Here is a 57,671-nt window from a genome sequence, read left to right on the forward strand (position 1 = left end):
ACTAGTACTAATTGGTCGAGGACTTAACCAAGTAAGGTGGTTCTCTAAAGGAATAATAATATCTAGTTTTGAAAGAACGAAGTTCTTTTAAAAGAATAGTGTGGTGGCGATAGCTAGAAGGATACACCTGTTCCCATGCCGAACACAGCAGTTAAGCTTCTAAACGCCGAGAGTAGTTAGAGGATCGCCTCTTGCAAGGGTAGGAAGTTGCCGCGCTTATTATTCCGAATTAGCTCAGTTGGTAGAGCACCTGACTGTTAATCAGGTTGTCGTCAGTTCGAGTCTGACATTCGGAGTTAGTTATGGTCTTGGAGAGTTGTCCGAGTTGGCCGATGGAGCATCATTGGAAATGATGTAAACGGGTCAAAGCCTGTTTCAAGGGTTCGAATCCCTTACTCTCCGTTATAACTTTATATGACCCGTTGGTCAAGTGGTTTAAGACACTGCCCTTTCACGGCAGTAACATGGGTTCGAATCCCGTACGGGTCATTATTTGGAGGATTAGCTCAGTTGGGAGAGCATCTGCCTTACAAGCAGGAGGTCACAGGTTCGAGCCCTGTATCCTCCATCCAAATATTGGACTGGTTCGTTGGTCTAGTTGGTTTAGGACGCCTGCCTGTCACGCAGGAGGTCACGAGTTCGAGTCTCGTACGAACCGTTGTTGTTTTATTACAACATATAATTAAATAATCTATAGCATAACATAAATGGTTTGGCTCGGTAGCTCAGTTGGTAGAGCAACGGATTGAAGCTCCGTGTGTCGGCAGTTCGATTCTGTCCCGCGCCATTTATGGAGGAGTAGCGAAGTCTGGCTAAACGCGGCGGACTGTAAATCCGCTCCTTCGGGTTCGGTGGTTCGAATCCACTCTCCTCCATTTTAAATAGGGATATAGTTCAATGGTAGAATACCGGTCTCCAAAACCGTTGATGTGGGTTCAACTCCTACTATCCCTGTTATGTTGCTATGGCGGTAGTGGTGAAGTGGTTAACACATCGGTTTGTGGATCCGACACGCGTGGGTTCGATTCCCACCTACCGCCCTTTTTAATTGGGCTATAGCCAAGTGGTAAGGCAATGGACTTTGACTCCATCATGCGCTGGTTCGAATCCAGCTAGCCCAGTTGAATATAATATTAAATGGCGGTATGGCCAAGTGGTAAGGCAGAGGTCTGCAAAACCTTTATCATCGGTTCAAATCCGATTACCGCCTTTAATTTTTCATTAATAATATATTTTGCCGGAGTGGCGGAATTGGCAGACGCGCTGGACTCAAAATCCAGTGATCATATAGATCGTGTGGGTTCGAACCCCACCTCCGGTATAATTATAATCGAATAAATTTAATTAAAGAACGATAAGCAGTTATTTGCTTATCGTTTATTTTTTGCTGTCAATAATAGTCTTTTAAATATTTTAATTTTGTGATATGCTTATAAAAGTTATGAGCGTATTCCCGATAGGATTCACCTAGTAGTGAAGATGCCTTGTAACCAAAATCGTAGGGGGAATAATTAAATGCAAGAGAGACATTTATTTACATCAGAATCTGTTTCAGAAGGACATCCGGATAAAATTGCTGATCAAATTAGTGATGCTATTTTAGATGAAATGTTAAAACAAGATCCTGATTCTAGAGTAGCCTGTGAATGTTCTGTTACAACAGGTTTGGTTTTAGTTTTTGGTGAAATTACAACAAAAGCATATGTAAACATACAAAAAGTAGTTAGAGAGACAATTAAAAATATTGGTTATGATAATAATCAATATGGTTTTGATGGAAACACATGTGCAGTGTTGGTTGCTATCGATGAACAATCACCTGATATTGCTCAAGGTGTAGATGATTCTGTTGAAACGAGAGATAACAGTGAAGATGTATTAGATAAGACAGGAGCAGGAGATCAAGGCTTAATGTTTGGTTATGCTGTAGATGAAACTCCTGAATTAATGCCTTTACCTATTTCATTGAGTCATAATTTGATGCGTAAGATTACGGAATTAAGAAAGAACGGATCGATATCATACTTAAGACCAGATGCTAAGGCAGAAGTTACAGTTGAGTATGATGATAATGACGTTCCTACTTTAGTTGATACAATAGTATTAAGTACTCAACATGATCCAGATATTACTTTGGATCAAATAAGAGATGACATTATTGAAAAAGTTATTAAAAAAGTAATTCCAGACAAGTTTCTAAGTGAAAAAACTAAATACTATATTAACCCAACGGGAAGATTTGTAATTGGTGGACCTCAAGGAGATGCTGGATTAACTGGTCGTAAGATAATAGTTGATACTTATGGAGGAGCTGCTCATCACGGTGGAGGTGCCTTTTCCGGGAAAGATGCAACTAAAGTTGATCGTTCTGCTAGCTATGCAGCTAGATATATTGCTAAAAATATTGTTGCTGCAAAATTAGCTAAAAAAGCTGAAGTTCAAATTGCATACGCAATTGGTGTTGCAGAACCAGTGTCCATTTCAGTTAACACTTTTAATACTTCCAATGTTTCAGAAGATATACTAATTAAAGCTATTAGACAAATATTTGATTTAAGACCAGCTGGAATTATTAAAATGCTTAATTTAAAACGTCCTATTTATAAGCAAACTGCTGTTTATGGTCATTTTGGAAGAACAGATATTGATTTGCCATGGGAAAAAACCGATAAAATTGAAGAATTGAATAATTTCTTAAATGATAAGGCTTAATAAAATTAGAAAAAACGATTTATTTTGTTTTTATACAAATTAAATCGTTTTTTCTTTTATTATGGAGGTTGAAATAAAAAATGGTACAACAAATTAATCGATTTTGGGTTACTATAGCATTGTTTTTAGCTACATTTGTTGGAGCAGTTTCTATAACAATTGTGTCAACATCTTTGCCATCAATAGTAGGGGATATTCATGGAGTTTCTATTATGAACTGGGTATTTTCTATATTTTTATTAACCAGTGCTATTACTATTCCCATATATGGGAAGTTGTCGGATCAATTTGGGAGAAAAAATATTTTTTTGATTGGATTATTAATATTCTTAATTGGAAGTATTTTTTCAAGTATTTCTAATAATATGGAAATGTTAATATTTTGGCGCGCTATTCAAGGAGTTGGATCCGGAGTTATTATGCCAATGACATCTACAATAATATCTGATATATATTCTTTGAATAATAAATCTAAAGTAATTGGCATTAACGGTGCAATATGGGGTGTATCTTTAACAATTGCTCCATTATTAGGTGGAATAATTGTTGATACATTTAATTGGCGATGGATATTTTTAATAAATATACCAATTATCCTATTATCAATGTCCTTAATTATTCTATTTTTTAAAGAAAATAATTTTGGTATTATACAAAAGATAGATTATTTAGGAATCATCTATCTGTCTTTATTTTTATTTTCAATAATGTATATAATTCAATTAATGGATTCTATTCCAAATAAAATGAATAATATATATTATCTAATAATTATTTCTTTAATTTCATTAATATTATTTGTAAGAAATGAGTACAGATCTGATAGTCCATTAATTCCAATGTCATTGTTTAATAATAAAACTTTTATAGTTCAGAATATGATTATATTATTAGTAAGTGGATTTGTATTCGGATTGGAAATTTATTTGCCTATTTGGATTCAAGGTATCATTGGATTGTCGGCATCATTTTCAGGACTAGTAATTACACCTATTTCGATATTTTGGGTTATTGGTTCATTTTTTTCAGGATGGTTATTATCTAAAAGTAGTGCATTTTATGTAACAGTTTTTGGTTCGCTTTTTATTATAACCTCTTCTATATTTTTATTTTTATTATCAATTAGTTCTTCAATATTGTATTTATTTATTATATCTTCTCTATGTGGGACTGGCTTTGGATTGATTATTACTAATAGTACGGTGACATCTCAAAATATTGTTGAAAAAAATAATATAGGTGTTGCTACTTCATTTAATAGTTTAAGTAGAGTACTTGGTCAAACATTCATTATATCTATTTTAGAAATTGTTATGAATAGACAAATTAAAATAGGGATACTTCATTCTAATTATGAAATCACTTCTTCTAAAATAAATGAGTTCATAGCTTACAAAGCTCATTTAGAATTACCTAAACGTGTAATTAATTCTCTAAAACATATATTATATAATTCTTTACATGAAGTTTTTGTAATTTGTTTATTAATAGTTGTCTTAGTATTTATCATTAATTTATTTGACAAAAAATTTAAAAAATAAAAAGGCACGATTATTAAATCGTGTCTTTTTATTTTTTTTGAATGGCTACTAAAATAGGAGGGTCATTTACTTGATTAATAAATTTATATTCTAAAACAGAGTATTTTTTTTGATCTAAATTTTTAACAAAATTTAGTACTAAGTTTTTTTCATCTTTTCCGCCAGGATGGCCATAATATAAAACCAATATTATTATTCCATTTGTTTTAAGTAATTCTAAACATGCTTTAATGGCTACTATTGTTGTTTGAGGCCTTGTTATTATATCTTTATTTCCACCTGGTAAATATCCTAAGTTAAAAATAGCTCCATCGATTTTATCTTTTACATATTCTTTGATATTTTCATGTCCGACATTAAATAATATAGTATTATTTAATTGACTTTTAGATAATCTTTTTTTAGTAATATCAATAGCATCTTTTTGTACATCAAATCCGTATACTTTACCATTTTTGTTAACTAATTTAGACAAAAATTCGGTGTCATTTCCCTTACCGACGGTTGCGTCAATGACATTATCGCCACTTTTTATTACTTGAGACATAATAGTATGACTATATCTTAAAGAGGGTTCTAATTTCATAAAAATTCCTTTCTAATTTTTAATTAATTAAATTATATCATTTATAAAATATATTTTTGCAACTTGATTTTAAATTTATAGACTGTTATTATAATAAATAATTAAAATTATATATAATAAAATGTAGATACGAACTAGTAGATTAATTATTTTTTCAGAAACTAAATGGATGCTGTGAATTTAGAAAATAATTAGTTGAACTCATCGTTGAATTTTTAACCGAAAATAATAAGTTAAAACGTTTTCCTCGTTACGGATTACAAAGAGTTTTGTATTTTTATACAAAAAATTTTTAGGTGGTACCGCGGAATTTTTCGTCCTATAGGTGATTTTTAATATTCACTTGTAGGACTTTTTTATTATCTAATAATTATTTTTATAGGAGGAGTAATATATAATGCCTTACAATCATCTTGATATAGAAAAAAAATGGCAAAAATATTGGGCCAAAAATGAAACTTTCAAAACAACCAATAATCCTAATAAAGAGAACTATTATGCTTTAGATATGTTTCCTTATCCTTCAGGTCAAGGATTGCATGTTGGACATCCAGAAGGATATACAGCAACTGACATAATGTCTAGAATGAAAAGAATGCAGGGTAAAAATGTGTTGCATCCAATTGGTTTTGATGCATTTGGATTACCAGCAGAACAATATGCTTTAAAAACTGGTAACCATCCTGGTACTTTTACTCAAAAAAATATTGAACATTTCAGAGAACAAATTAAATCCTTAGGTTTTTCATATGATTGGGATCGCGAAGTTGATACTACCGATCCAAAATATTACAAATGGACTCAATGGATTTTTGAACAACTTTATAAAAAAGGTTTAGCATACGAAGATAAAATTGAAGTTAACTGGGCTCCTGATTTTATGGGGGGAACAGTTGTTGCAAACGAAGAAGTTAAAGATGGTAAAACAGAACGTGGTGGTTATCCAGTATATCGTGTTCCAATGACTCAATGGGTATTAAAAATTACTGCTTACGCTGATCGTTTAATTGATGACTTGGATGACTTAGATTGGCCAGAAAGTATTAAAGAAATGCAAAAAAATTGGATTGGTCGTTCGAGAGGTGCAAGTGTATTCTTTAATGTTGATGGTCTTAATGATGAAAAAATTGAAGTATTTACTACTAGACCAGATACTTTATTTGGGGCTTCCTATATGGTTCTTGCTCCAGAACATGAATTAGTTGATAAAATTACAACCGCTGATCAAAAGGAAGCTGTTGAAAGATATCGAAAAGAAGTTTCTACTAAATCCGATTTAGAAAGAACTGATTTGAATAAGAATAAGTCAGGAGTCTTTACTGGATCTTACGGTATTAATCCAATTAATGGTGAAAAATTACCAATATGGATTGGCGATTATGTATTATCAAGTTATGGTACTGGTGCCATTATGGCAGTACCTGCACATGATGATCGTGATTATGAATTTGCTAATAAATTTGACTTACCAATTAAACCAGTTATTGAAGGTGGAGATGTTTCTAAGGAAGCATATACCGGAGACGGAAAACACATTAATTCTGACTTTTTAGATGGTATGGGTAAAAAAGAAGCTATCGACAAAGCCATTAAATGGCTAGAGGATAATAATGCAGGTAATGCTAAAACTAATTATCGTTTAAGAGATTGGATTTTTTCACGTCAAAGGTATTGGGGAGAACCAATCCCTGTTATTCATTGGGAAGATGGCAGTACATCATTAGTTCCAGAAGATGAATTACCTTTGAAATTACCAGATGCTAAAAACATTGAACCATCTGGAACTGGAGAATCTCCTTTAGCCAATATTGATGATTGGGTAAATGTTGTAGATAAGAATGGTAAAAAAGGTAAGCGTGAGACTAACACAATGCCTCAATGGGCAGGAAGCTCATGGTACTACTTAAGATATATCGATCCTCATAATGACAAACAACTTGCTGATCCAGATTTACTTAAAAAGTGGTTGCCAGTTGATTTATATATTGGTGGTGCAGAACATGCAGTGCTTCATTTATTATATGCAAGATTTTGGCATAAAGTACTTTATGATTTAGGTGTTGTACCTACTAAGGAACCATTCCAAAAACTGGTTAATCAAGGGATGATTTTAGGTACTAATCATGAAAAAATGTCTAAATCTAAAGGTAATGTTGTTAATCCAGATGATATTGTTGAAGAATATGGTGCTGACACATTAAGACTTTATGAAATGTTTATGGGACCATTAACTGAGTCCAAGCCATGGAGTACCGAAGGATTAAATGGCGCTAATAGATGGATTCAACGTGTTTGGCGATTAATTATGGATGATAATAATCATTTGCGTGATCGTATTGTAACCGTTAACGATGGTAAATTAGACAAAATTTACAATCAAACGGTTAAGAAGGTTACTGATGATTATGAACATTTAAGATTTAATGTTGCCATTTCAACTATGATGGTATTTATCAATGAATGCTATAAGCAAAATACATTATATTTAAGTTATATTGAAGGATTTATTAAATTACTTGCACCAATTGTTCCGCATATGACTGAAGAATTGTGGAATAAGATGGGGCATGATAATTCAATTGCCTATGCTAAATGGCCAACATACGATGAAAGTAAATTAGTTGATGATGAAATTCAAATGGTTGTCCAAGTTAATGGCAAAGTTAGAGCACATATTAAGGTTGCTAATGACATGCAAAAAGATAAAATTAAAGAAGTTGCCCTAAGTGATGATAAAGTTAAAGAATTCATTGATGGAAAAACAATTCGTAAAGTAATCGTCATTCCTGGTAAAATCGTTAATATTGTCGCTAACTAAACAAAAATGGGAGATTCTTTCTCCCATTTTTATTTTATTATTAGATTTGCTTACTTTATAAATTTTGATTAAAATGAATAAGTCAGACAAATTTGAAAGTAGGACTATAAAATGCAAGAACAAAAAATTAAAAATAATGATCAACAGACCCAAAATAAAATGCTCCAAGGGTCTGCTTGGATGACGGCAGGTAGTATTCTATCTAGAATATTAGGAGCGATTTATATTATTCCTTGGAGTATTTGGTTTGGCAATCTTTATTTACAAGCTAATGCTTTATATGTACAAGGATATAATATTTATAGTATGTTTCTTATAATATCAATTGCTGGAATTCCTTCTGCAATTGCTAAGGAGGTCGCTCATTATAATGCTTTGAATGAATATGGGGTCAGTCTTCGATTGTATAAAAGGGGATTAGTTTTATCTTTTACAACTGGGATAATATGTGCACTGGCTTTATATTTTGGAGCTCCATTATTAGATAATGGTAATCCTAATGTTATTCCGGTTATACGTTCTTTATCTTGGGCTGTTTTAATTATTCCAACTATGAGTTTAACTAGGGGGTATTTTCAAGGATTTCAAGATATGGCTCCTTCGGCAATATCACAGTTTGCAGAACAGTTGTTTAGAGTTATCTATATGTTAGTTACAGCTTTCTTTATAATGAGAGTCCTTCATGGTAATTTGATTACTGCAGTTACGCAATCGACTTTTGCTGCTTTTATTGGATCGGTTGCTGGATTATTGATTCTTGGCATATATTATTTAAAACGTAGAAAATATTATAACCACCTTATTGAGAATAGTAATAATGATATTCATGTTGATGCTAATCATTTATACAAGGAAATTATTAGTCAAGCAATACCATTTATTATTCTAGGTGCTGGAATTACAATTTTTCAATTAATTGATCAATATACATTTTTTGACGTCATGAGAATAGCAACTAATTATCCAATGAATGTTTTAAATAAACTTTATGCAATTTTTGCTGGTAATGCTAATAAGCTAATAATGATAACCATTTCTCTTGCTTCAGCCATGGCAATTACCGTGGTACCTTTATTATCTGAAGCATTTACTAAAAACGACAAAAAGGGTATTAGTCATCAACTTTCTAACGGTTTTGTATTATTTGCTTTTGTAATGATTCCAGCTGCTTTAGGGATGGCTTCAGTTGCTGGCCCACTAAATCGTGTTTTTTATGGAACTGGCTATAATCATTTGTCTGCTAATATATTAGCTTTTTCTTCTTTTATTTCTATACTATTTGGACTATTTACTGTTATTACTGCAATGATGCAAGGTATTTCACAAAATAAATTGGCTGTTAAGTACTTTATATATGGAACCGTTGCTAAAATTATTGCTCAAGTACCAATGATATTTATTTTTGGTACTTTTGGTCCGCTTATTGCTTCAGCTATTGGTTTCTTAGTCGCAAATGGATTGATTATTAAATTACTTGATAATCAATTTGGATTTAGGAGTTATCAAATGTTGGAAAAATTAAACTTTATTATTATATTCTCCCTTGTTACTTATTTAGTTGCTTTGGCAACTGTTTATTTGGGAAATATAATCATAGGTTCATTTATGGAAAGCTATAGTCGAGTTGGAAGCTTTATCGTAGTTGCATTAGCTGTTATCGTAGGTGGATTTGTTTATGTATATCTATCTTTAAAAAGTAGAATTGCTGATTATGTCATTGGTCATCAATCAGATACTTTAAGAAGAATACTACGTATTAAATAAAAAAGGTTTAACCCTCAATTTTAGGGTTAAACCTTTTTTTCATAATCTTTCATAAATTCTGGAATATATTTAATTATCTGGCTAGGTAGTACTACATACTGTGTTTTTGCTAATTCATCAGCAATTTTACTATGCATGAAAACTGCTGATAAAATGGCATTATACTTATTATGAAACTGCGCCACAAAGCCACCAACCATACCAGCTAAGGTATCGCCCATGCCACCAGTTGCCTGAGCAGGAGTGCCACCTGGATTTTTTAAAACATTATTTGAGTCATAAATCTCGGTATGATGAGATTTTAGTACTACAGTACTATTTAATTGTTTGACTTTCATCATGTTCTCTTCTTCAGTTTGATTATTTATTTTAATTCCAGATAATCTTTGCCACTCCATTTGATGGGGGGTGAAAATTTTAATAGCATCTGGAAGTTTTACTTTATATTTTGCAATCATAGTAATTGCTGATCCATCGATTACCAATATTTGATTTTTTTGTACCAAACTAAAAACTTTATTTAATATTTTCAAACTTTTGGTATCTGTTCCTAAACCAGGACCAATTACAATAACATTAAAAGTAGGAATCAATTTTTCCAAAGATGATGTATCATCATAATCTACGAACATTGCTTCAGGAACATGATTATGTAGACTAGAAAGATTAACCCTATCTGTAAATGTAGTTACTAATCCTGCACCGGAATGGACAGTTGCTGCTGATGCCATTATAATTGCACCACCAAAATTTTGATTGCCACCAATTAATCCAACTTTTCCATATGTTCCTTTATAGCTATTATTCGATCTGACTCTAATTGTATCATGCACAATATCAGTACTTATTTGATCCATACATATTCCTCCTCAACAAAATCAATCATAATAATTATAGCATCGTAAAACGTGAAAGTTCATTCATAACTATTGCAGCTTATTATGCTAAAATATAAATAAATATAGCAGGGGGTAAAAATATTTATGATTAATTGGAAAAAACAAGCAAAAAATTATAAAGATGCTTATTTAAAAGATTTGAAAGAATTAATTGCCATTGATAGTGAACGCGATGATAATGATAAAAATAAAGAGCATCCTTTGGGAAAGGGTCCATCTGATGCACTAAAGAAATATTTATCGTTTGGTGAACGTGATGGGTTTAAAATAAAGAATTTGGACAACTTAGTTGGTTATATTGAATATGGTGAAGGAAATCAAACTCTAGCTATTTTAGCCCATGCTGATGTTATGCCAGCAGGTGCTGGATGGGATACTGATCCTTTTGATATGACAGTTAAAGGAGGTAATGCTTATGGTCGCGGTGTTTCTGATGATAAAGGACCAGGTTTAGCTGCATATTACGGACTTAAGATTATGAAAGATAATGATATTAAGCCAAACTGTAAAATCAGATTTATTATTGGTACTGATGAAGAAAGCGACTGGACTGGAATGAAACATTATTTCCAATTAGAACCAGAACCTGATTTTGGATTTTCACCAGATGCTGAATTTCCAGTTATTAATGGTGAAAAGGGAAATACTACATTTGAAAATATATTTGGCAATAAACAAGATGCTGAAGCTGATAAAGTATTGAATTCGTTTGATTCAGGATTACGTGAAAACATGGTACCTCGTGACGCTAATGCTTATGTATTGACTATAGATAAAGATGAAATGAATGCTGAATTTACCAATTTTATTGAAGATAGCGGTTTAGATGGTGATGCTGAAATTACAGAAAAAGGTATTCGATTACATTTAATTGGTAAGTCTGCTCACGGAATGGAACCTAAGAATGGTATTAATGCTGGAACTTATTTGGCAACATTTTTAAGTGAATATGATTTTACGGCAGATGCTAATAACTTTTTAACATTCATCACTAAATATTTACATGATGATTCAAGATGTAGTAAATTAAATATGAGTTACTCAAGTGGTATAATGGGTGATTTAACTATGAATGTTGGTATTATGAAGTTTGATACCGTAGATGGTGGATTTATAAATACTAATTTCAGATATCCAAAAGGAATATCTGTATCAACAATTGGTACTCATTTAGAAAATGCAATTGATACTTTATCAGGTAATGTGAAAAATACTGACAATATGGATCCTCATTATGTTGATCCATCCGATCCAATCGTAAGTCAGTTAATTGATGTTTACCGTGAACAGACTGGTGTTAAATCAGCTAAACCCGAAGTTGTTGGTGGTGGAACTTATGGAAGAATTATGAAACGAGGAGTAGCTTTTGGTGCTCTATTTCCATGGACAAAAGACACTATGCATCAAGCTAATGAATTTCAACCGGTAGATGATTTGTTGTTAGCGATGTCTATTTATGCACAAACAACCACTGAATTATCTAAATAACAAAAAAGCACTTTGATTTTGTATTATTAAACAATACTTTAAATCAAAGCGCTTTTTATTTATCTTATTTCTTTTAGTTTATCATCGATTTGTTTTAATATAATTTCAGCATTTTTATCATTTGATAAGTCATATGTTTGCAAGTCGATTTTCATTTTAGGACTTGCATCATATTCTTCGTACCATTGTTTATATGCTGACCACATATTATAATAATATTCTTTTAATTTTGGATTATTATCAAATTGTTCATAGTCACGACCACGTTTTTTAATCCTCTTTAAAATAGTTTCAAAATCAGTTTCTGCATATACCATTAAATCAGGGGCTTTTTTAGGTAAAGCTTTTAGCTCTGACATCATTCTATCAAGCAAAGATAAATAAATTTTTAGTTCCATGTCTGTAATATTGCCCTCTGCATTATTTTGCTTAGTAAAAAGGGCATCTTCATATATTGAACGATCCAAAATATTATTATCATCTGCTAATGCTTTTTTGATCATCGCGAATCGTTTGTTTAAAAAATATATTTGTAATAAAAATCCATATTGCTTTGGATTTTTATAATAAAGTGGAAGAACTGGATTTTCACCAACTGGTTCATAAAATGCTTTTGTGTCTAGATGATTAGCAATTTTTCCAGTTAAGGTAGTTTTTCCCACACCAATCATTCCGGCTGTAATTATCACCATTCTTAACTCCTTAATTTAACAATAATACTATTATTCTATCATATTATATAAATATAAATAAAAAATACTCTGATTTTATCAGGGTATTTTTATAATTAATTCAGTTTACTTTTTTTCATCTTTTAGCAAATCGCGAATTTCACCAAGCAATGCATCAGTTTTGCTTTCTTTAGCTGAAGTATCACGTTTAGTTAATTTATTGAATGCTCTTACCATTAAGAAAATGATAAATGCGATAATAATGAAGTTAATAATTGCTTCTATGAATGATCCAACTTTGAATTGAGCACTACCAACAGAAAATACTAACCCTGATAAGTTTATTTGCCCCAAGAATAATCCTAGGAATGGATTTATCAAATCGGTAGTTAATGATTTAACAATAGCAGTAAATGCTGAACCGATGATAACACCAACAGCTAAGTCGACTACACTCCCTCTAGATAAAAATGCTTTAAAATCTTTAAACATATATGATTTCCCCTTATGTAAATTATTACTTATAAATATGATAACATAAAAAGCGTCTAATCATGATCAAAAATGTTATAATTAGCTTATTATTAGTGTTTTATTTATTGAAAGGTGTAATAAATGTAATGAAAAAACAAAGTTATTGGTTATATATATTATTTATTATTGTTATTGTATTTTGTTTGCAAAATATTAATTCAATAAAAAATGTTAATGCTAAAAATAATATTACAACTGAAAAAATAAAAAATAATCAATCAACAGTACCACAAAAATCTAATTATAGTTTTTTGATTGCTATGAAAATAAAAAATAAAAATTTATTAGATAGATATATTTTAAATAAGAATAATAAAAAGTTTATTTCTACTAAACAATTTAGCAGACGCTATGGACAAAAATATTATAACCTATATCAACTAAAAAAATATTTTTATAAACATAAACTTCAAGTTAAAATATATCATGGAAATTTAATGCTAAAAGTTTATGGTTCAAAAAATAATATACAAAAAGCTTTAAACTTTAAATTTATTAATGTACATAAATCAGGAGTTAGTGTTATTAAGCCTAATCATAAATTAACCTTGCCTAAAAGATACCAAAAAAATATTATTGATATAATTGGACTAACAAATTACGATGGTATCGATCATAAGGATAACGCTAGCAATAATTTTGCTGGATTTAATTTAAAGTCGAACAGCCCTCAAAAATTTATTAATAGATATAATGTTTCACCTTTATATAAAAATTATAAAAATAGATCTTCTATAGGAATTATTTCTTTTGGTGATTTTAATAAATCTGATATAGAAAGTTATTGGAATAAAATGGGAATCTCTGGTAATACCAATAGAATAAAAGTTTACAATCATGACTCTGATACAGCAATTGATAATGACAGTAGTGATGAAACTACTATGGATTTGGAACAAGCAGGTTTTGTTGATCCAAAAGCTAATTTAAACTTATATTTATCATCACCGACTATATCTGGCTTATTAACTAGTTTATCAGATGCTGTGAGTGATAATAAATCTGATACCTTATCATTGAGTTGGGGGATTAGTGAAGCTGAGATCCAAAAAGAAATTAAATTAGGCCTTTTAAGTAAAAACTATAATCAAATAATTAATTTGATTTTAGAGCAAGCAGCTGCTCAGGGAATTAGTATATTTAATTCATCCGGTGATAATGGTGCGTATGATGGTATTTCAAACGGGGTTACTGATTTAGCAGTAGAATCTCCTTCATCCTCTCCATATATAACATCTGTTGGCGCCACAAGTATTCCAACTAATTATTCAATTAACGGTCAACAGATAAGAATTGATAAGGAACGTGCTTGGTCTAATGATTTTTTATATCCATATTTCAATAAATTAAGATTGTATGAAGCAGATAGTTCAATTTTTATTCCTAGTTATTTTGCTGGAACAGGTGGTGGATTTAGTAAACTGAATTCTTTACCTACTTATCAAAAGAATATTAAAGGAGCAGGCAGCTATAATGCTATCAGATATTGGAATATGAATGATGGCTATGCGCAGCAATATATTTCGCCTCGCTTAATTTCTGGTAAAAGTTTTGGTAGAAATGTTCCCGATATTGTTGCTGATGGGGATCCACAAACAGGTTATACTGTTTATCATAATCATAAATGGAGCATAAGTGGTGGCACTAGTATTGTTTCTCCACAAATAGCCGGCGTAGACTCATTGATGGTTTCTAAAGCTCAACATAGAATGGGATTGTGGAATCCTAAAATATATTCATATGCATTATCAAAAAGTTCCCCTTTTAATCCAATTGACTCGATTAGTAATAATAGTAATATTTATTATGTTGGACAGCCGGGAAAGCCTTATAATCAAGCAACTGGATTAGGAACAGCTAATTACTATAACCTATATAAATTAATGAAATAAAAAGGTAATGACATTTTTATTTTGTCATTACCTTTTTTATTATTCTTTCATTTTCTTAAGCATTTCATCTGCAATTAACCATCGTCTTGCTCTTTTGCGTAATTCCATATTTGTTATTTTATTAACAGTCATTTTTTCAAAAGCTGCACTATAATCAATGGAAACACTGTCTGATGGGATTTTAATTGGATCAAGCATCCTTTTTTTAAATGCCTTTTTAGATTCTTCCATTGCGTTTTCAATTGATTCAACGGTTTCATCAAAATTATGTGAAATTAAACTTTTAGCAAAACTTAATTCTGATCCCTTGTATGAACTATAAATAAACATTACTAAGTTAAGTGTTTTTTCTTTCATGTATTAACATCTTCTTTCTATGAATTATTATTCAAATTATTGCTAATTAAATTATAGCTTACATTATAGTTCTTTTGCAATTTATGAATATGCATTAATATTAAAATCTTGTTATGATAATAGTATAAATATATAGGAGGATTTTCATGGCTGAAAGAGATTTTATTAATATAACAGATGCTTATCAAAATAACTTGAATCATCTTAATATTAAAATAAAGAAGCATAAAATAACCGTTTTTACGGGACTTTCAGGTGCTGGAAAGTCTTCATTAGTTTTTGATACGATTGCTGCTGAATCCAGAAGGGAACTTAACGAAACTTTTCCTAGTTTTACTCAACAGTATTTGCCAAAATATGGGTTACCTGGTGTTGGTAAAATTGATAATTTACCAGTTGCTATTGTTATTCAACAAAAGAAGGTTGGTAAAAATCCACGTTCTACTCTTGCTACCTATACAGGAATATATTCTTTGATTAGACTATTATTTGCTCGTATTGGAAAGCCTTGGGTTGGTTATTCAGATACATTTTCATTTAATTTACCACAGGGAATGTGTGATAAATGTCAAGGATTAGGATATATTGACAATATCAATCCTGAAAAAATAATTGACTATAATAAGTCACTTAATGAAGGTGCAATTACATTTACTAGTTTTGGTCCTGGAACTTGGCGTTGGAAACGTTATGGTTACACTGGATTATTCGATAATGATAAAAAAATTAAAGATTATAGTGAACATGAATTATATATGTTGTTATATGCACCTCAACAACATTTAAAAGATGCACCAAAAGAATGGCGTAAGTCGATTTTATATGAAGGGGTTGTTCCAAGAATTAAACGTTCGATTATTGAAAGTAAAGAGGGACAGCATCATAAAAAGGCAATCGCTGAAATTGTAAATCGAACTGTTTGTGATAAATGTGGCGGTAGTAAATTAAGACCAGCGGTGTTGACTTGTAAAATTAATAATCAAAACATTGCAGATGTTTTAAAATTAGATTTAATACATGTCTTAAAGTTTTTATCTGCTATTAATATCCCATTAGTCCAAAATCTTATAAGAGAGCTTAGTACTAAAATTCAATCATTAGTTGATTTAGGATTAGGTTATTTAACACTTAATAGGAGTACGGATACTTTATCTGGTGGTGAAACCCAAAGAATTAAAATTGCTAAATATATGAATAGTTCTTTATCAGATATGGTATATATTCTTGATGAACCAAGTGTTGGATTACATCCATTGGATATTAAATTAATTAGTAATGCTTTAAAAAAATTAAAAGATAAAGGTAATACTGTTCTAGTAGTAGAACATAATCCTGAATTAATACCAATTGCTGATTATGTTGTAGAAATTGGACCAAAGCCTGGTAAACAGGGTGGTAATATTACATTTCAAGGTAATTACTCAGAATTATTAGAAAGTAATACAATAACTGGCAAATTTTTAAAAGAACCACTAAAGTTTAAACATACTAGAAAGATTGATAGAACGATTGATTTAAATGATGTAGATGTTCATAATCTAAAAAATGTAAATGTTAAAATTCCATTAAAGGCTGAAACCGTCATTTCAGGAATTGCTGGTTCTGGAAAAAGTTCACTAATTGATGCTATAAAGGATAATTTAAAAACTGATTATGTAGATTTATCTCAAAATGCAGTAGGAGTTAATATTAGATCAACTCCAGCAACATATTTAGATATTTTAAATGATATTAGAAAACTATTTGGGGATGCTAACAACGTCTCTAGACAATTATTTAGTTATAATGGTAAAGGTAAATGCCCATTATGTAAGGGGCGTGGAGTTCAAATCACTAATATGTCATTCATGGACCCAGTTATTCAAACTTGTGAAAAATGTCATGGTAAACGATACAGTGATGATGCCCTTCAATACAAATATAACGGGAAAAATATTAGTGAAGTACTAAATATGTCGATTGCTGATGCAATTATATTTTTTGATAATCATAGAGAAATTAGCGATAAATTAGTTAACATGCAAAGAGTAGGCTTAGATTATTTATCATTAGGACAATCTTTAGATACTTTATCTGGAGGTGAAGTTCAAAGATTAAAGCTTGCAGTTCAATTAAACCAAACTGGAACTGTTTATTTGTTAGATGAACCTACCGCTGGGTTGCATATGAAAGATGTTTCGACTATGAATAAATTGTTTAATGATTTGGTTGATGCCGGTAATACGGTTATTATTGTTGAACATAATCTATCCGTTATTAGTAAAGCTGATTGGATGATAGATGTTGGTCCTAAAGCAGGCCGTTATGGTGGGAAAATACTATATACAGGTACCCCTGAAAACTCTTTAAAAGACTTAAATTCAGTAACTGGTCAGTCAATGAAAAACTATAATGAAATTAGATAAAAAATAATCACACTTTATTAAAAGTGTGATTATTTTTTATGCCCTAAAAGGGACTCGAACCCATACTTAGAAAAACTAAACAACGATCTGAACGTTGCGCGTCTGCCAATTCCGCCATTAGGGCGTAATTAAATTACTATATATATTGTAGCACATAACAAATCCTTATTAAGAATATTATACTTTACAGAAATTATTATATGTTTATACTTAATAATAGTTTGTGTACTAATTAATTTTACTTAATAAATTTTGTTATTTATGGTCCATAGCTTATAACATTTGGTACAATAATATTAGTACAAATAAACTTAAAATAAAATTATTAAATAAAATTAATTATATTATATAAAAGGGGATAAATCGACATGTGTGGATTTTGTGGATATGTAAACCAAAAAGATGTTCCTACTGATACTATCAGTAAAATGGCCAATCGAATTAAGCATCGTGGCCCTGATGATGAACAATATTTTCAAGATGAAAATATTTCAATGGGCTTTAGAAGATTATCAATTATCGATTTAGCCCATGGTGGTCAACCTTTATTTAGTAAAGATCAAAAGAAAGTATTAACTTTTAATGGTGAAATTTATAACTATAAAGAAATTAGATCAGAACTACAAGAACAAGGATATGAATTTGAAACTGATGTTGATTCAGAAGTTTTAATTCGTGGATATGAAGCTTGGGGTTCAGGTTTATTAAAGAAGCTTCGTGGAATGTATGCTTTTGTTATTTACGATAAAGCTAATAACGAGATATTTGGGGCACGAGATCATTTTGGTATCAAACCTCTGTATTATTATGATGATGGTAATGCATTTATGTATGCTTCTGAAATTAAAGCATTTTTGAGTAATCCAGCTTTTAATAAAGAATTGAATATTGGATTATTACCAATTCATTTAAGTTTTGAATTTATTCCATCAGAAGAAACAATGTTTAAAAATGTTTATAAAGTGATGCCTGGTACATACTTTGTCCATCATCTTGATAGTAAAGAAACAGAAACTCATCGCTATTATCATTTTAATTATGATCATATTGATAATTCACAAACGGTTGAAGGTGATGCTAAAAAAATTGAAGGCCTTGTAAAAGATTCAGTTAAAGCTCATATGGTTTCTGATGTTGAAGTTGGTAGTTTCTTATCCAGTGGGGTTGATTCAAGCTACGTACTAAATGAAGCTTCTAAATTAAAACCTATTAAGTCATTTTCATTAGGATTTGATAATTCTAAATATAGTGAATTGTCTTGGTCTACTGATTTTGCTAATCAAATTGGTCAAGAAAATACGCCAATTAAAATTACTGATGATGATTACTTTAATTTCTTGCCAACTATGATGTATTACATGGACGAACCATTATCTAATCCATCAGCTATTCAACTATTTTATTTATCAAAGGGTACTAGAAAGCAAGTTAAAGTTGCTTTATCTGGTGAAGGAGCCGATGAATTCTTTGGTGGATACAATACTTATTTAGAAGCTAAACCATTTGAAAGATATCAAAAATATGTTCCTGGATTTATTAGAAAATCGTTGGCTGCAATGGTTACTAAGTTGCCAAGATTTCATGGTCGTCGTTTCTTAATTCGTGGAGCACAACCATTAAGTGAACGCTATTATCGAGTTAATTATGTATTTAACTATGATGATAGAAACCGTTTATTAAAAGATCCAAGCCTAAATCGCGATTCTGGTGCATATTCAAAACATATTTTTGATGAAGTAAAAGATAAAGATGAAATGACTCAAATGCAATACTTTGATATTAATACTTGGTTACCGTTTGATATTTTACAAAAGGCTGATCGTATGAGTATGGCTAATTCTCTTGAAGTTAGAACTCCGTTAGTTGATAAAGAAATTGCTGAATTTGCTTCAACTATGCCTATTAAAACTCGTATTAATGATGAGGGAACTAAGATTTCACTTAGAAAAGCTGCTGAAAATGCACTTCCTGAAAAAGTTGCAATGAAAGAAAAACTAGGCTTTCCATCACCAATTGCTTCTTGGATTAGAGAACCTAAATTCCATAAGCGTATCGTTCGTGCATTTACCTCAGATGTTGCACAAAAATTCTTTAACACCGATGAATTAATGAGAATTCTTAAAGAACATGATGAAGGTAAATCTAGTATGCAAAAGATTATGACCCCTTATTTATTTATTATATGGTACGAAGTTTACTTCCCTGAAGATACTGATGCAGATACTATTAATAAAGTAGAATTACAAGCATAAATTTTAATGTTAGGAAATGAATTTTAATGTCACTTGAAATTAATGAAATAAAAACAATTTTATCTGAACATAATTTACTAACTAAAATTGTCCCTAATAAAAATGAACAATTTGATGATGTGACTTATGACTCAAGAAATGTTCATAAAAATACTTTATTTTTCTGTAAGGGAAACTTTAAGCCAGAATATTTAACGATGGCTAAAAATTCAGGTGCTGTTGGCTATGTTGCTGAAGATCAATATGAAGAAGGAAGTAGTCTAACGCAAATTATTGTAAAGGATGTACAAAAGGCAATGTCACTTATAGGTGCTGCTTTTTACTGCTATCCAGAAAATGATTTATTTACAATTGCTTATACTGGTACTAAAGGCAAAACTACTTCTTCGTATTTTGCCAGAAGTATTTTGGAAAATACTACTGATAATAAAACGGGGTTATTATCAACGATTGATACAATTGTGGGAAATAAACCTAGTCAAAAATTCAAGTCACATTTAACTACGCCTGAATCATTAGATATTTTTAAATATATGCGTATGGCTGTTGATAATGGGATGACTCATATGGTTATGGAGGTTTCTTCTCAAGCATATAAAAAGAATCGTGTCTATGGCCTTAGATATAATATCGGTCTATTTTTAAACATTTCTCCTGATCATATTGGACCTAATGAACATCCAACTTTTGCTGACTATCTACACTGTAAAGAACAACTGCTAGTAAATTCAGATACTTGTATTATTAATGCTGATACCGATCATTTTGAAGATATTTATATGGCTGCAAAGTCTACTACTCAACCAAAAGATATCTATTTATTTAGTGATCACGATCAAATCTTAATTGATAATCGTCATCCAGATTTTATATTTAATAGTATTTCAGATACTATTAGTGATAATAGGATTAAGCTAAAATCAAATAGCCAAAAAACTAATGCCATGAAATTAGATGGTGAATATGAAATTGCTGTAGCAGGAGATTATAATGAATCTAATGCAACTTCAGCAATCATTGCTACAGGATTAGCTGGAGCCAATAGTGATGATGTAAGAAATGGATTATCTAATGTATTTGTTCCAGGTAGAATGGAATCTTATGATGCTAAAGAACATGGTAACGTTTATGTGGATTATGCTCATAATTATGCTAGTATGCACGCCTTACTTAGCTTTTTGAAAAATGGTAATCCTAATGGTAAAGTGATTGTAGTTGTTGGCAGTCCCGGTAATAAGGGAGAGGATCGTAGAAAAGGTTTTGGAATGGCATTAACTGAAAACGCAGATGAAGCCTTTTTAACCACTGATGATCCTGCATTTGAAGATCCAGCTAAAATTGTTAGCGAAATTGATTCATACATTGATCATAGAAAGGTTAATGTTCACGTTGAGCTAAATCGTCGTTTAGCTATTAGCAAAGCTATTAATTCAGGCGATAAAAATTCAATGATAGTAGTAGCGGGTAAAGGGAGAGATCCTTACCAAAAAATAAACGGTGTTGATACTCCTTACGAAACCGACTCCGTTGTAGTCAAAAATGTTTTGAAAGGAATATAAAATGAGTGATAATACATCAGAATTTACAGTTGTACTATTAGGTAGTGATTTTAATGCTTATGGTATGGCTAGATCTTTATATGAAAAATATGGAAAACCAGTGAAAGCTTATGCTGAAAAAGCTTTAGCGCCTACTAGATATACTAAAATCGTAGATTTATCTTTAATTGATGGTTTTAGTGAGGATCCTAGATGGATTGAAGAAATGCTTAAATTAAAGCAAAAATATGCTAAACATTCTGAACCAGTAATTTTAATTGGATGCGGTGATGGATATGCAGAATTAATTTCTAAACATAAGGATGAATTAGATGATGTATTTATTTGTCCTTACGTTAACTATGAATTGATTAAAAAGTTAAATAGTAAAGAGAACTTTTATAAAGAATGTGAGAAGTTTTCTTTACCATATCCTAAAACTAGAATTATTAGTAAAAGTGAATATGAGAGTGATAAAGAGATTGAACAGCCATTCGGATATCCTGTTGCATTAAAACCTACAAATAGTGTTGAATGGCTCGACATCCATTTTGAAGGCCGTAAGAAAGCTTTTACTATTAAATCAGAAAATGAATTTAAGGATATTGTTAGTAAAATATATGATAATGGTTATACATCTGATCTAATTTTACAAGACTTTATTCCTGGTGATGATAGTAATATGAGAACTTTAAACGCTTATGTTGATAAAAATCATAAGGTTAAAATGATGTGCTTAGGTCATCCTTTATTAGAAGATCCTTCACCATCTTCAATTGGTAATTATGTAGCTATATTGCCCGAGTATAATGAAAAATTATATTCAATGGTAAAAACTTTCTTGGAAGAAATTAATTTTACTGGATATGCTAATTTTGATATGAAATATGATATTCGTGATGATTCATTTAAACTATTTGAAATTAACCTAAGACAAGGAAGAAGTAGTTTTTTTGTTAGTTTAAATGGATATAATCTTGCTGATTGGGCGGTTCAAGATTATGCCTTTGATAGCTTAAAAGATAAAGATACTGTTTATGCTAATAAAGATAAATCAAGATATTGGTTATGGCTAGGTGTTGGTAAAAACGTCTTTAAAAAATATGCTAAAAATAATGATGACAAAAAATATGCCCTTAATTTAATTAATAAAAATCAATATGGGACGACTTTTTGGTATAATAAGGATCGTAACTTTAAACGCTGGATGCTAGTAACATGGATGAAGCATATTTATGCTAAAAATTTCGAAAAATATTTTACTAATAAATAGGAAATGATTTTATGAAAAAGTTTTTTTCAATTATTGGTGGAATGGGTACAGAAGCGACTGAAAGTTATATTCATGTTTTGAATAGTCGCACGCCTGCATATTCTGATCAAGAGTATTTAAATTATATATTAGTAAATCATGCTACAATTCCTGATCGAACTAATTATATTTTGGATAATTCAAAACCTAATCCACTAATACCACTTATGGAAGATATCAAGCAACAGAGTTGTTTAAATCCTAGTTTTTTTGTTATTCCATGTAATACTGCACATTATTTTTATAGTAAGCTTCAATCAATTACTGATGTCCCAATTCTGCACATGCCTAAAGAAGCTGTTAAAGAAATAGGCAAAGTATATCCTAAAGCAAAAAGGGTAGGTTTAATTGCTACTCGAGGAACTATTTATGATGGCATATATGATAACGAAATTAACAATTTTAATTATGATTTAGTTAAGCCAACTAAACATATTGAAGATGAAACAATGGATCTAATTTACAAATATATTAAAGAGAAAAATACGGTTAATGCTAAATTATATCATCATATTTTGGATGAAATGATTAATGAAATGGGCTGTGATGTAGTTATCTTGGGTTGTACTGAATTATCGTTGGCTCAAGAGCGAGCATCTGATCATAATTATCCTTTAATTGATGCTCAATCTGTTCTTGTTGATCGAACTATTGATATGGCTTTGCATAATAAATGAAAATAACGTAATCCTTATTGAAAGAGGATTGCGTTATTTGTTTATAATTATTAAATTGAAAGTTAATAACAATATTATGGATAATATAAGTAATAACATGCTTATGTTTATTAGATGACTTCTTTGCTTATTTGAATAGTTTATTTCTACCATAATTGATGAGGTTATTACTAAAATAATAGTAATTAAAGACTCAAAATTGTTATTATGAAAAACTCGAAATGATAAGATGCTATCAAACATAAACAAAAGTATATACATCATTCTGCTAATGATTAGCCAATTAATAATTCTTTTTACTGAAATTCTAGTTAGGCCTATTAATATTGATATTGCATATATTAATATTGTTATAATTACAATGAATATAAGCATTTTATCATCTCCTTTTTAGTAATTTTAACATAAAAGTTTTTTATAATTTGAACTTATAAATTATAAATGGTAACATAATCAAAAACTAAAGTTAGAAGTGATTTTCTTGTCTAGAAAAATTGGAATAATTGGGATGGGTCACGTAGGTTCTACAGTTGCCCATTATATAGTTGCAAATGGTTTTGCTGATGATCTAGTATTAATTGATAAAAATGAAGAAAAAGTTAACTCAGATGCATTAGATTTTCAAGATGCGATGCCAAATTTACCATTTCATACAAATATTTATATTAATGATTATTCAGCTTTAAGTGACGCTGACGTTATTATTTCAGCTTTAGGGAATATCGATTTAATTAAGCAAGCTCATGGGAATGATCGTTTTGCTGAATTATCTAACAACGTTGAAGCTGTGAAGTCAGTATCTGCTAAGATTAAAAAATCTGGTTTTAATGGTGTCTTAGACGTTATTACTAATCCGGTTGATGTTATTACTTCAATTTATCAAAAAGAAACTGGATTATCAAAAGAAAAAGTTATTGGAACTGGTACTTTGCTAGACTCTGCTAGAATGAAACGAGCAGTTGCTGACAAACTGAATATTGATCCTAGATCAGTTGATGGTTATAACTTAGGTGAGCATGGTAATTCTCAATTTACTGCTTGGTCAACTGTCAGAGTATTCGGGGAACCAATTACAAATTTGGTTAAAGAAAAGAATTTGGACTTAGACGCTCTTGATCGAGATGCTAGAGATGGAGGATTCACTGTTTTTAAAGGTAAGTTCTATACTAATTATGGAGTTGCTACTGCTGCAGTAAAATTGGCAAATGTAATTATATCTGATTCTAAATCACAATTAGTAGTATCAAATTATCGTAAGGATTACGGTGTTTATTTGTCATATCCAGCAATTGTAGGTGAAAATGGAATTGAAAAACAAATTAATTTAGATTTAACAGAACAAGAATTAGAAAAATTGCAATATTCTGCTGAATTTATTAATCAAAAATTTGAAGAAAATAAATAATATATATTTATTAAAATTTATTCTTGCTATTGTTTAACTTGTTTGGTAATATCAATAACACAAATTTATTAAATGAGGTGAAAACTTTGGCTGAACTAAAAATTGGTGACTATATATCTGCTCCACGTTTTGGTTATTTGAAGCATGATTTCGCTGGAACTGTAGACAAAATTTATGAAAATTCTGTAATGGTTCTTATTAATGAACATCATGAAGATGATGATGTAGTAATTAATGAATATAACCAAAGAGCAATTGTAAGTAAAAAGAAAGCAAAAATTAAAAAATAATACTAACTAAATTTTATATGCATTATTTCGCAACGTATGGTATAATTTATTTATATCTGCGGGTATAGTTTAGTGGTAAAATATAAGCTTCCCAAGCTTAAGTCGCGGGTCCGATTCCCGTTACCCGCTTAGTGATTATCACTATCTAAGTGGATATATATTCAATAATAAAAGACTAGTAAATATGTATTGATATTTAGCGACTTCGGAATTTGGTGAGAGCCGAAGAATCATGCATTTTGAATTCGTACTTTTTAGGATATTTTATAATAAAATAAGCGGATATATAATATCAAATAGAGTGGTACCGCGGGTTATCTCGTCTCTTGCAGTCTTTTTACTGTAAGAGACTTTTTTATTGGAGGAAAATATAATGGAAAATAAAGAACTAGTTGCTAATGCTTTGGCTAAAGCTTTAGATGGTACATTAAAAAATGAAGACATTTTAAATAAAATTGAGCGTCCTAAAGATTCAAAAATGGGGGATTTAGCTTTTCCCACTTTTATTTTAGCTAAACAATTTAGAAAAGCTCCTCAACAAATTGCAGCTGATATTGTAGATAAAATCGATCAAAGTGACTTTGATCATGTTGAAGCTGCTGGTCCTTACGTTAACTTTTTCTTAGATAAGTCTAAATATAGTGAAAATGTTATTGCAAATGTTTTATCACAATCCTCAAATTATGGTCAAAATAATGATGGTAATGGTGGTAATGTTACCATTGATATGTCGTCACCCAACATTGCTAAGCCAATTTCAATGGGACATTTAAGGTCTACTGTAATTGGTAATTCAGTCGCTAATATTTTAAGCAAAAATGGATATAAACCGATCAAAGATAATCATTTAGGTGATTGGGGAACTCAATTTGGTAAGTTAATTACTGCATACTTAATGTGGGGTAATGAGGAAGATGTTAAAAAGGATCCTATTAACAATTTAGTTAAGTACTATGTTAAATTCCATAAAGTTGATAAAGAAAAACCTGAGCTAGATGATGTTGCTAGAGATTGGTTTAGAAAACTTGAAAATGGCGATGAAGAAGCAACTAAACTTTGGAAATGGTTCCGTGAAGTATCTATTGAAGCATTTGAAAAAATATATGATAAATTAGGTGTATCTTTTGATACTTATAATGGTGAAGCTTTTTATAATGATAAGTTGCAAGGTGTAGTCGATGATCTTGATAAAAAAGGTTTATTGACTAAGTCTCAAGGTGCTACCATTGTTGATTTAGATAAATATAATTTGAACCCAGCACTTATCTTAAAGAGTGATGGCGCTTCATTATATATTACTAGAGATATTGCTACTGCAATGTATAGAGATGAAACTTATCATCCAGCAATGAATTTATATGTTGTTGGTTCAGAACAAACATATTATTTCAAACAATTGAAGGCTGTTTTAACTGAAATGGGTATTCCTTCAGCAAAAGATTTGCATCATATTCCATTCGGATTAATTACAGTTAATGGTAAAAAGCTTTCAACTAGATCTGGAAGAATTATTTTATTAGATGAAGTTTTAGATGATTCAATTGAAATTGCTAAGAAACAAATTGCCAAAAAGAATCCAGATTTACCTAATAAAGATGAAGTTGCTAAAGAAGTTGGAGTTGGTGCAATTGTCTTTGGTGACTTACAAAATGAAAAGATAAATAATATTGATTTTAACCTAGAAGATCAATTAAGATTTGAAGGAGAAACGGGTCCTTATGTACAATATGCCCGTGCACGTGCTGAAAGTATTTTAAGAAAATCAGGTAAGACTGAATTCAGCGTATCTGATAATAAACTTAACGATGAAGAATCATGGAATATTGTTAAATTACTTAATGATTTTCCTCAAATGGTTAAGCTGGCATGCTCTGAATTTGAGCCTTCCGTCATTGCTAAATATTCACTAAAACTTGCTAAGGCATTTAATAAATATTATGCGCATACAAAGATTTTGAATGATGATAATGAAAAAAATGCACGATTAGCATTAGTTAAGTCTGTGTCTATTGTTCTAAAAGAATCATTGAGAATATTAGGTGTTAAATCTCCTGAAGAAATGTAATATAAAAAAGAAAGCACATTTTAACTTTTGTTAAATGTGCTTTCTTTTTTAACCATAATTATCTATTTTGAGTTAAAATAGACTTATTATAATTTCCCAATTAATAAAAGGAGAAAATTTAATATATGAAAGAAAGTTATACTAAAAAGCATAAGCTAAAAAATGTATGGCATAAATATCAAATCACTAGATGGATTTTTACGATTATACTTGCTTTTATTTTTATCATAAGCGCTTATTGTACTTATGTAGCTAAGACAACTGATGTTCGTAATCTACAGTCTTCGCTTGAAAAATCTACAATAATTTATGATGCTAATAATAATAATGCTGGAAAAATATATTCACAAAAAGGAACTTATGTTGGGTATAAAAATATTTCTTCTAATCTTCCTAATGCTATTTTGTCTACTGAAGATCGTAATTTTTATCATGAATATGGCTTTTCTGTTAAAGGATTTTCGAGAGCGATGTTATCAGTGGCTAAAAATAAAATTATGCATCGTAATTATATTAGCGGTGGAGGCAGTACTTTAACTCAGCAATTAGTTAAAAATGCTTATTTAACTCAAGAGCAGACATTTAGCCGTAAGTTAAAAGAATTATTTCTTTCTATCCAAGTAGAAAATATTTATTCTAAAAAGAGTATTTTAACGATGTATATGAATAATGCATATTTTGGTAATGGCGTTTATGGTGTCCAAGATGCATCTAAGCGATATTTTGGAATGAATGCTAAAGATTTACCAGTTCAAGATGCAGCTGTTATTGCCGGTATGTTGACTAATCCGAGTGCATATAATCCAGTTGATCATCCAGGACTAGCTTTCCAAAGAAGAAACACGGTATTACAGTTAATGGTTGAGAATGGTAAATTAAAACAATCAACTGCTAATAATCTTAAAAAGATTCCAATCCATGTTGTTAATGATTACAAGTACACTGACAGCTACAAATATCCTTACTATTTTGATTCGGTTATTGACGAATCAATTAATAAGTATGGACTTTCAGAATCAGATATTATGAATCGTGGTTATAAAATTTATACTAATTTAAATCAAAATCAGCAATCTAACATGCAGAATGATTTTGCTAATGATAGTATGTTTCCTAGTAATGCTAGTGATGGGACTAAAGTACAAGCTGCGTCAGTTGCTGTTAATCCCAACACTGGTGGAGTTAGTGCTGTTGTTGGTGGTCGTGGTGAACATGTTTTCAGAGGATATAATCGAGCTACTCAAATTAAAAGACAACCTGGATCAACTATGAAACCATTAGCTGTATATACTCCAGCTTTGCAAAACGGCTACAATTATGATTCAAGCTTAGTTAATAAAAAATTATCATATGGTAAGAATAAGTATACTCCTGAAAATTATGGAAATTCATATACAGGGACAATTCCAATGTACAAGGCATTAGCTGAGAGCATGAATGCACCTGCTGTATGGCTTTTAAATAAAATAGGTGCTAACGAGGGATATAAATCAGTTAAATCATTTGGACTACCCATCCATAAAAATGATAATAATTTAGCTTTAGCACTAGGTGGACTTTCAAATGGTGTTTCACCACAACAAATGGCTGGTGCATATACTGCATTTGCTAATGATGGCAATATGACTACGCCTCATTATATTAGAAAAATCGTTGATTCTTCTGGAAAAGTAATTGTAAACAATATTCAAAATCAGTCTAAAAACATTATGTCCAAAAAAGTTGCCAAACAAATGACAAGTATGATGTTAGGTGTATTTAACAATGGAACTGGGGTTGGAGCTAAACCATATGGTTATCAAATTGCTGGTAAGACAGGTAGTACAGAAGCAGATAATACAGGTGATTCGGATGCTACTCGTGATAAATGGATAATAGGATACACTCCTAAAATTGTTGTTGCTACTTGGGAAGGATTTGATAATACTAACAAAAATCATCATTTAGAAAATCTCAGTGGTAATGGAGTTGGTCCTTTGTTTAGAAATGAAATGCAACATATTCTACCTAACACTGGGGATAATAAATTTGATGTACAAGATGCTCAAGATCAATATGAAGATGAGCATCAACCAAAAAATAAAACATCCAAATCAAGTATTTGGGATGATGTACAAAAAGGTGCAAGTAATTTTACTAATAATGTTGGTAAGGGATTTAATAGTCTAAAAAAAGGTGCTAGTGATTTATTTAATAGCGCAAAAAAATATATTGATCAATAGAAATTGACCGATATACACAAAACGTCGTATCATTAAACGTATTAATGATACGACGTTTTATTTATATAAGGAGTTATGACATTGAAATTTATTCATGCTGCAGATTTACATTTAGAAAGCCCATTTGAAGGATTATTGGATGATGAAATACCTCAAGAATTATGGGAGCAAATTTTCAACTCTACTTTTTTAGCTTTTAGTCAGCTTATTCAAGATGCAATTAATGAACAAGTGGACTTTGTATTATTAGCAGGGGATTTATTTGATCGTGATAATCAAACTCCTAAAACTTATAGTTTTTTTTATAAAGAATTATGTAAGTTGGATGAAGCTGGGATTAAAGTATTTATGATATTTGGAAATCACGATTATTTAAATATAGCTTCTTCTAATATGCAACTTCCTGATAATGTTTATGTATTTGGAAATCAAGTTGAAACTAAAACATTTAATTTGAATAATAAAAAAATAGCAATTACAGGATTTAGTTATGAAAATCGTTGGATTAACGATAAAATGATTGATAATTATCCAGTAAAATCAAATGTGGATTTTCAAATTGGTATGCTTCATGGTAGTGAAGAACATATCGGGGATAATTATGCACCATTCAGCATTAGTGATTTACTAGATAAAAATTATGATTATTGGGCATTAGGACATATACATAAAATGCAAAAACTTAATTCTAATCCACCTATCTATTATTCTGGCAATATTCAAGGTCGTCATAAAAATGAGTCAGGAAGCAAAGGTTATTTACTAATTGATGAAATTGATGGTAAATGCAATATTTCATTTAAGAAAACTTCAGTTATTATCTGGGATAGCTTAGTGATTGATATTAAAAATAACGATATTAATCAAATTATTAATGATTTAATGAGCCAAATTTATAAAAATAAATACTTTAAGATGCATTTATTAGAAGTTATTTTTGATATAGATCAAGATCTATTAAGTATTAATCATGATGAATTATTGACCAAAATTCAAAATACTTTAAGAGAGGAGTACGATGGATTAAATGCTTGGGTTTATGATATTAAGTTTAATATGAATAATAGTGAACCTATATCAAAGATTGATGATGATATTTGGCAAAAAGCTTCCAAAGATATCTTTACTAAAAATAATATTATGGACATATCAAAAAGTTTATCTAAATATGATTTTATTCAAAATCATTTAAACAGTGATATTAAAGATAACTTATTAGAAAAAGCTAAGATTAATCTATTAGGTAATAAGGGGAATATAGATGAAAATTAATCAAATACAAGTTTATGGATATGGCAAATGGCAAAATCAAACTTTTAATTTAAATGATAACAACTTACAAATAATTTATGGAAATAATGAATCAGGTAAAACTACATTGTTAAGTTTAATAATGGGGATTCTGTTTGGATATAAAGATGGCCGTGGACATTCTTATGAACAATATATTCCTAAAGAAACTAACTCTTATGGAGGAAGTCTATCCGTTTCTACCGATAATGGTCGTAATTTTTTAGTTAAAAGGATTTCTGGAACACATGGTGGAAAATTAAGTGTTTATGATTTGGATAATGAATGTGATGCAGACTCTAGTATTTTGTCTAATATATTAGGACCAATTGATCGTGAAACTTTTGAACACCTATTTTATTTTGGTAACCTTAACATTAATAATATCTCAAAACTAAACAATAATGAATTAATCGAGCGAATCCAGAAAGTAGGTTTTGTTGGTAGCAATGAATGGATTGCAATTAACGATGATTTAGATAAAAATGCTAGAGCTTTATATGCACCTAGTGGAAGGAAGCCACCGTTAAATCAAAAATTAAAAGATTATGAAGATTTGTTAATAAAAATCCGTAATAGTAAAGGTAATCTCGATGAATATGAAAGCTATGTATATAATAATCAATTAGTTAAAAAAGATGTTAAAGATTTGAATAGTAAAATTAAAAACTTAGATAATAAAATATATAGTTTAAACAATCATAAAAATAACTGGCCTTTATATGAAAAAATAAGTAAAAACCCAAATTTAAATTTAAAAACTGGTTTTGATAATAACTCTAAAGAGAAATTATATGATATAAAGAATAATGTTGAGTTAAATAATAATCAAATTGAAATGATTAATAATCATATAAACGAATTCAAAGATAAGATTAATCAAAGTAGTGAAATATTGTTTTATGATCATAATAAAAATAAAATTGATAATTTATATAATTCATCTGAAGAAATCAATAAATTGATTAGTACATTTAATACTAAGAAACAAATAATCAATGATTATAAATCTAAGCAAAATAAGGAAAATAATATAAAATTAAGTGAAACCGATAAAAATAATATTATAATGCTAAGTCAACATAGTAAGGATAACAATCAAGGTGTTTTTAATAGTAAGTTAAAATGCACTTTATTTGTAGCTTTGGGAATTATATTATCCATTATTTTACCTAGTGTATTCAAAATTATTGGTTTGGCTTTAATTGCTTTATCCATATATTTATATTTTGTAAAAATTAATCAGAAATCGAATGATTTTAATCAAAAAGTTCATTATTACAAAGAAAAATATGGTTTTAATAGTAGTGACCCTAAACAATGGTTGATTGAAAATGATAATATAACTGATAATTTTCAAAATGATATTAATAAATATACTGATGAATTAATTGAAATTAAGAAAAAAATAGATTATTACTTTAACAGTTGGCATTTTGCTAATAAATATATTAAGCTCGGTGATGATTATAGAAACAATGTTTTGACAATTAATAATTTTATTCAAAATAATGAAAAAATTATTAATGAAAATAATCAGTTAACTAAAACAATTAATAAATACTTGTTTCAAAAAGATGAACTAGTAAACACAAAAGAGAAATTAAATGATCAATTGTCAAATTTTTTTGCTCAAAGAAATATTAATGATTTTAATGGTTTCAATAATGAATTTAATAGACAACAAATTATTATCAGAGAGGCCAAAAAACAAGCGGATATTAAAAGCCAACTAGGTGAACGTGAAATTCAATCTCTTCAAGAATTTAAAGATAAAAATGAAATTGACGATCAATTGAATGAATATAAAAATTTACAATCAAATATAAAACAACAATTACTAGATAACAGTAAAACTATTGAAAAAAATAAATTAAATATTAAACGTTTGACATCAGATGGTACTTATCAAGATTTAGAGCAAAAAAAAGCTAATTTAGAAACTGAAATTAATGGGATGATTGATAACTGGTTGACTATGAAGTTATCTAGTCAATGGATCAGTAATGCATTAAACATATCTACAGCAGATAGAATTCCAATGTTTCAAGAAAAAGCTAAAGAATATTTCGGGTTATTAACTAATTATAATTATATAAAAATAACTTACTATAAAAGTAAGTTAAAAGTTACTAGAAAAGATAAGGTTCAATTTGATGCAGGAGAATTATCAAGAGGGACAATTGAACAATTATATTTGTCGTTAATATTAGCTCTAGCGGTTGTTTTTGGTCGTGATTATAGGCTACCAATCATTATTGATGATGGCTTTAGCGAATTCGATTTTAATCGTTCTAATAATGCATATAAATTACTTGATAAAATTGGAGAATCTTTACAGGTAATATATGTAACTTGTGATAAAAATATTTTTGATTATTATAATTTAGATACAATAATAAACTTAAATGATAAATAAAAAAAGGCTCCCATTGTTGGGAACCTTTTTTATTTAAATAATTAACTATTTGAATTGCTTAAGAATGAAGATAAGATATTTTGTAAATCTTTATCTTTAATTTCTACTCCACCATTCTTAAGAATTTTAGAAACAACATTCTTTTGAAGAGTAGGGTCCTTTAGCTTACTTTCAGCAATTTGTTCTTTTAGTTCTGAAGTATAGTCTTTGTATGATGAACCTTTCTTGGGATGGTTAACCATTTGAATAATTTGGTATCCGGCCTTGGTTTTTACAGGTTCTTTAGTGTATTCACCATTAGATAATTTGTATGCAGCCTTAACGAATGATGAATCAAGACTAGTGTTTTTATTATCAAATGCAGCTAATTTACCACCATTATTCTTGTTTGAAGAATCTTTGGAATACTTCTTAGCTAACTCAGCAAAGTTTTTGCCTTTCTTATCATTAAGTTGTTCAATAACTTTGTTAGCAGTGTCTTTATTTGAAACTAAGATTTCGTTAACTGTAACCTTAGGTTCAAATTTCTTGAATTGGTTTTCAAGATCTTTCTTTGAATAACTAATGTTATCTTTTAATGCTGCTTGTAATAATAGACCTGATTTAATAGTGTCTTTGTATGATTGTTCAGTCATACCTTGTTGTTGTAATAACGTATCGAATTGTGAACCATATTGGCTCTTAGTTTGGTTAAATTGAGCATTAACATCTTTTGATGAAACCTTATCACCATATTGCTTATTTAGTACCTTATCTAAAATCATTTGTTGTAAAACTGTTTTACCATTAGAAGTATTTTTCATACTACTATAGTATTCACTTTGTGTGATCTTACCACCATTGGTAACAGCAACAGTCTTACTACCACAAGCGACTAATGAAACACTCATTAATGCAGCAGCCATACCGACTAACCATTTTTTATTCATAAATTTAACACATCCATTTCTAAAATTTGAATAACCATTTTCAACTATAACATACCAGCGTATATGATTTTAATAGTATGAAATACTTTTATAAATTATTTTTGTAAATGATTTATTCTATCCTTAATCATATCTATCCTAGGATTTATTTTAAATTGAAAATCACTAATATCTTTTTGTAATTGTTCAATAACTGGGGTAGATTTTTTAAGTTCCTTTTGTAATTTTTGAATATTTTGTTGTAATGATTTTCTAGAATCATTTACTTTTTGCGATCTTTCAAATGATTCTTTTGCATCTGTTGACAGGTTTTTAAAGAAAATGCTTGGATTTTTCTTGTTAACATACATGTATGTAGCTAAACCAGCAGCAGAAACACCTAATATTTTTAAAATATTTTTCATTTATTAACCCTCCAAATTTTTTGAAATGTTATTTTGAATTCGGGTCAACGTTTCTTCATTGTATCGATTAGAGTTATCAGTAAACTTTAATTCAAAACCATCATCTTCACTATATCTTGGAATCAGATGGAAATGGGAATGAAATACTGATTGTGAAGCAATTTTTCCATTATTATTAATAATGTTCATTCCCTTTATATCTGGAGCAGAATTTTTAATAGCTCTAGCAATCTTAGGAACTCTAGCAAAAACTTGTTCAGCCATTTTATCATCATATTCATAAATGTCTGAAACGTGCTTTTTAGGAACAACTAGGGTATGACCAGGAGTTGTTTGTGAAATATCTAAAAATGCTTTTACTATATCATCTTCATAAACAGTATAATTAGGAATTTCATTATTAACTATTTTACAAAAAATACAGTCATTCATATTAAGATCTCCTTCCGTTACTAATTTACCGTACTATAACAATGATAACATAAAATAACCTTAAAATATCTTAACTAAAATTATGATATAATTAAATTAATAATAAGTTTTTAAGGGGTGATATTTTATGGCATTAGATGTTTCACACCTAGTAGGTGGATACTCACAAATTCCAGTTCTTAAAGATATTTCTTTTGATATAAAAGATGGTGAATTAGTAGGGCTGATTGGACTCAATGGTGCCGGTAAATCTACGACCATTAATCATATTATTGGCACTTTAACTCCCTTTTCTGGAGAGATTAAAATCAATGGAACTTCAATTACTGATGATGTTAATAAATATAAAAATCAAATTGCTTATATTCCTGAAACACCAATTTTATATAAAGAGTTAACTTTAAAAGAGCACATTGAAACTACTATTATGGCATATCAATTGAATGAAAACTCTGCTTGGCAAAGAGCTAAAGAATTACTGAAAATGTTTAGACTTGATAATAAACTTGACTGGTTTCCAATTAATTTTTCAAAGGGAATGCGTCAAAAAGTTATGATTGTTTGTGCTTTTATCACTAACGCTAGATTATTTATTATTGATGAACCATTTTTAGGCTTGGATCCATTAGCTGTTAATGATTTATTGAAATTGATTAATAATCAAAAAAAACAAGGTAGTAGTATTTTGATGTCTACTCATGTTTTGGATACGGCGCAACGTTTTTGTGATCGGTTTGTTTTAATTCATAATGGGCAAGTTAGAACAGAGGGTAATTTAAGTGCACTAAAAGATAAATATGGTAATGAAAATAGTTCTTTAAATGACATATATTTAAAATTAGCTGAGGAATCAAATAATGAATAATTTATTTAAGCATCGTTTCAATGCCCATTTAATTGAAATGACTAAATATTTAAAATATGTATTTAATGATTTCTTTGTAATTGCTCTAATGTTTATCTTTGGTGGACTATTATATGAATATTCAATTGCGATAAAGAATTTATCAGCTGGTACATGGTGGATCCAACCGTTAGTATTAATAATATTATTTATATCTTTACAGTTAGGTAGCTTAGCTAATTTTGTAAAAAAAGCAGACTATGTTTTTTTACTACCACAGGAAAAATCCTTTTATAATTATTTTAAGTCAGCAATGAAATATAGCTATGTAATGGCTTCTATTATTCAAGTATTTGTATGGTTGATACTTATTCCATTAATATCTAAAACATTTTTAAACTTTAATCGAAGCTATATTATATTATTGTTAATATCTTTACTAATTAATAAATATATAATTTTGGGTACATCATTTATAGATATTTATAGTAATTTTAGTAATAAAAGAAATTTAGTCTTTAAGATTATTTTTCCAATTATTAGTCTTTCTATTTTTATATGGGCTTCTGATGTTTTGTCAGTTGTTTTCTCTTTAATAGTTCTTGGATATACTATTCTTGCAATGAAAAAGTGTACCAATTTATCAGTTCATTGGAATAAAGTAATCAATAATGAAAACAGCAGGATGCATCGTATATATCAATTCTTTAATATGTTTACAGATGTTCCAATGCTGGGTGGAAAAGTTAAACGTCGCAAGTATTTAGATTCTTTATTAAGATTATTTAGAAATGATAACGTTTTTGCATATCTTTTTATAAGAGGAATGTTTAGAGACAAAGAAATCAGTGGCTTATATACTAGATTGTCTTTGATTGGATCATTGTTAATCCTGTTTATTAATAATAAATATCTTGTAATACTATTAAGTATGTTATTCATATATCTTATAGTATTTCAAATGATTCCTTATTATTTTAACTTTGATGAAAATGTATTTACTTATATTTATCCTATTAGTAATAAAAATAAGTTAAGTAGTTTTGTCAATATTATTAATAAGCTAATGTATATAACAATATTTTTATTTTTTATTGTGTCAATATTTAGTAATGATATTTATACAACTTTAATATTATTACTGATTGATTTTGTTGAACTCTTCTTATTAACTCACGTATATATTAATAAAAAAATTAAAAAGGCTGAATTAAAAAGCTAACACTATCTTGACTCAACGATATAGTAAACATTAGAATGATAGATAGTGTTTTATCGATAATTAATTTGGCGTTTTAAATGGTCAAGACAAATTGTTTTGACCATTTTTTATAAGGAGGATAAATTTTTGAGAGTAAGAAATAAACCTTGGGCAAAAGATTTTATTAAAGACCATTCAGAATACATTGTTGATAATCCAGAGCAATGGAAAGGCAGATGGTCTAGTCGTTTTGAAAAAGATCAGCCAATTCATGTGGAAATTGGAACTGGAAAAGGTCAATTCATTGTTGAAATGGCTAAAAAGTATCCAAAAATTAATTTCTTAGGAATTGAAATTCAAGAAACTGTAATTGCAATTGCGTTAAAGAAGGTTGTTGCATCAGAGCTTCCAAATTTACAAATGGTGCATACAGATGGTGCTGGAATTGACACTTTCTTTGATGAACATGAGATTGATACCATTTACTTAAACTTTTCAGATCCATGGCCTAAAAAAAGACATGCCAAACGACGCTTAACATCACCTAAATTTTTGGATAGTTATAAAAAGGTGCTTAATAAAAATGCCCCAATTATTTTTAAAACAGATAATCGTGGCCTTTTTGAATATTCATTGGTTACATTTAACAACTATGGGATGTATTTTGATCTTTTATCTTTGGACTTACACAACAGTAAGTATATGGAAGATAATATCGAAACAGAATATGAACATAAGTTCAGCGCAAAAGGCCCAATTTATAAAGTAGTGGCTTATTTTAATGAAAATAAAGAAGACTAATTTAATTAGTCTTCTTGCCAAAATAATTGATACTTATTATTTATTATAAAGGGATGTTCAATTATTTTATTATCTTTTTTGATATTAATAGCACCAATCCATTGACGATTTTTTTTCATAATCCAATGCCCATAAACTTCACTTTTATTAAAAGTCATTTTTGCGTTATTGACTTTGGCTTTAATAAGTTGTTCTTTATCATATTTTTTACTTTTGTTGAATGCATAAACTATGGTAGTTATACACCCTAAAACAACTCCAGTGTAGAAAGTTTTATAATGCTTAATAGTAATTACCTCCAAATTTAAATGATATAATAATTAATATTATAATCAAAGTTTTCAACAATATCTATTTTATAAGTTATAATATAACAATATTATAATATATGAGGAGTGAATATTTATGGAACAATTAGCAAAAATGGATTTACAAGATTTAAAAAAGAAAATTGAAAAGGGTAAGTATATTTTATTCTTTTCAGCTGACTGGTGCCCAGACTGTTCATTTATTAAACCTGCTATGCCAGAAATTGAAGCAGAATATAAAGATTATAATTTCTTAGCAGTTGATCGTGACGAAAATATTGATTTAGCAGCTGATTTGGGTATTATGGGAATTCCCAGTTTTGTTGCTTTTAATAATGGCGAAGAAATTGGTCGTTTTGTAAACAAAGATAGAAAAACTAAGAAACAAGTTGAAGAATTTATTGATTCTTTAAATTAAATATTTGAGAGGTAAGATTTAATGTTAATTGCAAGTTACAACCCTAAACAAACTGGTGACATTTTGATTGTAGTTTTGGATGAAACAAAAGGTGAGCAAACTGTAGAATATAAAGATGATGTAGTGATTATGTCTGATAAAGATAGTGGTAAAATTTTAGGATATAATTTTCTGAATGCTAGTCGTATTTTACCTAATTTATCGAATATGAATGGACAAATTAATTTAACTTCCGATGATGTTGATTTATTAAATTCATTTTTAAAAAAACAAGGCTTATCAGCAAACATTGAGTTAGATAATGATCCTAAGTTTGTCGTAGGATATGTAAATAAAATTAGCGATCATCCAAAGTCTGATCATTTAAAAATTACTGAAACTACAGTTAATAATGGCAAAACTCTACAAATTGTAAGTGGATCTCCAAATATGCAAGCAGATATTAAGGTTGTCGTTGCTAAAGTTGGTGCTATGATGCCTGACGGATTAATAATTTGGCCAGGTAAATTAAAAGGCGAAGACAGTAATGGGATGATTTGTTCTGGTCGTGAATTACACTTGCCTAATGCACCACAAAAACCAGGAGCATTAATTTTACCTGATAATTATGAAGTAGGAACTGAGTTTGACTTTAATAAGGCTTCTAATTTATTTGATAAATAAAGAGATAGTATTTCTCTTTATTAATACATATATAATATAATGATTTTGAGGATGATAGTTATATGGAACATTATGATGGTCCTGCTTTTTATCGAAAATATCGTATTAAAAACAAGAAGCAGGAAAATAGACATATAAATAAAATAAGTGAAAATAAAAAGCATAACTATGACCGTAAAAAGGATTTTAATCGCTCAGATGTCTTGGATAATAATGATAATCCAATTGCTCAAAGGGCAGCTGCATTTCAACCGGCTAAGAAGGCTAGAGCTAGCGATATTCCTTATTACAGTTTGAAACTTTCTTATCCTTATCAAAACATCAAAAGGGCATTGAAACAGTCAAATGATGATTTGATTGTTTTTGCAGACGATTTTAGTGATTCAATTGATTTAGACAACTATGATTCAAATGAAAATTTAACTTCTTTTGATGAAACTGATGATAACAAAAATGTTGATGATTCAGATATAGAAGATAATAATTTGGACGAACAACAAGCCAATGACAATTCTGAACTTCCAATTTCTAGTGATGATAGTAATATTTCTTTGGATAGTGAAGAAAATGCTTTACAAAAAAATGAAAATAACATAATCCAAGATGATAATGCGGGTGATAGCACCAAAGAAGTGGATGCTAAGCCTGTTGAAGATTTAAAGAATACTACTCCTTACAGTAAGTATGTTGACTTATATTCAAATGATTTTGAATATATTAGAAATAAAGAAACTCAGGGTAAAGATTTTGTTGCTGCTAAGCCTGATGATGTAAGTGATTTAGACAACCCAGAAGTGTTTGATAATAACACATATTATGAAAATGATTCTAATGATGCAAATGTTCAAGAAGATACTAATAAAACATCAAATGATCAAGATTCAAAATTAAATGAAGACTCAGAAAAGAATGCTGATTCTCTAGATTATAAAAAGACAAGTGATTTAAGCGATGATCATCTTGAATCTGATAATAGTCATGATGTTTCTGTTGAACCTAAAGAAAAAGGTGAATTTGGATTAGGTCATTCATTATCATCAATATTAGATTCAGAGAATGATGCTCAGAAAGATTTATCTTTATTTAAGGATGATAATAATGACGAAAATAAAGATTCAAATGATAGTGAAGATAATAAATTAGTAAACCATAAATATCAATTTCCTAGTTTGAATTTATTATCCGAACCTAATAATGAAAATGATGATAGTTTGGATGATTGGATTGAGAGTCAAGCGCAAAAACTAGATGATACACTTAGCGCGTTTAATGTAAATGCTAATGTAGTTGATTGGACAAATGGGCCAACCGTTACCCAATTTCAAATTAAATTACAATTAGGCGTTAAAGTAAGTAAAATAACTAATTTAAATGATGATTTGAAAATGGCATTGGCTGCAAAAGATATTAGAATTGAAGCTCCAATTCCGGGTAAGACAACAGTAGGAATTGAAATCCCTAATCCACATCCAAGACCAGTTATGTTGTCTGAAGTGTTAGATTCACCACAATTTAAAAATAGTAAGGACCCATTAACTGTAGCTTTAGGTGTTGATTTAACGGGGAAACCACAAATTACTGATATTCGTAAAATGCCACATGGATTGATTGCTGGTGCTACTGGTTCTGGTAAAAGTGTATTTCTAAATAGTTTATTGATTTCTTTACTTTATAAAGCAACTCCAGCTGACTTAAAATTGATTTTGATTGATCCTAAGGCTGTAGAAATGGCACCTTATGACAACTTGCCCCACCTACTTTCTCCAGTTATTTCAGATCCTAAGCAGGCCTCAGCAGCTTTAAAATGGGCAGTTAAAGAAATGGATGAACGTTACGAAAAGTTAGCTGCTGCAGGTGCTAGAAATGTTGAACAATTTAACAAGATGGCAGAAGAACATGAAGACTACGGACTAAAGATTCCTTATATTGTAATTGTTATTGATGAATTGGCTGATTTAATGATGGTTGCATCTAGTGAAGTACAAGATTACATTGTCAGAATTACTCAAAAAGCAAGAGCTGCTGGAATTCATTTATTAGTTGCTACCCAAAGACCAAGTGTTGACATTATTACAGGTACTATTAAAAATAATATTCCTACTCGTGTTGCGTTTATGGTATCTAGTCAAGTTGATTCTAGAACCATTATTGATACTGCTGGAGCAGAAAGATTACTTGGTAAAGGTGATATGCTTTATCTAGGTAGTGGTTCCAGTCAAGCAATTAGGCTACAAGGAACTTTTGTTACTGATGATGAGATTGAAAGTATTACTAATGAAGTAAGAAAGCAAGGTAAGCCTAAATATGCTTTCCAACCTGATTCTTTATTAAAAAGAGTAAATAAAGTGGAACAAGAAGATGACTTGATGCCACAGGTACTAAAATATATTTCTCAAGAAGATAATGTTTCTACTTCTAAATTACAAAGAGTATTTTCTATCGGTTACAATCGTGCTGCTAGTTTAATTGACAGTTTAGAACAGAGTAATTATGTTTCTGGACAACACGGATCTAAACCAAGAGATGTATATTTAACAGAAAAAGATTATAAAAAACTGAATATTTAGTTTTTTTATATACTATATTAAAAAAAGTTTGCTATGATTGAATTAATGACAATTAAAAAGGAGCGTTTAGATTATGGATACAAGTAAGACATATCATTTTGTAGGAATTAAGGGTACGGGTATGTCCGCAATGGCCAGAATTCTTCGCGATAGAGGATGTACGGTTCAAGGCTCAGACATTGAAAAATACACTTTCACTCAAAGAGGTTTAGAACAAGCGGGAATTAAAGTTTTACCATTTGATGAGAATAATATTCATGAAGGATTAGTTGTAATTGCAGGGAATTCATTCGATGATAATCATCCTGAAATAAAAAAAGCCCATGAAATGGGTCTAGAAGTTTATCGTTATCATGAATTTTTAGGTAAAATGATTGAAGGACATACCAGTATTGGTGTTTGTGGTGCTCATGGTAAGACCAGTACAACTGGTTTGTTAGCACATGTTTTATCAGGAATTGCTCCTACTGATTATTTGATTGGTGATGGAACTGGTAAAGGGGTTCCTAATGCTAGATTCTTTGCATACGAAGCTGATGAATACAGAAGACATTTTCTAGCTACTAAACCCGATTATGCCATTATGACTAATATTGATTTCGATCATCCAGATTACTATACTGGTATTGATGATGTACGTAGTGCTTTTCAGACTTTTGCAAATCAAACCAAAAAAGGTATTTTTGCATGGGGTGACGATGTTAATCTTAGAAAATTGACTGCTAATGTACCAATTTATTATTATGGTACTGGTGAAAATGATGATTTTAGAGCAACTAATATCACTCGTAGTACTTCAGGATCATCATTCGATGTTGAATATCATGGTGAAAAATTAGGCCGTTTCCAAATTCATTTATATGGAGAACATAATGTTTTAAATTCATTAGCGGTTATTGCAGTTTCATACTTTGAACATGATAACTTAGATGAAATACGTAGAGAACTAGAAACATTTAAGGGTGTTAAACGTCGTTTCGCTCAAAGAAAAGTGGGCGATATGACTATTATTGATGATTATGCTCACCATCCATCAGAAATTAATGCTACTTTAGATGCTGCCAGACAAGAATATCCCAGCAAAAAAATTATTGCAGTTTTTCAGCCACATACTTTTAGTAGGACTATTGCTTATTTAGATGAATTTGCAGAAAGTTTAAACAAAGCAGATGATGTTTATATTACTAAAATTTATAGTTCACCACGTGAAAAAGCTGGAAAAGTATCCAGTGCTGATTTAGAAGCCAAAATAACTAAAAATGGTAGCTTAATTAAAGCAGAAAATATGTCTCCGCTATTAGATTATCATGATGCAGTTGTTGTATTCATGGGTGCTGGGGATATTCAAAAATATGAAAAAATTTATGAAGAATTGTTAAATGACGTTACAAATAATGTAAATTAAAAGAACTTGTATTATGGGTTCTTTGTTTGTTAAAATAAAATAAATCTTATGCTTTATATAAAGGAGGATTAATATATGAATAATTATGATCAAACAGGCCGTCGTATGGTAAATAATTCATTTGGTATGAATAAATTTTTAACAAAAACATATGGATGGATGGCTTTATCGGTCTTTATTTCAGGAATAGTTTCTTATCTAATGGGTTCTGTTTACCATGCTTCTTTAGGACTTGTTCCTAGTATTATTGGAATTGTTGTTTGGTTTGGTCTTGCTATGGCGACCTCTTCCATTGCAATGAAGAATTCTGCTCTGGGTTTTATCCTATTTATGGTATTTTCAGTGTTAACGGGAGGTCTATATTCGTACATTTTCATAGCTTATAGTACAACCGTTATTACGCAAGCCTTTTTAACTGCGACTGTGGATTTTGTTGTAATGGCATTAATAGGAGTTACTACCAAGAAAAGCTTAGATAAAATTGGAACACAAGCTTTAGGTGCACTTATTGCATTGATTATTGTAAGTATTATTAATGCATTCTTGAGAATCCCATTATTTGGTTTCGTTATTTCAATTATTGCAGTTATTATCTTCACAGTTTTAATTGCTTATGACAGTCAAAAAATTAAAGAAGCTTACAATGAATACGGTTCAGAAATGTCAGAAAATGGTTTAGCCATTTATGGTGCCATGACATTATATTTAGACTTTATTAATCTTTTCTTACAACTTTTAAGTATCTTTAGTGGTAATGATAGGGACTAGAATAAAAAAGATGGTGTTTTTACAACATCATCTTTTTTATTTTGTATATAATTAATAATATTAAAGAAAGTGTTAAAATTTAGTTAATATATAAATTATAAAAGGAGAATTTTATGGCTGATAAAAGATTATTATTGATAGATGGTAATAGTATAACTTATAAAGCCTTTTATGCTTTAATCAAACAAGTTGAACGTTTTACCAATAATAAGGGGATTCATACAAGTGCTATTTATGGTTTTAATAATATGCTTGATATTATGCTTGATAAAGTAAATCCTACCCATGCTTTAGTTGCATTTGATGCTGGAAAAACTACTTTTAGAACAAAAATGTATTCTGGTTATAAATCTGGAAGACATAAGACTCCTGAAGAATTATTAGAACAATTTAAATATGTAAAACAAATGTTAGACGCTCGTGGTATTAAGTCCTATGAATTAGATAATTATGAAGCAGATGACATAATTGGTACTTTATCTAAAAAAGCTGATGAAGCAGGATTTGAAACTACAGTTGTAACTGGTGATAATGATTTAACACAGTTATGTTCAGACAAGACGACAGTCTCTATTTCTAATCGTGGAGTATCAGGAGTGACTCATTATGATACTGATTATGTAAATGAATCCATGGGAATATCACCTTCACAAATTATTGATTGGAAGGCATTAAAGGGTGATTCTTCCGATAATTACCCTGGAGTTCAGGGTGTTGGAGATAAGACTTCTTTAAAATTGGTTAAGCAATTTGGTAGTGTAGAAAATTTGTATAATCATTTAGATGATGTAAGTGGTAAAAAACTAAAGGAACATTTAATTAATGACAAAGAAGAAGCATTTTTGGATAAGAAATTAGCACGTATTGACCGTGATGCTCCTGTTGACATAAAATTAAATGACTTGAACTATTTAGGTGATGATCGTGATAAACTAGTCAGTTTTTATCGTGAAATGAATTTCAGGAAATTTCTTAGTCAAATGGATTTTGATGAATCAAAATCTATGGAGCAAATCAAATATTTAGAAATTAATGATGAAACTTTAAAAGTTTTACCTGAACATGTTAATTCGGAAGTTACTTTTTATCTAGGAATAGATGGTGAAAATTATCATATTGATCCATTTATTGGTTTTGCTATTAAAATTAATGAAAATATTTATGCATCGGATAATGTTGATCTACTAAAAAGACCAGAGCTAAAGGATATCTTAGAAAGTGACAAAATAAAAAAAGATGTCTTTGATGCTAAAAGAACTTATGTTGGCTTAAATAGATTAAATATTAATTTGCATAATGTTAAATTTGATTTATTATTAGCATCTTATTTACTTAACACTAATGATAATAGTAATGATTTAGGAAAAGTAGCTAATGAGCATGATTATTTTGAAGTTCAATCTGATGATGATGTTTATGGTAAAGGTGCTAAACGTAAAATTCCATCTAAAGATAAGTTATTTGAACATTTTTCAAGAAAATTAAGGGCTATTGCTTCTTTAAAAGATAAATTATTTAATGGTTTAAAGGATAATGATCAATTAGACTTATATAATGATGTTGAACTACCACTTACATTTGTTTTGTCTAGAATGGAAATTGCGGGGATTGTTGTTGACAGTGATATCTTAAAACAAATGAGTAGTAAGCTTACAGAAAGGTTAAATGAAATCCAGCAAAAAATTTATAATGAAGCTGGAACTGAATTTAATATTGCATCACCTAAACAACTTGGTGAAATTTTATTTGAAAAATTGCACTTGCCAATTCTGAAAAAAACAAAAACAGGTTATTCTACAGCGGTTGATGTTTTAGAAAAGCTTGCTCCAGACTATCCAATTGTTCAAGCTGTATTAGACTATCGTCAAATAGCTAAAATCTTGTCGACTTATGTTGAAGGATTACTAAAAGATATACATCATGATGATCATAAAGTGCATACTAGATATTTACAGACTTTAACACAAACAGGGCGTTTGTCATCGGTAGATCCTAATTTACAAAATATTCCTGTTAGGACTGAAGAAGGACGAAAAATTAGACAAGCTTTTATTCCAAGTCATAAAGACTGGGAAATATTCTCATCTGATTATTCACAGATTGAATTACGTGTTTTAGCATCTATTTCAAATGATAAAAATATGCAAGATGAATTCGTTCACAATGATGATATTCATGCATCTACTGCTAGAAGAATATTTGGCCTATCTGATAATAGTGAAGTTACTCCAGAACTTAGAAGGCAAGCCAAAGCAGTTAATTTTGGAATTGTTTATGGAATCTCTGATTTTGGATTAGCCAAAAATACGGGTATTAGTCGTTTAGATGCTAAAAAATTTATTGAGAAATATTTTAATGAATATCCAGACGTTAAAAAATATATGGATGATGCCGTTAAAGCCGCAAAAGATAAAGGTTATGTTGAAACAATTTTAAATCGTCGTAGGTATTTGCCAGACATTAATTCTAGAAATTTTCATCAAAGATCATTTGCCGCTAGAACTGCCATGAATTCACCAATTCAAGGTAGTGCTGCTGATATTATTAAAATCGCTATGCTTAAGATGGAAAAAGCTTTAAATAACAATCACTTAAAAGCAAAAATGTTATTGCAAGTTCATGATGAATTAATATTTGAAGCACCTAAAGAAGAAATAGCTACTTTAAGCAAATTAGTACCTAAAGTAATGGATTCAGCAGTTAAATTACAAGTACCATTAAATGTTAAGAGCCATTACGGTAGTAATTGGTACAATATTAAATAAGGAAATGGGGTTTTTTAAATGCCTGAATTACCAGAAGTAGAAACTGTTAAAAAAGGATTAAATCAATTAGTAAAAGGAGCGCATATTAATAGTATTGATGTTTTATATCCTAAAATGATTAATGTTAGTCCTGAAAAATTAAAAGTTACTTTAACTAATCAAAATATTAAAAAAATAGATAGAAGAGGAAAATACTTACTTTTTCGTTTTTCTAATGATATGACATTAGTTTCTCATCTAAGAATGGAAGGGAAATATGATGTTGAGCCTGAGGGCACTAAGCCAACTAAACATACACACGTCATTTTTCATTTGAATGATGATCGAGAATTGAGATACAAAGATAGTCGTAAATTTGGCAGAATGTATTTAATAAAAAACGGGGATGAACATACTTTGTCAGGACTAGGAACAATAGGGCCTGAACCTACTGATGATGATTTAACATTTGATTATATGAAATCAATTATGAATAAAGGTAGGGGTAAAATAAAACCATTTTTATTAAACCAAAGTCATATTGCTGGTTTAGGTAACATTTATTGTGATGAAGTTTTATGGTTAAGTAAAATTCATCCTGAAACTATTACTAATACAATTCCAGATAGCCAAATAATGGAACTTAGAAAAAACATTATTGAAGAAATTAAAATGGCAATTAAAGGACATGGTACTACTGTTCATTCATATTCAAATGCATATGGAGAAGCTGGTCAGTTTCAAAATAACTTGCATGTTTATGGAAGAGCTGGAAAACCATGTGAAAGATGCGAAACTAAATTAGAAAAAATTAAGGTGGCTCAAAGAGGAACAACGTTCTGCCCTAATTGTCAAATTAAAGTGATTCAAAATGGTTAAAGTGATTGGATTAACAGGTGGAATTGCAACTGGAAAATCTAATGTTTCTGATTTTTTATCAAAAATGGGATATCAAATAATTGATGCTGATAAAATAACTTATCAACTACAACAAAAAGGTAGTGATTGCTTAAATGCAATTATAGAATATTTTGGGAATAGTATTTTAAAAAAAAATGGTGAATTAAATCGTTCAAATTTAGCTAAGCTGGTTTTTGGTAATAGAGATAATCTAACTAAATTAATGCGAATTATGGACCCCTATATTAGATCTAATGTTCAGTCAATTATTGATAACACAAATGAAAAAATAGTTATATTTGATGCACCTACCTTATTTGAAAATGGATACTCTTTTATGTGTGATATGATTATGGTTGTTACTTGTACGCCTATCAATCAGTTGAATAGATTACAATTAAGAAATAATTTTAGTATTTCTGATTCAATTAAGCGAATCAAAAGCCAATGGCCCTTGGAATTTAAAGAAAAATTAGCAGATTATTTAATAGATAGTAATGGTTCGATTATGCAAACACGCAATCAAGTGATAAAATTGTTTAATAAAATAGATAACTAATATATTTGAGGTGACAATTAATGCAATGTCCTCATTGCCATAAAAATTCATCTAGAGTAGTAGATAGTCGTCCTACTGAGAATGGACAAGTTATTCGTCGCCGCAGAGAGTGTGAAAAATGTGGCTATAGATATACTACTTTTGAAAGAATTGAACAAACACCATTATTAGTAGTTAAAAATAATGGTAACAGAGAAGAATTTAATCGTGAAAAAGTGCTAAAAGGAATTATTAGATCAGCAGAAAAACGGCCAGTTTCTATGGATTCAATGAAAAATATTGTTGATAATGTTGAATCTAAAATTAGAGCTATGGGTGAGAATGAAATTCCAAGTCAATCTATTGGGGAATATGTCATGAAAGAATTAGTAAATGTTGATGAAATTGCATATATTAGATTTGCTAGTGTATATCGACAATTTAAAGATATGACAGTTTTTTATAATGAATTAAAAGAAGTTTTAGATAATGATCATCAAAAGAGTCGAAAAAATAACGGAGAATAATTATGGAAGAATGGCGTAATATTAGTCCTCAAGATAATTTTATTCTAACTTCTGATTATTTTATTTCTAATTTGGAAAGAAAAGCTTTAGATATTCTTTATCAACCAATTATTGGTGTTAATGCCTATGCTTTAATAAATAATCTTTGGAGAATTTATGAACGAGACAAAGACTTTGAACAGCATTTAAATTTTGAATTGCTCGCTTATTTAAATATTGACGTCCAAACTTTTTATGATTCTAGGTTAAAGCTTGAGGGCGCTGGATTAATAAAAACTTATGTAAATGATAATCATCGTTATGTATATAAATTGATAAAGCCACTTGATATTAATCAATTTTTTAATGATGATTTATTGAGTGTTACTTTATTGCAAACTATTGGTGAAGACCGTTATGAAGATATTGTTAATGATGTAATAATAGATAAGTACAACTTAGAAAATTATAATGACATTTCAAAAAATTTCCTACAAGTTTTTCGTATTAAAAGCAGTGAATTATCTAATACTCCTCAAAATGTTGGTAAAGCAAAAAAATTAGTTGCTAATTCGACAGAATCTGGTACAAATGATATTGAAAATTCTGATGATTTTGATTTTAGTTTAGTGTTATCAATTTTGGAAAAATCTTTTGTTAATATTTCTGATGTTAAGAAAAATCATCATTTAATAAATTCTGAACATGTATTGTACGGTATTGATGAACCAGAAATGGCCAGATTTATTGAAAAAGCTACTAATGTTAATAATAATGTTTTTGATCCAAATAAACTAAAATTGTTGGTTAATAGGGACTTTACTACTAATAATGTTAGCTTTGGTGAAGATGACAGAAAGACTTATTTATCTGATAATAATAAACTTGATAAAGGTGAAAAACAGATAGTTAGTATGGCAAAAGAAATTGCTCCACTAGATTTTCTGCAAGGGTTGAAAAAACAGGTGGATGGATTTGTTCATGATAATGAAACTAGGACGATTCGTGATGTAATGCATGTTTCTGTATTAAAGCCTGAAGTGATAAATATGGTTACTTACCATATAATTATTGATCAAAGAAAATCTGGATTAAGCAGAAACCTATTTACTACGATTGCTGATAACTGGTCACAAAAAGGTATTAGAACAGCTGAAGATGCTGTTGCAGAAATTAGGAATCGCAAAAAAGCATCTGATGAGAAGAAACGTGAGCATAAAAGAAAATATCGTAAACCGATTAAGGAAGAATTACCTGATTGGGCTAAAGATGAACATAAAAATAAGGCAAAAGATAATACAAATTCTATGCCTGATGAATCTAGAAAGAAAGAATTAGAAGATAAACTAAAAAGAATTAGAAGCTGGGGTAAAAAGTGAGGGTAGATAATGGAAAATTTAAGTGATGAGCTATCAAAACTAATGATTAATAAAAAATTTGGTGAGCAATTTAAACGGCTTGCAAAAGACGTTTTAAATGATAGAGATGTGAATACCTTCTTAAAGGTTAATAAGGAAAAACTAGATCACCAAACTATTATTAAATCTATTTCTAAATTATATGAATTTGTTAACGAGCGTGATAAAGTTATTTCTGGAAAAAATTCAACAATTCCAGGATATGAACCAAAACTAGAGCTTAGTAAAGATGCTATCAATGTTGCTTATGTTCCAACTAAAAGTAAATTAGCTTCTATAAAAGACAATAAAATGTTTAAAAGAATGCATTTAATTTCTTTGCCTAGTGGATTACGTAAAGTTAATTTAGAAAAGTTTTATACCGACAATGATCATGCACGTGAAAATGCATATGATGATGTATTGCAATTTATTGGAGATTACGAGCAAAATCATAAAGCATATCACCAAGGAATTTATCTATATGGTGAATTTGGAGTTGGCAAAACATTCTTAATGGCTGCGATGGCAAATGAGTTAGTTAGGAATGGATACGAAGTAATGCTTTTACATTTTCCTAGCTTTGTTACTGAAATGAAAAATTCTATCAAAAATAATACTGTCGCTAAAAAATTAGATAGAATTAAGCAAATGCCATTACTTATATTAGATGATATTGGTGCTGATGATATGTCTTCTTGGATTAGAGATGACATATTTAGTGTAATATTAGAATATAGAATGCAAAATTCATTATCTACATTTTTCACATCTAATTACTCAATGTCCGATTTTGAAACTAAGCATCTTAAATTTAATAATAAAGGTGACGAAGAACCTCTAAAAGCTAAAAGAATTATGCAAAGAATTCGTTTCTTGTCTAAAGAGGTGAAAATAACTGGAGATAATCGTCGTCCACAATAAAATAATCTTGACATTTGATCCTTAATGAATCATAATATCATGTATAGAAGATATAATTTAATCATCTAAATTTTCAGGGAGAAGAAACATTAACTGTAAGTTTCTTCATATTTAATTTTTAAATTACCACTTTTATACAAATTTAGAGGATAATTCTAAATCGGGTAGTTACTGTTAAAGACTAATTATGAGGTCTATATATAATTTATGTAGATAGAATTCGGGTGGAACCACGTAAACTTACGTCCCTAGTATCACTTTTTGTGATGCTAGGGACTTTTTTATTCCTTTTCCCGTTATAAATTAATAAAAGAGGAGAGATATTTATGTCTAAGCTTTCTTTTGAATTTCCAGATGGAAATGTAAAGGATTTTGATGAAGGTGTAACTACTGAAGATATTGCTAAATCTATCTCCATTAGTTTAGCTAAAAAGGCCGTTGCCGGAAAAATTGACGATAAAATGGTTGATGTTAACTTACCATTGAAATCAGGTGGTAAAGTTGAAATTGTAACTAAAGACTCTGATGATGGCCTAAAGGTACTACGTCAAACAGCTGCTCAATTATTAAAAGCTGCATTAGCAGATCAATTTACTAATATTCAATTTGGTGAAAGCACTTCTGATGAAGATGGATTCTTTGTTGATACTGATAAAAGAGAAACTCAAGTTAGTGCTGATGAATTACCTCAACTTGAAGAACGTATGCATAAAATGGTTAAAAACAACGTTAAAATTGAACGTAAAGTTTTAAGTAAAGAAGATGCTTTAAAACAAGTTGATGGTGATCCATACCAAGCTAAGTTAGTTAATAAATTAGCTAATAATGAACAAGTTGTATTTTATCAAATTGGTGATTATTTAGGCTTAGGTGAAGGTGTCGTTCTTCCATCCGCTAAACAAGTTAAAGAATTTAAATTATTATCAGTTGCTGGTGCATACTGGGAAGGTAAATCATCTAATCCAATGTTACAAAGGATTTTTGCAACTGCATTTTATAAGAAAGCAGACTTAGATGCTGATGTTAAAAAGCGTCAAGAAGCTAAGGAACGTGATCATCGTGTTATTGGTAATAAACTAGACCTATTCTTTGTTGATCCTAAGGTTGGTGCAGGTTTAGCATATTGGATGCCTAATGGTGCTACTGTTCGTCGTGTTGTTGAAAGATATATTGTTGACAAAGAATTGGCTAATGGTTACGAACATGTTATTACTCCAGTTCTTATGAATCTTGATGCTTATAAAACTTCAGGACATTGGGCACATTATCGTGATGATATGTTCCCACCAATGGACATGGGAGATGGCGAAGAACTAGAATTACGTCCTATGAATTGTCCAAGTCACATTCAAATCTATAAACATCACATTCGTTCATACCGTGAACTTCCAATTCGTATTGCTGAATTAGGTATGATGCATAGATATGAAAAATCAGGTGCTTTATCAGGATTACAACGTGTTCGTGAAATGACTTTAAATGATGGACACACATTCTTAGCAATTGATCAAATTCAAGATGAATTTAAGAAGATATTGCATCTAATGACTGAAGTATACAAAGATTTTGATATTAGTAATTATCACTTTAGATTAAGTTATCGTGATCCTAAAAACACTGAAAAGTATTTTGATGATGATGAAATGTGGAATAAGTCTCAATCAATGCTTAAGGGTGCCATGGATGATTTAGGACTAGAATATGTTGAAGCAGAAGGTGAAGCTGCATTCTATGGTCCTAAACTTGATGTTCAAACATATACAGCTATGGGTAATGAAGAAACATTATCTACTATTCAGTTAGACTTTATGTTGCCTGAAAGATTTGATTTACATTATGTTGGTGAAGATGGTAAAGAACACCGTCCAGTTATGATGCACCGTGGTTTAGTTTCAACTATGGAAAGATTTATTGCTTATCTAATTGAAGTTTATAAAGGTGCTTTCCCAACATGGTTAGCTCCTCATCAAGTTAAGATTATTCCTGTAAGTATGGATAAACATGGTGATTATGCTAAAAAGATTAATGAAAAATTAGTTAAAATGGGCATTCGCTCAAGTGTTGACGACCGTAATGAAAAAATGGGTTACTTAATTCGTGATGCTCAAACTAATAAGATTCCTTATACATTAGTTGTTGGTGATAATGAAATGAATTCCAATAGCGTTTCTGTACGTAAATACAGTGAAAAAGATAGTAAAGATGAATCTTTTGATGAATTTACTAAAGAGATTCAAAATGATATTGATAATTATTCTAGAGGGAATAAATAATTTGTTGACAATGAATTATTTATTTGGTAGTATTAAATTATCGAAAAAGCAGAAGCCTTCCCGCTTCTCGCCTCAGTGACAATTAAGTTGCTAGGCATGATATCGGATGAACCTTTGTTTATTTTACAAAGGACAGATGCGGGAGCCTTCTTAGGTTCCCGCATTTTTTCTGCTTTTTAATATACTTGGAGGTGAATTACCATAGCAAACGATATGATGGTTAATGATGGAATTCGAGCACGTGAAGTTCGTTTAATTGGTGCAAATGGTGATCAATTAGGAGTTAAGTCAAAGGCGGAAGCAATGAAACTTGCTGAAGATGCAGGATTAGATCTTGTAGTTGTAGCTCCTAAAGCTAAGCCTATGGTTGCTAAAGTATTAGATTACGGTAAATACCGCTTTGAACAACAAAAGAAAGCTCGTCAAGCTCGTAAGAAACAAAAAGTTGTCAGTGTTAAGGAAATTAGACTTAGCCCAACTATTGATACTAATGATTTCAACACTAAGTTGAAAAGAACTCAAAAGTTCTTATCAAAAGGTGAAAAAGTTCGAGTATCAATTCGTTTCAAGGGACGTGCCATCACACATAAAGAAATTGGTCGTGATGTGTTAAACAGAATGGCAGAATCTACATCAGAAGTTGCTAATGTTACTCAACGAGCAAAAATGGATGGAAGAAGTATGTTCCTAATGCTCGCACCTAAATCAAGCGATAAAAAATAGTTAGTATTTATATAATACTTTAAAGAATTTAAGGGAGGATTTCACAATGCCAAAGACTAAAACAAATCGTGCTATTGCTAAGCGTTTCAAAAAGACCGCTAAGGGTGGTTTAAAGAGTGCTAATGCATTTACAAGTCACCGTTTCCATGGTAAGACAAAGAAACAACGTCGTAACCTACGTGGAACTAGCATGATCAATAAGACAACTGCTAATAAATACGAAAAAATGTTTTAATTAATAAGACATAATTATAGGAGGATTTAAACATGCCAAGAGTTAAGGGTGGAACAGTTACTCATGCACGTCGTAAACGTGTTTTAAAACAAGCTAAGGGTTACCGTGAAGGTAAACACAGTCTTTTCAAGACTGCTAAAGACCAAGTTATGAAGTCACGCGAATACGCATTCCGTGATCGTAAAGCAAACAAAAGTAATTTCAGAAGATTATGGATTGCTCGTATTAACGCAGCAGCTCGTATGAATGGATTAAGCTACAGTAAATTAATGCACGGTTTGAAACTTTCAAACATTGAAATGAACCGTAAAATGTTAGCTGATTTAGCTGTAAATGACGAAAAAGCATTTGCTTCATTAGCCGAAACTGCTAAGAAAGCTGTTAAATAATTTTTAAAAATAAAACTTTCACCACTTAAGGTAAGTAGGTGGGAGTTTTTTTCTTATTAAATAATTAATTAAAATTGCTTACTTTACATATATTTATTAAGAGGAGTTTTATTATTATGATATCTAAATTTAAACCAACCTGGATGATACCTATGATTTATAATATATCACCAGTTAAGTTGGAAGATATGGGAATAAAATATGTTTTTACAGATTTGGATAATACATTAATTCCGTGGAATAATCCATATGGTACTCCTCAGCTTAGAAAGTGGTTAAATGATCTAAGCAAACATAATATTGAACTTGTTGTTATATCTAATAATAAACGATCAAGAGTGAAAAAAGCTTTAGAAATGCTAGATTTAGATTTTATATCTAGATCTTTAAAACCATTTCCAAATGGTATTAACAAGGCATTAAAAAAATATCACTTAAATAAAAAACAAGTTATAATGGTTGGAGATCAACTTTTAACTGATGTTTGGGCATCCAATAATGCTGGAGTTAGAAGTGTCTTAGTTAAACCATTAATTGAAACGGATGCTTGGAATACAAAGCCAAATCGTTTTATTGAAAAAAAGATTTGGAAAAAGTTAAATAAAAAATATGTTGATTTAAAATGGCAGGAGGATATTAATGACTGAAAATTTAGAAAACGAAGATTTGCGTTGTATTGGATGTGGAGCTCAAATTCAAACGGATACTCCTGATGAATTAGGCTATACTCCTAAATCAGCTTTAGATAAAGGAAAAGAAACTGGTGAAATTTACTGTCAAAGATGTTTTAGATTGCGTCACTATAATGAAATTTCTCCTGTAAGTTTGACTGATGATGATTTCTTAGCACTTTTAAATCAAATTAGAGATGCTAATGCATTAATTGTTTATTTAGTAGATATCTTTGATTTTAATGGTAGTTTAATTCCAGGACTGCATCGTTTTGTTGGTGATAATCCAATTATGTTAGTTGGAAATAAGGCCGATCTTTTACCAAAATCATTAAAAAATCGTAAATTAAGAGACTGGATTAGACAACGTTCTAATGAGGCAGGAATTAGACCTATTGATGTTGAACTAGTCTCAGCTAGAACAAATGAATCCGTAGATAATTTATTAACTAATATTGATAAATATCGTAAAAACAGAGATGTTTATGTTGTCGGTGTAACTAATGTTGGTAAATCAACTTTAATTAATCAAATTATTAAACAAAACACCGGGATAAAAGAACTAATCACAACTTCAAGATTTCCTGGAACTACTTTAGATAAGATTAGTATTGATTTAGAAGATGGACATAAACTGGTCGATACTCCTGGTATCATCCATAAAGAACAAATGGCTCACTACCTTACTGGTAATGATTTAAAAGTTGTTGAACCTCAGAAACAAACTAAGCCTAAAGTATATCAATTAAATCCTGAACAAACCTTATTTTTTGGCGGAGTTGCCAGATTTGATTACATCAATGGTGATAAAAAGCATGGATTTACAATTTATGTAGAGAATAATCTTTTTATTCATAGAACTAAACTTATTAATGCAGATGAATTTTACAGTAAACATTTTGGGGGAATTTTAACACCACCTAGTAATGATTCTATTGAAGATTTTCCAGAATTAGTTCGATATGAATTTAAGACTAATCAGAAAAGTGATTTAGTAATTGAAGGATTAGGTTGGATCACTGTTCCTTCAAATGTTGTAATAGCTGGTTGGGCTCCAAAGGGAGTTTCTGTATTGATAAGAAAAGCAATGATTTAATTATTAAGGAGAGTTAGTATAAATGAAGTTAAGAGGTAAACAAAAACGTTATTTAAGATCACAAGCCAATCGTATGAGACCTTTATTTTCTGTTGGTAAAAATGGACTAAATGAAGTATGGTTAGATCAGATTTTAGATGCATTACAAAGAAGAGAGCTAATTAAAATTAATATTCAACAAAATGCTGATGAAAGTGTATCAGATGTCAAATCATTTATTGAAGAAAATAGTAATATAGATGTAGTTCAAACAATTGGAAAAACACTATTACTGTTTATGCCAGCAAGTAAAGAGAAATTTCAAAACTACTCTGTAGAAGTTAAAAATATTTAAAGAGCTGTTTAAAATGCAAAAAAAGAAAATTGGTATTTTAGGTGGAACTTTTAATCCTATTCATAATGGACATTTGTTTATCGCAGAACAAGTTAGGACTAAATTAAATTTAGACAAAATTTTATTTATGCCGGATTATATTCCTCCTCATATTGATAAAAAATCTGCAGTAAGCTCTATTCATAGAGTTAACATGGTTGATTTAGCAATTCATAGCAATCCTCATTTTAGTATTTTAATGGATGAAATTAATAGAGAAGGTAAGAGTTATACTTATGATACAATGAATTCACTGACTAATAATCAACCAGATGTTGATTATTATTTTATTATCGGTGGTGACATGGTTCATTATTTGCCTAAATGGTATAGAATTGATGAATTAACTAAAATGATAAAATTTGTTGGAATTCAAAGAGCAGAATATAATAATAATTCACAATATAATATTATTAAGTTGAATGTTCATAAGCTTGATATTTCTTCAACACTTATTCGTAATAGTATTAAAAATGGACAATCTGTGCGTTATTTAATTCCGGATGAGGTTTTAAAATATATAAAGGAGCATCATATTTATGAATAAAATTGAATTAGAATATAAAGAAGATATTGTTCCATATAGCAGAAAAGAATTAATTATTAAACTAAAATCAGCTTTAAAGCAATCTAGGTTTGAACATGTCTTAAGAGTTGAACAAATGGCAATAAAATTAGCTAGATTAAATAATTTTGATGAAGAATTAGCTAGTATTGGCGGTTTAGTTCATGATTATGCCAAACAAAGACCTGATGAAGATTTTATTGCTGCTATTAAAAAATACCATTTAAATGAGGATTTATTAAATTATGGTAATGCAATTTGGCATGGAGCAGTTGGATATTTATTTGTTGAAAATGAATTGAGGATTTCTAATATTGAGGTTTTGAATGCTGTTAAGTATCACACAACAGGATCTAAATATATGTCTACTTTGGCTCAAATTGTTTATATGGCAGACTACCTTGAAATGGGGCGTGAATTTCCAGGTGTAGATGATGCTAGAAAAATTACATTTGATAAT

At 29.7% G+C, this 57,671-nt stretch carries 48 protein-coding genes, 14 tRNA genes, 1 rRNA gene, 1 riboswitch and 2 other annotated features (1 of these 66 running past the window's edge); of the genes, 54 read left to right on the forward strand and 9 right to left on the reverse strand.

All coding sequences use genetic code 11. The features are described 5' to 3' along the window. Window positions 1–99 precede the first annotated feature (99 nt). From rrf to C7N44_RS00075, 15 genes are all read left to right on the forward strand, one after another. Window positions 100–216: ribosomal RNA gene (gene rrf, locus C7N44_RS00005) — 5S ribosomal RNA — on the forward strand. Window positions 217–223: 7 nt separating this feature from the next. Then, window positions 224–296 (forward strand) — tRNA-Asn (locus C7N44_RS00010). A gap of 14 nt (window positions 297–310) precedes the next feature. Continuing rightward, window positions 311–402: transfer RNA gene (locus C7N44_RS00015), tRNA-Ser, on the forward strand. 14 nt (window positions 403–416) lie between these two features. Further along, window positions 417–489: transfer RNA gene (locus tag C7N44_RS00020), tRNA-Glu, on the forward strand. 6 nt (window positions 490–495) lie between these two features. After that, window positions 496–568 (forward strand) — tRNA-Val (locus C7N44_RS00025). A gap of 15 nt (window positions 569–583) precedes the next feature. Beyond that, window positions 584–658 (forward strand) — tRNA-Asp (locus C7N44_RS00030). A gap of 56 nt (window positions 659–714) precedes the next feature. Next, window positions 715–787 (forward strand) — tRNA-Phe (locus C7N44_RS00035). A gap of 5 nt (window positions 788–792) precedes the next feature. After that, window positions 793–875, forward strand: a tRNA-Tyr gene (locus C7N44_RS00040). An 8-nt stretch (window positions 876–883) separates the two neighbouring features. Then, window positions 884–954: transfer RNA gene (locus tag C7N44_RS00045), tRNA-Trp, on the forward strand. 13 nt (window positions 955–967) lie between these two features. Then, window positions 968–1,040 (forward strand) — tRNA-His (locus C7N44_RS00050). Between the two features lie 9 nt (window positions 1,041–1,049). Then, window positions 1,050–1,121 (forward strand) — tRNA-Gln (locus C7N44_RS00055). 18 nt (window positions 1,122–1,139) lie between these two features. Continuing rightward, window positions 1,140–1,210, forward strand: a tRNA-Cys gene (locus C7N44_RS00060). 26 nt (window positions 1,211–1,236) lie between these two features. Beyond that, window positions 1,237–1,321, forward strand: a tRNA-Leu gene (locus C7N44_RS00065). A gap of 113 nt (window positions 1,322–1,434) precedes the next feature. Further along, a riboswitch (SMK box riboswitch) is annotated at window positions 1,435–1,518 on the forward strand. Then, a complete protein-coding gene (gene metK, locus C7N44_RS00070; protein ID WP_105955886.1) occupies window positions 1,516–2,712 on the forward strand; it encodes a methionine adenosyltransferase in 1,197 nt (398 codons plus the stop codon). Its footprint overlaps the riboswitch before it by 3 nt. 80 nt (window positions 2,713–2,792) lie before the next feature. After that, window positions 2,793–4,253, forward strand: a complete 1,461-nt coding sequence (locus C7N44_RS00075) for an MFS transporter (protein WP_105955887.1) — start codon at window positions 2,793–2,795, stop codon at window positions 4,251–4,253. Window positions 4,254–4,281: 28 nt separating this feature from the next. Here C7N44_RS00075 and C7N44_RS00080 read toward each other — a convergent pair whose 3' ends face one another. Next, on the reverse strand, window positions 4,282–4,839 hold the full coding sequence (locus tag C7N44_RS00080) for a tRNA (mnm(5)s(2)U34)-methyltransferase (protein WP_105955888.1): 558 nt from the start codon (window positions 4,837–4,839) through the stop codon (window positions 4,282–4,284). A gap of 115 nt (window positions 4,840–4,954) precedes the next feature. Continuing rightward, window positions 4,955–5,164, forward strand: a binding site (T-box leader). Between the two features lie 72 nt (window positions 5,165–5,236). On the opposite strand from C7N44_RS00080, the gene leuS reads away from it, so the two are divergent. Together leuS and C7N44_RS00090 are read left to right on the forward strand one after the other, a co-directional pair. Then, window positions 5,237–7,657 (forward strand): leucine--tRNA ligase, encoded by a 2,421-nt coding sequence (gene leuS, locus C7N44_RS00085; RefSeq protein WP_105955889.1) that lies wholly within the window; start codon window positions 5,237–5,239, stop codon window positions 7,655–7,657. A gap of 111 nt (window positions 7,658–7,768) precedes the next feature. Beyond that, window positions 7,769–9,421, forward strand: a complete 1,653-nt coding sequence (locus C7N44_RS00090) for a putative polysaccharide biosynthesis protein (protein ID WP_105955890.1) — start codon at window positions 7,769–7,771, stop codon at window positions 9,419–9,421. 26 nt (window positions 9,422–9,447) lie between these two features. Here C7N44_RS00090 and C7N44_RS00095 read toward each other — a convergent pair whose 3' ends face one another. Further along, entirely contained in the window at window positions 9,448–10,278 is an 831-nt protein-coding gene (locus tag C7N44_RS00095) for an NAD(P)H-hydrate dehydratase (RefSeq protein WP_105955891.1), read from the reverse strand. Between the two features lie 126 nt (window positions 10,279–10,404). On the opposite strand from C7N44_RS00095, the gene pepV reads away from it, so the two are divergent. Then, entirely contained in the window at window positions 10,405–11,808 is a 1,404-nt protein-coding gene (gene pepV, locus C7N44_RS00100; protein WP_105955892.1) for a dipeptidase PepV, read from the forward strand. A gap of 59 nt (window positions 11,809–11,867) precedes the next feature. Here the strand turns inward: pepV and C7N44_RS00105 are convergent, their stop codons facing one another. Both C7N44_RS00105 and mscL read right to left on the reverse strand, forming a co-directional pair. Beyond that, window positions 11,868–12,500: a deoxynucleoside kinase gene (locus tag C7N44_RS00105; RefSeq protein WP_105955893.1), complete on the reverse strand. Its 633-nt coding sequence runs from the start codon at window positions 12,498–12,500 to the stop codon at window positions 11,868–11,870. Window positions 12,501–12,605: 105 nt separating this feature from the next. Further along, window positions 12,606–12,971: a large conductance mechanosensitive channel protein MscL gene (mscL, locus tag C7N44_RS00110; RefSeq protein WP_105955894.1), complete on the reverse strand. Its 366-nt coding sequence runs from the start codon at window positions 12,969–12,971 to the stop codon at window positions 12,606–12,608. Window positions 12,972–13,099: 128 nt separating this feature from the next. On the opposite strand from mscL, the gene C7N44_RS00115 reads away from it, so the two are divergent. Then, window positions 13,100–14,905, forward strand: coding sequence for a S53 family peptidase (locus C7N44_RS00115; protein ID WP_105955895.1), 1,806 nt, complete (start codon window positions 13,100–13,102; stop codon window positions 14,903–14,905). 39 nt (window positions 14,906–14,944) lie between these two features. On the opposite strand, the gene C7N44_RS00120 is transcribed toward C7N44_RS00115, so the two are convergent. Further along, entirely contained in the window at window positions 14,945–15,262 is a 318-nt protein-coding gene (locus C7N44_RS00120) for a hypothetical protein (protein ID WP_105955896.1), read from the reverse strand. Between the two features lie 146 nt (window positions 15,263–15,408). Here C7N44_RS00120 and C7N44_RS00125 point away from each other — a divergent pair, with 146 nt between their 5' ends. Next, window positions 15,409–17,667 carry an ATP-binding cassette domain-containing protein gene (locus C7N44_RS00125; protein WP_105955897.1) on the forward strand — a complete coding sequence of 753 codons (2,259 nt, stop codon included), beginning with the start codon at window positions 15,409–15,411 and terminating at the stop codon, window positions 17,665–17,667. A gap of 39 nt (window positions 17,668–17,706) precedes the next feature. On the opposite strand, the gene C7N44_RS00130 is transcribed toward C7N44_RS00125, so the two are convergent. Further along, window positions 17,707–17,791 (reverse strand) — tRNA-Leu (locus C7N44_RS00130). A 244-nt stretch (window positions 17,792–18,035) separates the two neighbouring features. Between C7N44_RS00130 and asnB the strand changes: the two genes are divergently transcribed. The 11 genes from asnB to C7N44_RS00185 all read left to right on the forward strand — a co-directional run bounded on the left by asnB (window position 18,036) and on the right by C7N44_RS00185 (window position 33,137). After that, a complete protein-coding gene (gene asnB, locus C7N44_RS00135; RefSeq protein WP_105955898.1) occupies window positions 18,036–19,919 on the forward strand; it encodes an asparagine synthase (glutamine-hydrolyzing) in 1,884 nt (627 codons plus the stop codon). 26 nt (window positions 19,920–19,945) lie between these two features. Continuing rightward, complete coding sequence (locus tag C7N44_RS00140) at window positions 19,946–21,478, forward strand: UDP-N-acetylmuramoyl-L-alanyl-D-glutamate--2,6-diaminopimelate ligase (RefSeq protein WP_105955899.1); 1,533 nt, start codon at window positions 19,946–19,948, stop codon at window positions 21,476–21,478. Between the two features lies 1 nt (window position 21,479). Continuing rightward, window positions 21,480–22,730 carry a carboxylate--amine ligase gene (locus tag C7N44_RS00145; protein ID WP_105955900.1) on the forward strand — a complete coding sequence of 417 codons (1,251 nt, stop codon included), beginning with the start codon at window positions 21,480–21,482 and terminating at the stop codon, window positions 22,728–22,730. A gap of 11 nt (window positions 22,731–22,741) precedes the next feature. Next, window positions 22,742–23,446: an aspartate/glutamate racemase family protein gene (locus C7N44_RS00150; protein ID WP_105955901.1), complete on the forward strand. Its 705-nt coding sequence runs from the start codon at window positions 22,742–22,744 to the stop codon at window positions 23,444–23,446. Window positions 23,447–23,927: 481 nt separating this feature from the next. After that, window positions 23,928–24,851: an L-lactate dehydrogenase gene (locus C7N44_RS00155; RefSeq protein WP_105955902.1), complete on the forward strand. Its 924-nt coding sequence runs from the start codon at window positions 23,928–23,930 to the stop codon at window positions 24,849–24,851. An 86-nt stretch (window positions 24,852–24,937) separates the two neighbouring features. Then, the gene (locus C7N44_RS00160) at window positions 24,938–25,141 is read left to right on the forward strand and encodes a DUF2187 domain-containing protein (RefSeq protein WP_105955903.1); all 204 of its coding nucleotides are present in this window, start codon (window positions 24,938–24,940) and stop codon (window positions 25,139–25,141) included. A gap of 58 nt (window positions 25,142–25,199) precedes the next feature. Further along, window positions 25,200–25,270 (forward strand) — tRNA-Gly (locus tag C7N44_RS00165). A gap of 244 nt (window positions 25,271–25,514) precedes the next feature. Beyond that, a complete protein-coding gene (gene argS / locus C7N44_RS00170) occupies window positions 25,515–27,206 on the forward strand; it encodes an arginine--tRNA ligase (RefSeq protein ID WP_105955904.1) in 1,692 nt (563 codons plus the stop codon). Window positions 27,207–27,331: 125 nt separating this feature from the next. Next, complete coding sequence (locus C7N44_RS00175; protein ID WP_105955905.1) at window positions 27,332–29,428, forward strand: transglycosylase domain-containing protein; 2,097 nt, start codon at window positions 27,332–27,334, stop codon at window positions 29,426–29,428. A gap of 81 nt (window positions 29,429–29,509) precedes the next feature. Continuing rightward, the gene (locus tag C7N44_RS00180; protein ID WP_157944998.1) at window positions 29,510–30,700 is read left to right on the forward strand and encodes a metallophosphoesterase family protein; all 1,191 of its coding nucleotides are present in this window, start codon (window positions 29,510–29,512) and stop codon (window positions 30,698–30,700) included. Beyond that, window positions 30,690–33,137, forward strand: a complete 2,448-nt coding sequence (locus tag C7N44_RS00185) for an ATP-binding protein (RefSeq protein ID WP_105955907.1) — start codon at window positions 30,690–30,692, stop codon at window positions 33,135–33,137. Before C7N44_RS00180 ends, C7N44_RS00185 begins: the two co-directional genes overlap by 11 nt. Window positions 33,138–33,178: 41 nt before the next feature. Here the strand turns inward: C7N44_RS00185 and C7N44_RS00190 are convergent, their stop codons facing one another. The 3 genes from C7N44_RS00190 to C7N44_RS00200 form a co-directional block, all read right to left on the reverse strand. After that, the gene (locus C7N44_RS00190; RefSeq protein WP_105955908.1) at window positions 33,179–34,066 is read right to left on the reverse strand and encodes a peptidylprolyl isomerase; all 888 of its coding nucleotides are present in this window, start codon (window positions 34,064–34,066) and stop codon (window positions 33,179–33,181) included. 95 nt (window positions 34,067–34,161) lie between these two features. After that, window positions 34,162–34,470 (reverse strand): hypothetical protein, encoded by a 309-nt coding sequence (locus C7N44_RS00195; protein ID WP_105955909.1) that lies wholly within the window; start codon window positions 34,468–34,470, stop codon window positions 34,162–34,164. A 3-nt stretch (window positions 34,471–34,473) separates the two neighbouring features. After that, on the reverse strand, window positions 34,474–34,902 hold the full coding sequence (locus tag C7N44_RS00200) for an HIT family protein (protein ID WP_105955910.1): 429 nt from the start codon (window positions 34,900–34,902) through the stop codon (window positions 34,474–34,476). Between the two features lie 127 nt (window positions 34,903–35,029). On the opposite strand from C7N44_RS00200, the gene C7N44_RS00205 reads away from it, so the two are divergent. The 23 genes from C7N44_RS00205 to yqeK form a co-directional block, all read left to right on the forward strand. Beyond that, window positions 35,030–35,767: an ABC transporter ATP-binding protein gene (locus C7N44_RS00205; RefSeq protein ID WP_105955911.1), complete on the forward strand. Its 738-nt coding sequence runs from the start codon at window positions 35,030–35,032 to the stop codon at window positions 35,765–35,767. Next, window positions 35,760–36,968, forward strand: a complete 1,209-nt coding sequence (locus C7N44_RS00210; protein ID WP_105955912.1) for an ABC transporter permease — start codon at window positions 35,760–35,762, stop codon at window positions 36,966–36,968. Before C7N44_RS00205 ends, C7N44_RS00210 begins: the two co-directional genes overlap by 8 nt. Window positions 36,969–37,094: 126 nt before the next feature. Beyond that, window positions 37,095–37,748: a tRNA (guanosine(46)-N7)-methyltransferase TrmB gene (gene trmB / locus C7N44_RS00215; protein WP_105955913.1), complete on the forward strand. Its 654-nt coding sequence runs from the start codon at window positions 37,095–37,097 to the stop codon at window positions 37,746–37,748. A gap of 405 nt (window positions 37,749–38,153) precedes the next feature. Beyond that, entirely contained in the window at window positions 38,154–38,474 is a 321-nt protein-coding gene (locus C7N44_RS00225) for a thioredoxin family protein (protein WP_105955915.1), read from the forward strand. 21 nt (window positions 38,475–38,495) lie between these two features. Beyond that, complete coding sequence (gene ytpR / locus C7N44_RS00230) at window positions 38,496–39,137, forward strand: YtpR family tRNA-binding protein (protein WP_105955916.1); 642 nt, start codon at window positions 38,496–38,498, stop codon at window positions 39,135–39,137. Between the two features lie 62 nt (window positions 39,138–39,199). After that, window positions 39,200–41,704 carry a DNA translocase FtsK gene (locus C7N44_RS00235; RefSeq protein WP_105955917.1) on the forward strand — a complete coding sequence of 835 codons (2,505 nt, stop codon included), beginning with the start codon at window positions 39,200–39,202 and terminating at the stop codon, window positions 41,702–41,704. Between the two features lie 73 nt (window positions 41,705–41,777). Continuing rightward, the gene (murC, locus tag C7N44_RS00240; RefSeq protein WP_105955918.1) at window positions 41,778–43,109 is read left to right on the forward strand and encodes a UDP-N-acetylmuramate--L-alanine ligase; all 1,332 of its coding nucleotides are present in this window, start codon (window positions 41,778–41,780) and stop codon (window positions 43,107–43,109) included. Window positions 43,110–43,184: 75 nt separating this feature from the next. Next, complete coding sequence (locus tag C7N44_RS00245) at window positions 43,185–43,877, forward strand: Bax inhibitor-1/YccA family protein (RefSeq protein ID WP_105955919.1); 693 nt, start codon at window positions 43,185–43,187, stop codon at window positions 43,875–43,877. Window positions 43,878–43,990: 113 nt separating this feature from the next. After that, a complete protein-coding gene (gene polA, locus C7N44_RS00250) occupies window positions 43,991–46,642 on the forward strand; it encodes a DNA polymerase I (RefSeq protein WP_105955920.1) in 2,652 nt (883 codons plus the stop codon). A gap of 18 nt (window positions 46,643–46,660) precedes the next feature. Continuing rightward, on the forward strand, window positions 46,661–47,500 hold the full coding sequence (gene mutM / locus C7N44_RS00255) for a bifunctional DNA-formamidopyrimidine glycosylase/DNA-(apurinic or apyrimidinic site) lyase (RefSeq protein WP_105955921.1): 840 nt from the start codon (window positions 46,661–46,663) through the stop codon (window positions 47,498–47,500). Further along, window positions 47,493–48,080: a dephospho-CoA kinase gene (gene coaE / locus C7N44_RS00260; RefSeq protein WP_105955922.1), complete on the forward strand. Its 588-nt coding sequence runs from the start codon at window positions 47,493–47,495 to the stop codon at window positions 48,078–48,080. Before mutM ends, coaE begins: the two co-directional genes overlap by 8 nt. A gap of 20 nt (window positions 48,081–48,100) precedes the next feature. Then, window positions 48,101–48,586, forward strand: a complete 486-nt coding sequence (nrdR, locus tag C7N44_RS00265; protein WP_105955923.1) for a transcriptional regulator NrdR — start codon at window positions 48,101–48,103, stop codon at window positions 48,584–48,586. Between the two features lie 2 nt (window positions 48,587–48,588). Further along, window positions 48,589–49,944 (forward strand): replication initiation and membrane attachment family protein, encoded by a 1,356-nt coding sequence (locus C7N44_RS00270; RefSeq protein WP_105955924.1) that lies wholly within the window; start codon window positions 48,589–48,591, stop codon window positions 49,942–49,944. Between the two features lie 9 nt (window positions 49,945–49,953). Continuing rightward, entirely contained in the window at window positions 49,954–50,886 is a 933-nt protein-coding gene (gene dnaI / locus C7N44_RS00275) for a primosomal protein DnaI (protein ID WP_105955925.1), read from the forward strand. Between the two features lie 326 nt (window positions 50,887–51,212). Continuing rightward, window positions 51,213–53,159 (forward strand): threonine--tRNA ligase, encoded by a 1,947-nt coding sequence (gene thrS, locus C7N44_RS00280; RefSeq protein ID WP_105955926.1) that lies wholly within the window; start codon window positions 51,213–51,215, stop codon window positions 53,157–53,159. A 40-nt stretch (window positions 53,160–53,199) separates the two neighbouring features. Then, window positions 53,200–53,335, forward strand: a sequence feature (ribosomal protein L20 leader region). 37 nt (window positions 53,336–53,372) lie between these two features. Further along, window positions 53,373–53,882 carry a translation initiation factor IF-3 gene (infC, locus tag C7N44_RS00285; protein WP_105955927.1) on the forward strand — a complete coding sequence of 170 codons (510 nt, stop codon included), beginning with the start codon at window positions 53,373–53,375 and terminating at the stop codon, window positions 53,880–53,882. A 46-nt stretch (window positions 53,883–53,928) separates the two neighbouring features. Continuing rightward, window positions 53,929–54,117: a 50S ribosomal protein L35 gene (rpmI, locus tag C7N44_RS00290; protein WP_105955928.1), complete on the forward strand. Its 189-nt coding sequence runs from the start codon at window positions 53,929–53,931 to the stop codon at window positions 54,115–54,117. A 32-nt stretch (window positions 54,118–54,149) separates the two neighbouring features. Beyond that, window positions 54,150–54,506, forward strand: coding sequence for a 50S ribosomal protein L20 (gene rplT / locus C7N44_RS00295; protein WP_105955929.1), 357 nt, complete (start codon window positions 54,150–54,152; stop codon window positions 54,504–54,506). 116 nt (window positions 54,507–54,622) lie between these two features. Then, on the forward strand, window positions 54,623–55,153 hold the full coding sequence (locus C7N44_RS00300; protein ID WP_105955930.1) for a YqeG family HAD IIIA-type phosphatase: 531 nt from the start codon (window positions 54,623–54,625) through the stop codon (window positions 55,151–55,153). Continuing rightward, on the forward strand, window positions 55,146–56,273 hold the full coding sequence (yqeH, locus tag C7N44_RS00305; RefSeq protein WP_105955931.1) for a ribosome biogenesis GTPase YqeH: 1,128 nt from the start codon (window positions 55,146–55,148) through the stop codon (window positions 56,271–56,273). Before C7N44_RS00300 ends, yqeH begins: the two co-directional genes overlap by 8 nt. Window positions 56,274–56,295: 22 nt before the next feature. Then, the gene (gene yhbY / locus C7N44_RS00310; RefSeq protein WP_105955932.1) at window positions 56,296–56,607 is read left to right on the forward strand and encodes a ribosome assembly RNA-binding protein YhbY; all 312 of its coding nucleotides are present in this window, start codon (window positions 56,296–56,298) and stop codon (window positions 56,605–56,607) included. A gap of 13 nt (window positions 56,608–56,620) precedes the next feature. Continuing rightward, on the forward strand, window positions 56,621–57,193 hold the full coding sequence (locus tag C7N44_RS00315) for a nicotinate-nucleotide adenylyltransferase (protein ID WP_105955933.1): 573 nt from the start codon (window positions 56,621–56,623) through the stop codon (window positions 57,191–57,193). Further along, a protein-coding gene (gene yqeK, locus C7N44_RS00320; protein ID WP_105955934.1) for a bis(5'-nucleosyl)-tetraphosphatase (symmetrical) YqeK crosses the window boundary here: on the forward strand, window positions 57,186–57,671 show its 5' portion. It continues 126 nt past the right edge of the window; only the first 486 of its 612 coding nucleotides appear in the window; it begins with the start codon at window positions 57,186–57,188; its stop codon lies beyond the right edge, outside the window. The genes C7N44_RS00315 and yqeK overlap by 8 nt, the downstream gene beginning before the upstream one ends.

Source organism: Apilactobacillus quenuiae (genome assembly GCF_002994005.1).
GTDB lineage: Bacteria > Bacillota > Bacilli > Lactobacillales > Lactobacillaceae > Apilactobacillus > Apilactobacillus quenuiae.

Excerpts from the sequence above, each read along its gene's own strand:
- C7N44_RS00140 (WP_105955899.1), top strand. The coding sequence starts at position 19,946 with ATGTCACTTGAAATTAATGAAATAAAAACAATTTTATCTGAACATAAT.
- nrdR (WP_105955923.1), top strand. The coding sequence starts at position 48,101 with ATGCAATGTCCTCATTGCCATAAAAATTCATCTAGAGTAGTAGATAGT.
- C7N44_RS00270 (WP_105955924.1), top strand. The coding sequence starts at position 48,589 with ATGGAAGAATGGCGTAATATTAGTCCTCAAGATAATTTTATTCTAACT.
- C7N44_RS00245 (WP_105955919.1), top strand. The coding sequence starts at position 43,185 with ATGAATAATTATGATCAAACAGGCCGTCGTATGGTAAATAATTCATTT.
- C7N44_RS00175 (WP_105955905.1), top strand. The coding sequence starts at position 27,332 with ATGAAAGAAAGTTATACTAAAAAGCATAAGCTAAAAAATGTATGGCAT.
- C7N44_RS00125 (WP_105955897.1), top strand. The coding sequence starts at position 15,409 with ATGGCTGAAAGAGATTTTATTAATATAACAGATGCTTATCAAAATAAC.
- C7N44_RS00105 (WP_105955893.1), bottom strand. The coding sequence starts at position 12,500 with ATGGTGATAATTACAGCCGGAATGATTGGTGTGGGAAAAACTACCTTA.
- C7N44_RS00120 (WP_105955896.1), bottom strand. The coding sequence starts at position 15,262 with ATGAAAGAAAAAACACTTAACTTAGTAATGTTTATTTATAGTTCATAC.
- mutM (WP_105955921.1), top strand. The coding sequence starts at position 46,661 with ATGCCTGAATTACCAGAAGTAGAAACTGTTAAAAAAGGATTAAATCAA.
- C7N44_RS00300 (WP_105955930.1), top strand. The coding sequence starts at position 54,623 with ATGATATCTAAATTTAAACCAACCTGGATGATACCTATGATTTATAAT.
- polA (WP_105955920.1), top strand. The coding sequence starts at position 43,991 with ATGGCTGATAAAAGATTATTATTGATAGATGGTAATAGTATAACTTAT.
- yqeH (WP_105955931.1), top strand. The coding sequence starts at position 55,146 with ATGACTGAAAATTTAGAAAACGAAGATTTGCGTTGTATTGGATGTGGA.
- C7N44_RS00190 (WP_105955908.1), bottom strand. The coding sequence starts at position 34,066 with ATGAATAAAAAATGGTTAGTCGGTATGGCTGCTGCATTAATGAGTGTT.
- pepV (WP_105955892.1), top strand. The coding sequence starts at position 10,405 with ATGATTAATTGGAAAAAACAAGCAAAAAATTATAAAGATGCTTATTTA.
- C7N44_RS00185 (WP_105955907.1), top strand. The coding sequence starts at position 30,690 with ATGAAAATTAATCAAATACAAGTTTATGGATATGGCAAATGGCAAAAT.
- C7N44_RS00315 (WP_105955933.1), top strand. The coding sequence starts at position 56,621 with ATGCAAAAAAAGAAAATTGGTATTTTAGGTGGAACTTTTAATCCTATT.
- C7N44_RS00205 (WP_105955911.1), top strand. The coding sequence starts at position 35,030 with ATGGCATTAGATGTTTCACACCTAGTAGGTGGATACTCACAAATTCCA.
- C7N44_RS00090 (WP_105955890.1), top strand. The coding sequence starts at position 7,769 with ATGCAAGAACAAAAAATTAAAAATAATGATCAACAGACCCAAAATAAA.
- leuS (WP_105955889.1), top strand. The coding sequence starts at position 5,237 with ATGCCTTACAATCATCTTGATATAGAAAAAAAATGGCAAAAATATTGG.
- C7N44_RS00210 (WP_105955912.1), top strand. The coding sequence starts at position 35,760 with ATGAATAATTTATTTAAGCATCGTTTCAATGCCCATTTAATTGAAATG.
- C7N44_RS00145 (WP_105955900.1), top strand. The coding sequence starts at position 21,480 with ATGAGTGATAATACATCAGAATTTACAGTTGTACTATTAGGTAGTGAT.
- C7N44_RS00095 (WP_105955891.1), bottom strand. The coding sequence starts at position 10,278 with ATGGATCAAATAAGTACTGATATTGTGCATGATACAATTAGAGTCAGA.
- C7N44_RS00080 (WP_105955888.1), bottom strand. The coding sequence starts at position 4,839 with ATGAAATTAGAACCCTCTTTAAGATATAGTCATACTATTATGTCTCAA.
- mscL (WP_105955894.1), bottom strand. The coding sequence starts at position 12,971 with ATGTTTAAAGATTTTAAAGCATTTTTATCTAGAGGGAGTGTAGTCGAC.
- argS (WP_105955904.1), top strand. The coding sequence starts at position 25,515 with ATGGAAAATAAAGAACTAGTTGCTAATGCTTTGGCTAAAGCTTTAGAT.
- C7N44_RS00200 (WP_105955910.1), bottom strand. The coding sequence starts at position 34,902 with ATGAATGACTGTATTTTTTGTAAAATAGTTAATAATGAAATTCCTAAT.
- C7N44_RS00235 (WP_105955917.1), top strand. The coding sequence starts at position 39,200 with ATGGAACATTATGATGGTCCTGCTTTTTATCGAAAATATCGTATTAAA.
- murC (WP_105955918.1), top strand. The coding sequence starts at position 41,778 with ATGGATACAAGTAAGACATATCATTTTGTAGGAATTAAGGGTACGGGT.
- rpmI (WP_105955928.1), top strand. The coding sequence starts at position 53,929 with ATGCCAAAGACTAAAACAAATCGTGCTATTGCTAAGCGTTTCAAAAAG.
- C7N44_RS00195 (WP_105955909.1), bottom strand. The coding sequence starts at position 34,470 with ATGAAAAATATTTTAAAAATATTAGGTGTTTCTGCTGCTGGTTTAGCT.
- metK (WP_105955886.1), top strand. The coding sequence starts at position 1,516 with ATGCAAGAGAGACATTTATTTACATCAGAATCTGTTTCAGAAGGACAT.
- coaE (WP_105955922.1), top strand. The coding sequence starts at position 47,493 with ATGGTTAAAGTGATTGGATTAACAGGTGGAATTGCAACTGGAAAATCT.
- C7N44_RS00075 (WP_105955887.1), top strand. The coding sequence starts at position 2,793 with ATGGTACAACAAATTAATCGATTTTGGGTTACTATAGCATTGTTTTTA.
- rplT (WP_105955929.1), top strand. The coding sequence starts at position 54,150 with ATGCCAAGAGTTAAGGGTGGAACAGTTACTCATGCACGTCGTAAACGT.
- ytpR (WP_105955916.1), top strand. The coding sequence starts at position 38,496 with ATGTTAATTGCAAGTTACAACCCTAAACAAACTGGTGACATTTTGATT.
- thrS (WP_105955926.1), top strand. The coding sequence starts at position 51,213 with ATGTCTAAGCTTTCTTTTGAATTTCCAGATGGAAATGTAAAGGATTTT.
- C7N44_RS00115 (WP_105955895.1), top strand. The coding sequence starts at position 13,100 with ATGAAAAAACAAAGTTATTGGTTATATATATTATTTATTATTGTTATT.
- C7N44_RS00225 (WP_105955915.1), top strand. The coding sequence starts at position 38,154 with ATGGAACAATTAGCAAAAATGGATTTACAAGATTTAAAAAAGAAAATT.
- asnB (WP_105955898.1), top strand. The coding sequence starts at position 18,036 with ATGTGTGGATTTTGTGGATATGTAAACCAAAAAGATGTTCCTACTGAT.
- infC (WP_105955927.1), top strand. The coding sequence starts at position 53,373 with ATGATGGTTAATGATGGAATTCGAGCACGTGAAGTTCGTTTAATTGGT.
- dnaI (WP_105955925.1), top strand. The coding sequence starts at position 49,954 with ATGGAAAATTTAAGTGATGAGCTATCAAAACTAATGATTAATAAAAAA.
- yhbY (WP_105955932.1), top strand. The coding sequence starts at position 56,296 with ATGAAGTTAAGAGGTAAACAAAAACGTTATTTAAGATCACAAGCCAAT.
- C7N44_RS00150 (WP_105955901.1), top strand. The coding sequence starts at position 22,742 with ATGAAAAAGTTTTTTTCAATTATTGGTGGAATGGGTACAGAAGCGACT.